This is a genomic window from uncultured Roseibium sp., from assembly GCF_963675095.2.
Taxonomy (GTDB): Bacteria; Pseudomonadota; Alphaproteobacteria; order Rhizobiales; family Stappiaceae; genus Roseibium.
The window spans coordinates 1-53,830 of the sequence record NZ_CAXXSJ010000006.1 but is presented as its reverse complement, the minus strand read 5'-3'; the positions used below and the strand labels follow the sequence as shown (position 1 = coordinate 53,830).

At 62.0% G+C, this 53,830-nt stretch carries 47 protein-coding genes and 3 pseudogenes; 27 read left to right on the top strand and 23 right to left on the bottom strand.

Annotated features, from left to right (window positions below):
- Nucleotides 1-412, bottom strand: a 412-nt coding sequence (locus ABIN98_RS03270) for an Lrp/AsnC family transcriptional regulator (protein WP_346907369.1), incomplete at its 3' end; no start/stop codon positions are given.
- 123 nt (nucleotides 413-535) lie between these two features.
- On the opposite strand from ABIN98_RS03270, the gene ABIN98_RS03265 reads away from it, so the two are divergent.
- On the top strand, nucleotides 536-1,969 hold the full coding sequence (locus ABIN98_RS03265; protein WP_346907367.1) for an aminotransferase class V-fold PLP-dependent enzyme: 1,434 nt from the start codon (nucleotides 536-538) through the stop codon (nucleotides 1,967-1,969).
- Between the two features lie 17 nt (nucleotides 1,970-1,986).
- Here the strand turns inward: ABIN98_RS03265 and dgt are convergent, their stop codons facing one another.
- Together dgt and hppD are read right to left on the bottom strand one after the other, a co-directional pair.
- Nucleotides 1,987-3,318 (bottom strand): dGTP triphosphohydrolase, encoded by a 1,332-nt coding sequence (gene dgt, locus ABIN98_RS03260; protein ID WP_346907365.1) that lies wholly within the window; start codon nucleotides 3,316-3,318, stop codon nucleotides 1,987-1,989.
- Nucleotides 3,319-3,541: 223 nt separating this feature from the next.
- Nucleotides 3,542-4,656 (bottom strand): annotated as a pseudogene (gene hppD, locus ABIN98_RS03255) (4-hydroxyphenylpyruvate dioxygenase).
- A gap of 123 nt (nucleotides 4,657-4,779) precedes the next feature.
- Here hppD and ABIN98_RS03250 point away from each other — a divergent pair.
- From ABIN98_RS03250 to ABIN98_RS03240, 3 genes are all read left to right on the top strand, one after another.
- On the top strand, nucleotides 4,780-5,247 hold the full coding sequence (locus ABIN98_RS03250) for an Lrp/AsnC family transcriptional regulator (RefSeq protein WP_346907363.1): 468 nt from the start codon (nucleotides 4,780-4,782) through the stop codon (nucleotides 5,245-5,247).
- Nucleotides 5,248-5,360: 113 nt separating this feature from the next.
- Nucleotides 5,361-6,092 (top strand): tellurite resistance TerB family protein, encoded by a 732-nt coding sequence (locus ABIN98_RS03245; protein WP_346907361.1) that lies wholly within the window; start codon nucleotides 5,361-5,363, stop codon nucleotides 6,090-6,092.
- Nucleotides 6,093-6,167: 75 nt separating this feature from the next.
- Nucleotides 6,168-6,635, top strand: a complete 468-nt coding sequence (locus ABIN98_RS03240) for a DUF1203 domain-containing protein (protein ID WP_346907359.1) — start codon at nucleotides 6,168-6,170, stop codon at nucleotides 6,633-6,635.
- Here ABIN98_RS03240 and ABIN98_RS03235 read toward each other — a convergent pair.
- Nucleotides 6,622-7,797 (bottom strand): hypothetical protein, encoded by a 1,176-nt coding sequence (locus ABIN98_RS03235; protein ID WP_346907358.1) that lies wholly within the window; start codon nucleotides 7,795-7,797, stop codon nucleotides 6,622-6,624. The two genes, ABIN98_RS03240 and ABIN98_RS03235, sit on opposite strands and share 14 nt — an antisense overlap.
- A 205-nt stretch (nucleotides 7,798-8,002) precedes the next feature.
- On the opposite strand from ABIN98_RS03235, the gene ABIN98_RS03230 reads away from it, so the two are divergent.
- From ABIN98_RS03230 to ABIN98_RS03175, 12 genes and pseudogenes are all read left to right on the top strand, one after another.
- On the top strand, nucleotides 8,003-9,607 hold the full coding sequence (locus tag ABIN98_RS03230; RefSeq protein WP_346907371.1) for a GMC family oxidoreductase N-terminal domain-containing protein: 1,605 nt from the start codon (nucleotides 8,003-8,005) through the stop codon (nucleotides 9,605-9,607).
- Between the two features lie 40 nt (nucleotides 9,608-9,647).
- On the top strand, nucleotides 9,648-10,028 hold the full coding sequence (locus ABIN98_RS03225) for a hypothetical protein (protein WP_346907356.1): 381 nt from the start codon (nucleotides 9,648-9,650) through the stop codon (nucleotides 10,026-10,028).
- 37 nt (nucleotides 10,029-10,065) lie between these two features.
- Nucleotides 10,066-10,839 (top strand): molybdate ABC transporter substrate-binding protein, encoded by a 774-nt coding sequence (modA, locus tag ABIN98_RS03220; protein ID WP_346907354.1) that lies wholly within the window; start codon nucleotides 10,066-10,068, stop codon nucleotides 10,837-10,839.
- A 55-nt stretch (nucleotides 10,840-10,894) separates the two neighbouring features.
- Nucleotides 10,895-11,602 carry a molybdate ABC transporter permease subunit gene (gene modB / locus ABIN98_RS03215; RefSeq protein WP_346907352.1) on the top strand — a complete coding sequence of 236 codons (708 nt, stop codon included), beginning with the start codon at nucleotides 10,895-10,897 and terminating at the stop codon, nucleotides 11,600-11,602.
- Entirely contained in the window at nucleotides 11,595-12,725 is a 1,131-nt protein-coding gene (gene modC / locus ABIN98_RS03210) for a molybdenum ABC transporter ATP-binding protein (RefSeq protein ID WP_346907351.1), read from the top strand. The genes modB and modC overlap by 8 nt, the downstream gene beginning before the upstream one ends.
- An 8-nt stretch (nucleotides 12,726-12,733) precedes the next feature.
- Nucleotides 12,734-14,524 carry an ATP-binding protein gene (locus tag ABIN98_RS03205; RefSeq protein ID WP_346907349.1) on the top strand — a complete coding sequence of 597 codons (1,791 nt, stop codon included), beginning with the start codon at nucleotides 12,734-12,736 and terminating at the stop codon, nucleotides 14,522-14,524.
- A gap of 6 nt (nucleotides 14,525-14,530) precedes the next feature.
- Nucleotides 14,531-15,869, top strand: a pseudogene (locus ABIN98_RS03200) (sigma-54-dependent transcriptional regulator).
- 82 nt (nucleotides 15,870-15,951) lie between these two features.
- Complete coding sequence (locus ABIN98_RS03195; protein ID WP_346907348.1) at nucleotides 15,952-16,383, top strand: carboxymuconolactone decarboxylase family protein; 432 nt, start codon at nucleotides 15,952-15,954, stop codon at nucleotides 16,381-16,383.
- Nucleotide 16,384: 1 nt separating this feature from the next.
- Nucleotides 16,385-17,305: an RNA polymerase sigma factor SigJ gene (gene sigJ / locus ABIN98_RS03190; RefSeq protein ID WP_346907346.1), complete on the top strand. Its 921-nt coding sequence runs from the start codon at nucleotides 16,385-16,387 to the stop codon at nucleotides 17,303-17,305.
- Nucleotides 17,306-17,539: 234 nt separating this feature from the next.
- A pseudogene (locus ABIN98_RS03185) lies at nucleotides 17,540-18,549 on the top strand (DctP family TRAP transporter solute-binding subunit).
- 121 nt (nucleotides 18,550-18,670) lie between these two features.
- Nucleotides 18,671-19,291, top strand: coding sequence for a TRAP transporter small permease (locus ABIN98_RS03180; RefSeq protein ID WP_346907344.1), 621 nt, complete (start codon nucleotides 18,671-18,673; stop codon nucleotides 19,289-19,291).
- Between the two features lie 10 nt (nucleotides 19,292-19,301).
- Entirely contained in the window at nucleotides 19,302-20,705 is a 1,404-nt protein-coding gene (locus ABIN98_RS03175; RefSeq protein WP_346907342.1) for a TRAP transporter large permease, read from the top strand.
- Nucleotides 20,706-20,764: 59 nt separating this feature from the next.
- Here the strand turns inward: ABIN98_RS03175 and ABIN98_RS03170 are convergent, their stop codons facing one another.
- Nucleotides 20,765-21,865, bottom strand: coding sequence for a citrate synthase/methylcitrate synthase (locus tag ABIN98_RS03170; protein WP_346907341.1), 1,101 nt, complete (start codon nucleotides 21,863-21,865; stop codon nucleotides 20,765-20,767).
- Nucleotides 21,866-21,944: 79 nt separating this feature from the next.
- Between ABIN98_RS03170 and ABIN98_RS03165 the strand changes: the two genes are divergently transcribed.
- Complete coding sequence (locus ABIN98_RS03165; protein WP_346907339.1) at nucleotides 21,945-23,114, top strand: citrate synthase family protein; 1,170 nt, start codon at nucleotides 21,945-21,947, stop codon at nucleotides 23,112-23,114.
- A 9-nt stretch (nucleotides 23,115-23,123) separates the two neighbouring features.
- On the opposite strand, the gene denD is transcribed toward ABIN98_RS03165, so the two are convergent.
- The 14 genes from denD to ABIN98_RS03095 form a co-directional block, all read right to left on the bottom strand.
- The gene (gene denD / locus ABIN98_RS03160; RefSeq protein ID WP_346907338.1) at nucleotides 23,124-24,101 is read right to left on the bottom strand and encodes a D-erythronate dehydrogenase; all 978 of its coding nucleotides are present in this window, start codon (nucleotides 24,099-24,101) and stop codon (nucleotides 23,124-23,126) included.
- 69 nt (nucleotides 24,102-24,170) lie between these two features.
- Nucleotides 24,171-24,665 (bottom strand): GNAT family N-acetyltransferase, encoded by a 495-nt coding sequence (locus ABIN98_RS03155; protein WP_346907336.1) that lies wholly within the window; start codon nucleotides 24,663-24,665, stop codon nucleotides 24,171-24,173.
- The gene (locus ABIN98_RS03150; protein ID WP_346907334.1) at nucleotides 24,655-26,718 is read right to left on the bottom strand and encodes a WD40 repeat domain-containing protein; all 2,064 of its coding nucleotides are present in this window, start codon (nucleotides 26,716-26,718) and stop codon (nucleotides 24,655-24,657) included. Before ABIN98_RS03150 ends, ABIN98_RS03155 begins: the two co-directional genes overlap by 11 nt.
- Nucleotides 26,654-27,883 carry a toll/interleukin-1 receptor domain-containing protein gene (locus ABIN98_RS03145; RefSeq protein WP_346907332.1) on the bottom strand — a complete coding sequence of 410 codons (1,230 nt, stop codon included), beginning with the start codon at nucleotides 27,881-27,883 and terminating at the stop codon, nucleotides 26,654-26,656. Before ABIN98_RS03145 ends, ABIN98_RS03150 begins: the two co-directional genes overlap by 65 nt.
- A gap of 148 nt (nucleotides 27,884-28,031) precedes the next feature.
- Nucleotides 28,032-28,865: an isocitrate lyase/phosphoenolpyruvate mutase family protein gene (locus ABIN98_RS03140; protein ID WP_346907330.1), complete on the bottom strand. Its 834-nt coding sequence runs from the start codon at nucleotides 28,863-28,865 to the stop codon at nucleotides 28,032-28,034.
- A 47-nt stretch (nucleotides 28,866-28,912) separates the two neighbouring features.
- Entirely contained in the window at nucleotides 28,913-30,712 is a 1,800-nt protein-coding gene (locus ABIN98_RS03135) for an IlvD/Edd family dehydratase (RefSeq protein ID WP_346907328.1), read from the bottom strand.
- A gap of 554 nt (nucleotides 30,713-31,266) precedes the next feature.
- Nucleotides 31,267-32,988 (bottom strand): ABC transporter ATP-binding protein, encoded by a 1,722-nt coding sequence (locus ABIN98_RS03130; RefSeq protein WP_346907326.1) that lies wholly within the window; start codon nucleotides 32,986-32,988, stop codon nucleotides 31,267-31,269.
- A 4-nt stretch (nucleotides 32,989-32,992) separates the two neighbouring features.
- Nucleotides 32,993-33,949 carry an ABC transporter permease gene (locus tag ABIN98_RS03125; RefSeq protein WP_346907324.1) on the bottom strand — a complete coding sequence of 319 codons (957 nt, stop codon included), beginning with the start codon at nucleotides 33,947-33,949 and terminating at the stop codon, nucleotides 32,993-32,995.
- A 16-nt stretch (nucleotides 33,950-33,965) separates the two neighbouring features.
- Nucleotides 33,966-34,940, bottom strand: a complete 975-nt coding sequence (locus tag ABIN98_RS03120) for an ABC transporter permease (RefSeq protein WP_346907322.1) — start codon at nucleotides 34,938-34,940, stop codon at nucleotides 33,966-33,968.
- A gap of 68 nt (nucleotides 34,941-35,008) precedes the next feature.
- Nucleotides 35,009-36,592, bottom strand: a complete 1,584-nt coding sequence (locus ABIN98_RS03115) for an ABC transporter substrate-binding protein (protein ID WP_346907320.1) — start codon at nucleotides 36,590-36,592, stop codon at nucleotides 35,009-35,011.
- A 175-nt stretch (nucleotides 36,593-36,767) separates the two neighbouring features.
- Nucleotides 36,768-36,956: a hypothetical protein gene (locus ABIN98_RS03110; RefSeq protein ID WP_394701417.1), complete on the bottom strand. Its 189-nt coding sequence runs from the start codon at nucleotides 36,954-36,956 to the stop codon at nucleotides 36,768-36,770.
- A 41-nt stretch (nucleotides 36,957-36,997) separates the two neighbouring features.
- Entirely contained in the window at nucleotides 36,998-38,155 is a 1,158-nt protein-coding gene (gene argE, locus ABIN98_RS03105) for an acetylornithine deacetylase (RefSeq protein ID WP_346907319.1), read from the bottom strand.
- A gap of 59 nt (nucleotides 38,156-38,214) precedes the next feature.
- On the bottom strand, nucleotides 38,215-39,906 hold the full coding sequence (locus ABIN98_RS03100) for an adenylate/guanylate cyclase domain-containing protein (protein ID WP_346907317.1): 1,692 nt from the start codon (nucleotides 39,904-39,906) through the stop codon (nucleotides 38,215-38,217).
- Between the two features lie 77 nt (nucleotides 39,907-39,983).
- Nucleotides 39,984-41,669 (bottom strand): adenylate/guanylate cyclase domain-containing protein, encoded by a 1,686-nt coding sequence (locus tag ABIN98_RS03095; RefSeq protein ID WP_346907315.1) that lies wholly within the window; start codon nucleotides 41,667-41,669, stop codon nucleotides 39,984-39,986.
- Between the two features lie 120 nt (nucleotides 41,670-41,789).
- On the opposite strand from ABIN98_RS03095, the gene ABIN98_RS03090 reads away from it, so the two are divergent.
- Complete coding sequence (locus ABIN98_RS03090; protein WP_346907314.1) at nucleotides 41,790-43,136, top strand: FAD-binding oxidoreductase; 1,347 nt, start codon at nucleotides 41,790-41,792, stop codon at nucleotides 43,134-43,136.
- A gap of 372 nt (nucleotides 43,137-43,508) precedes the next feature.
- Nucleotides 43,509-43,868, top strand: coding sequence for an ArsC family reductase (locus ABIN98_RS03085; RefSeq protein WP_346907312.1), 360 nt, complete (start codon nucleotides 43,509-43,511; stop codon nucleotides 43,866-43,868).
- 7 nt (nucleotides 43,869-43,875) lie between these two features.
- On the opposite strand, the gene ABIN98_RS03080 is transcribed toward ABIN98_RS03085, so the two are convergent.
- Entirely contained in the window at nucleotides 43,876-44,295 is a 420-nt protein-coding gene (locus ABIN98_RS03080) for a D-Ala-D-Ala carboxypeptidase family metallohydrolase (protein WP_346907310.1), read from the bottom strand.
- 249 nt (nucleotides 44,296-44,544) lie between these two features.
- Between ABIN98_RS03080 and ABIN98_RS03075 the strand changes: the two genes are divergently transcribed.
- A complete protein-coding gene (locus ABIN98_RS03075) occupies nucleotides 44,545-45,342 on the top strand; it encodes a 3-keto-5-aminohexanoate cleavage protein (RefSeq protein WP_346907309.1) in 798 nt (265 codons plus the stop codon).
- Here ABIN98_RS03075 and ABIN98_RS03070 read toward each other — a convergent pair.
- Together ABIN98_RS03070 and ABIN98_RS03065 are read right to left on the bottom strand one after the other, a co-directional pair.
- Nucleotides 45,339-46,265, bottom strand: a complete 927-nt coding sequence (locus ABIN98_RS03070; RefSeq protein ID WP_346907307.1) for a LysR family transcriptional regulator — start codon at nucleotides 46,263-46,265, stop codon at nucleotides 45,339-45,341. The two genes, ABIN98_RS03075 and ABIN98_RS03070, sit on opposite strands and share 4 nt — an antisense overlap.
- Before the next feature lie 361 nt (nucleotides 46,266-46,626).
- The gene (locus tag ABIN98_RS03065) at nucleotides 46,627-47,226 is read right to left on the bottom strand and encodes a LysE family transporter (protein ID WP_346907305.1); all 600 of its coding nucleotides are present in this window, start codon (nucleotides 47,224-47,226) and stop codon (nucleotides 46,627-46,629) included.
- A gap of 87 nt (nucleotides 47,227-47,313) precedes the next feature.
- Between ABIN98_RS03065 and ABIN98_RS03060 the strand changes: the two genes are divergently transcribed.
- From ABIN98_RS03060 to ABIN98_RS03030, 7 genes are read left to right on the top strand one after another with little or no spacing between them, the layout of a single operon-like run.
- Complete coding sequence (locus tag ABIN98_RS03060) at nucleotides 47,314-48,717, top strand: PLP-dependent aminotransferase family protein (protein WP_346907303.1); 1,404 nt, start codon at nucleotides 47,314-47,316, stop codon at nucleotides 48,715-48,717.
- A 56-nt stretch (nucleotides 48,718-48,773) separates the two neighbouring features.
- Nucleotides 48,774-49,616: an ABC transporter ATP-binding protein gene (locus tag ABIN98_RS03055; protein ID WP_346907301.1), complete on the top strand. Its 843-nt coding sequence runs from the start codon at nucleotides 48,774-48,776 to the stop codon at nucleotides 49,614-49,616.
- Nucleotides 49,613-50,257 (top strand): energy-coupling factor transporter transmembrane component T, encoded by a 645-nt coding sequence (locus ABIN98_RS03050; RefSeq protein WP_346907299.1) that lies wholly within the window; start codon nucleotides 49,613-49,615, stop codon nucleotides 50,255-50,257. Before ABIN98_RS03055 ends, ABIN98_RS03050 begins: the two co-directional genes overlap by 4 nt.
- Nucleotides 50,258-50,273: 16 nt before the next feature.
- Entirely contained in the window at nucleotides 50,274-50,828 is a 555-nt protein-coding gene (locus ABIN98_RS03045) for a biotin transporter BioY (protein ID WP_346907297.1), read from the top strand.
- Nucleotides 50,829-50,834: 6 nt separating this feature from the next.
- Entirely contained in the window at nucleotides 50,835-52,277 is a 1,443-nt protein-coding gene (locus tag ABIN98_RS03040) for an AMP-binding protein (RefSeq protein ID WP_346907295.1), read from the top strand.
- Nucleotides 52,274-53,257 carry a beta-ketoacyl synthase N-terminal-like domain-containing protein gene (locus ABIN98_RS03035; protein WP_346907293.1) on the top strand — a complete coding sequence of 328 codons (984 nt, stop codon included), beginning with the start codon at nucleotides 52,274-52,276 and terminating at the stop codon, nucleotides 53,255-53,257. Before ABIN98_RS03040 ends, ABIN98_RS03035 begins: the two co-directional genes overlap by 4 nt.
- Nucleotides 53,196-53,435 (top strand): hypothetical protein, encoded by a 240-nt coding sequence (locus tag ABIN98_RS03030; RefSeq protein ID WP_346907291.1) that lies wholly within the window; start codon nucleotides 53,196-53,198, stop codon nucleotides 53,433-53,435. Before ABIN98_RS03035 ends, ABIN98_RS03030 begins: the two co-directional genes overlap by 62 nt.
- Before the next feature lie 119 nt (nucleotides 53,436-53,554).
- Here the strand turns inward: ABIN98_RS03030 and ABIN98_RS03025 are convergent.
- On the bottom strand, nucleotides 53,555-53,830 hold a 276-nt coding region (locus ABIN98_RS03025), incomplete at its 5' end, for a hypothetical protein (RefSeq protein WP_346907289.1).

Here is a 53,830-nt window from a genome sequence, read left to right as displayed (position 1 = left end):
CGAAATAGGACGTGACCGAATCCAGCTCCACCCCGGCAATCAGCCGCTGGTAGACCCCGTCATAGGCGGTCATGTCCTTCGAGACGACCTTGAGCAGGTAATCGTAGTCTCCGCCGATACGGAAGAAGTCGATCACTTCCGGAATTGATGAAACGTGCCTGCGGAAGGTCTCCAGCCAGTCGGCGGAATGGTGCCGGGTGCGCACCATGACGAACACCACCAGACCGAGATCCAGTTTTGTCCGGTCCAGCCGGGCGGTCTGGCCGGTCAGGATGCCCTTCTTGCGCAGCGCCTGCACCCGGTTCCAACAGGCGTTGGGCGACAGGTTGACACGTTCGGCCAGCTCCTTCTGGGTGAGCGATGCGTCTTCCTGAAGCGCCTTCAGGATCTGCTTGTTAAATTGATCGATCATTTGACGTTTCAATCGATAGATTTTGGCAAAGTTAGTCCCTTATGTCGTTAAATATGTAATTCATTCGATCGAAAATGTCTCAAATTTATCCCGGGTCGATCGAGATCATTGGACGGGATAGTGATGACACTCTCAAACTTCCGGGATTCCTTAAATCCCCTGACCGCTGTCGCGGAACTCCGGGACGGGCTGATCGGGGAAAACGTCATTCTGCCGGGGCCGTTCGGCGAAAAGCGGCTGGTTTATGCCGATTACACTGCCTCCGGCCGGGCGCTGCGCCAGGTGGAGGGCTACATTGCGGGCGAAGTGCTGCCCTATTACGCCAACAGCCACACGGAAGCCTCTTTCTGCGGCGCCTACATGACCCGGCTGAGGGCGGAAGCCCGCCAGGCGATCGCCGAAGCCACAAATGCCGGATCCGATTATTCGGTCATCTTCACCGGCTCGGGCGCAACCGCAGGCCTCAACCGGCTCGTCAGCCTGTTCGGCCTGCCCGCCATGGCAGGCGCCCGGGTCAAGCCGGTAGTCCTGATTGGCCCTTATGAGCACCATTCCAACATTCTGCCCTGGCGGGAAAGCGGCGCGGACGTCATTCCGATCCCCGAAGGCGCGGACGGCGGTCCCGACCTCGGCATCCTCGAGTTCGTCCTTTCCAACCTGCAGGACCGGCCGCTCGTCATAGGCGCCTTTTCCGCCGCCTCCAACGTCACCGGCATCGTTACCGACGTCGATGCGGTGACCGCACTGCTGAAGCGCCACAGAGCGCTGGCCGTCTGGGATTACGCCGGCGGCGGCCCCTATCTGCCGGTCGACATGGCGCCGGCGCCGGGCCTGGAAAAGGATGCGCTCGTCCTGTCGCCGCACAAGTTTCCGGGAGGGCCGGGCACCTCCGGCGTGCTGATTATCCGCAAGGACGCGGTCAGGACCAAAGCACCCACATGGCCGGGCGGCGGCACGGTGTCTTTCGTTTCGCCTTGGGGGCACGACTATTCGAACTCCCTGATTGCCCGGGAAGAGGCCGGCACGCCTAATGTCATCGGCGATATCCGTGCCGCCCTGGTCTTTCTGGTGAAGGCGGCGGCCGGGCAAGCGTTCATTTCGCGCCGGGATGCGGAGTTTGCCGAAATGGCCTTTGCCGCCTGGCAGAACCATCCGAATATCCGGATCCTGGCGGATAACAGGCGCAATCGCCTGCCGATCTTTTCGCTCCGGGTCACCGATAACGATGGTGCGTCTGTCCACCCGCAGCTCTTCACCCGCATGCTGAGCGATCTCTACGGCATCCAGGCGCGCGGCGGCTGTGCCTGTGCCGGGCCCTACGCCCACCGGCTTCTGGATATCGATAAACCGCAGTCGGAACAGCTGCGTATAGCTATTCGCGAGGGTCGGGAGATGGAAAAACCGGGCTGGACCCGGCTCAATTTCAGCTACCTGATGTCGGACGCCACGGCGGATTACATCTGCAATTCCGTGCGTGACCTGGCGGACCGGGCGGCAGACTTGCGCGATCTCTATCAGGCCGACCCGGCGACCGCGCGGTTCAAGCTGGCCGGATAAAGCATACGGAAAACGCGCTAGAGGCCGGACAGCATCCGGGCGGTCTTGACCGCAAAGCGATCCGTCATTCCGGAGACGTAGTCGGCTAAGGAATGCAGGGCGGTGTAGGGCGTCGTCACGTCGCGGATATCGACGCCGGCCGCCTTGATGAGTTGCCGGTGATAGGAATCGAGCTTTTCCGGATCCCAGCCGACCTCCTGGAGCCTGATGTAGATACCCGAAATACCGTCCAGGACCCGATGAACCGAATTCCGGCCCTGGACTTCCAGTTCGGTCTTCCGCCGTGACGTAAACAGACGCTCCTTGGCCAGCTTCTTGATGTTTTTGAATTCTTCTGCCTTAGCGGACCTGTCGATCAGGGCGCCGGAGAAGGTCCCGTCCATGATCGCCTCGTAATTCGCCTTGAAGGCCTCGATGCAGGCGGCGATCGCGATGCCGATGCCCCTTGCCCGTGCATAGGCGATGCGGTCCGTGTCGGCCATGTGGGACAGATCCTGATTGGATTTTCCGGTTACCGGTTCCAGGTGCCCGATAACAGTCTCGGCGGAAAGATCGCCGGACGTAAAGGCATCTTCCAGATCCAGGATGTTGTAGCAGATGTCGTCGGCGGCCTCGACGAGGAACACCAGCGGATGACGGCGCCACCAGGTTTGGGTCTCATGCCTTTCCGAAGGCAGCCCGACGGCGTTCGCAACTTCGGTGAACTGTTCGAATTCGCTTTCGAAAACGCCGAATTTTTTCAAGCCGCAGTAATCGCTTTTCACCTGATCCTGGACCCGTGCGGTGACCGGATACTTGCTGAAAGCACCGAGCACGCCGCGGGACAGACGCATGCCGCCTTCGTTCCGGTACATCTCCAGACGGGTGAGGATGCGGAACCCTTGCGCATTGCCTTCGAATTTCTCGAATTCAAGGCGCAGGTCCGGATCGAGATCGGAAAAAAGAGGCGCACCCGAAGCGAATTTTTCCGCAAACCACTGGCCGATCGCTTCCTCTCCGGAATGACCGAAGGGCGGGTTGCCGATGTCATGCGCCAGGCAGGCGGTGCCGATAATGCCCGCAATCTTGTGCCGTTCCCCGGCCGGAACGGCTTCCTGCTGTTCCAACCAGTCGCCCACCTCCATGCCGAGTGACCGGCCGACGCTGCTCGTCTCGAGACTGTGGATCAGCCGGTGGTGAATATGGTCGTTTTCGTAGAGCGGATGGACCTGGGTCTTGTTGGCCAGTCGCCGGAACGGTGCGGAGAACGTGATGCGGTCGGAATCCTGGACGTAGGTCGGACGATTGGGCCGCTCGGCGTAGGTGGGGTCCTGTAGGCGAAGTCCATCCAGCAAACGGGCCCAATCCACGACGGTCTCCAAAGGTTCGGTATCTGCAACGGGGTGAGTGCGGTCCCGAATCTTTAAAGACTCAGGCGCGTGGATCTAACAATAGGCGCGGAGCCATGACAACGGTCTGCGCGCGACGCGTTCTGATTGGCGGTGTCCGGACCAAACGAAAACCTCCCCGCCTTCATTACAAAGACGGGGAGGCTCTTCCTCTGGATTAGGGCGGCAGGCCGAGACCTGAACCTTATTCCGCTGCGTCCACCGTCAGGACGCCGCGGCGGATCTGGTCTTCCTCGATGGATTCGAACAGGGCGCGGAAGTTGCCTTCGCCGAAGCCCTCGTCGCCCTTGCGCTGGATGAATTCGAAGAAGATCGGGCCGATGACGGTCTTGGAGAAGATCTGCAGCAGGAATCTTTGGTCATGCCGCCGTTTACCACGCCTTCGCCGTCGATCAGGATGCCGTGTTTCTTCATCCGCTCGATCGGCTCGTCATGGCCCTGGACGCGGTCGAAGCTCTTTTCGTAATAGACTTCCGGCGGGCCGGGCATGAACTTCAGGCCGTTGTCGGCAAGCTTGTCGGTGGAATCATAGATCCCGTCCGTGCCGACGGCGATGTGCTGGATGCCTTCGCCCTTGTATTTCTTCAGGTATTCGACGATCTGGCTGGTATCGTCCTTGGACTCGTTCAGCGGAATTCGGATCTTCCCACAAGGAGAAGTGATCGCCCGGCTGACGAGGCCGGTGATGCGGCCGTCGATGTCAAAATAGTGGATCTGGGTGAAGCCGAACAGCTCGCGGTAGAAGTCCCACCACTTGTCCATGTTGCCGCGATAGACGTTATGGGTCAGGTGGTCGAGATAGTAGAAGCCGACGCCTTCCGGCCGCGGGTCGCGCGCGCCGAGCCATTCGAATTCCGCGTCATAGGCGGAGCCGTGAACGCCATACCGATCGATGAAATAAAGCAGCGAACCGCCGATGCCGACGATCGCCGGCGCGTCGAGGGCCTTGTCGTCGCCTTCATATGGCGTGGCGCCCTTGGAGACCGCATAGTCGAAGGCATGCTTGGCATCGACCACGCGCCAGGCCATGGACGGCGCGCAGGGGCCATGCTCGTCCACGAAACGCATGGCATGACTGCCCGGCTCTGCATTGAGGATGTAATTGATATCGCCCTGGCGCCAGACGGAGATGTTCTTGGTCTTGTGGCGGGCAACTTCAGTGTAGCCCATCCGGGTAAAGAGCTCTGCGAGCTTCTCCGGTTCGGAATGGGAGAACTCGACGAATTCGAAACCGTCCGTACCAGCGGGATTGTCTTCGGTGATCTTCGCAGGCGGTGCGTCGTGCGGAAACGGGCCCATGTCATTCTCCTTTGCGTTTCGCGTTAAAACCAGAATGCGCGCAAATTCGTGCGACATGTGTGCAATGTCAGGGAAATAACGTATGCTCATGCACGAAACACGCATGAAAATGAGAATCAATGCATGACTGTCGCACTCGATGGCTTTGATCTGAAACTGCTGGCCGTCCTTCAGGAAAATGCCGCCCTGACCAATCATGAAATCGGTCAGCGAATCAGCCTGTCGGCCAGCCAGGTGTCCCGCCGCCGCCAGAGGCTGGAACAGGACCGGGTCATCCGTCGCTACCGGGCCGATCTGGCACCGGATCTGCTCGGCCTGACGGTGACCGCCTTCGTCGGCGTGACGCTCGGCGCCCACAGCCGGGAAAACGCTCGCAAGTTCCGCCTGATGGTGACGGCCATGCCGGAAGTGCAGGAGGCCCATACCCTGACTGGCGACGTCGACTACATGCTGAAGGTGGTGGTCAGGGACCTGAAGGCCCTGAGCCGGATCATCAACGACGAGCTTCTGCCCCATGACGCGGTCCAGAACGTGCGCTCGTCAATCGCCATGGAAACCCTGAAGGACGACAATCTGCTGCCGCTCGAATAGACCGGGCAGGTCTTGCCACCGACAGGCTCCTTCCCCATTTGTGAAACGGTTCAACAATGAAAGACGGCCGCCACGGGATCGTCCCGGGGCCTTGCAGATGGGAGATAGAGAGAATGTTCGACGCCAAGTCCCTGCTCGATCAATTCATGGGTGGCGCCGCAGGCGGCGCGACGGGAAGCGGTTCCGGACGGCGCTCAAGCGGATCGGGCGATCTTCTCTCCCAGGGCAAGGATTTCCTGTCCTCGCAGGGCGGTGGCCTGGCACTGGGCAGTCTGGCGGGCCTGATGCTCGGCACCAAGACAGGGCGGAAAGTCGGCAAGAAAGCCGTAACCTACGGTGGCTTGGCCCTGGTCGCGGGTCTCGCCTACAAGGCTTATCAGGGCTATCAGGCAAACCAGCAGGGGGCGCCGCGCCCGCAGATGGAGCCGGTACCGGTGGAAGGCCCGAAGGACACGCCCTTCGATGCGGCCCGGGCTCCGGGCGGTGAAAACGCCTTTGCCCTGACCCTGCTCACGGCAATGATCCAGGCCGCCAAGGCCGATGGTCATATCGACGCCCAGGAGCAGGACCGGATCTTTGCCAAGATCGACGAAGCGGGTCTGGACGGCGAAGCCAAGGCTTTCCTGATGGACGAGCTGCGCGCGCCGCTCGATCTCGACAAGGTGGTTGCAGGCGCGTCCTGCCCGGAAACGGCAGCTGAAATCTATGCCGCCTCCCGCCTTGCCATCGACCCGGACCACCGCGCCGAACAGGCCTATCTGAACATGCTTGCTGCACGGCTCAATCTGGATCCGGCGCTGGTCGAGGAAATCGAGCTGGCCGTTCGCGAGGCGGAGAGCGCCTGAGCGCTCGCAAACCGGGTCGCTTGGAACTGAGGGGAGGGCTATCACGGCACCAGTCACACGAGGAGCCGCGAGCCCATGCATTTCCAGATCAATCCGCTTCCCGACAGCGCCTTTGCCTATCTGTCCGGTCTGTCCGAGGAAGACCTCGCCGCCCGGCAAATCCGGGCTTATATCGCGGATGAAAAGCCCGGTTTCCCGTGCCGGGTCAGTCTCGCCGATGCGGAAATCGGCGAGAGGGTCTTCCTGCTGCACTACGAACACCAGCCGAACGACACGCCCTATCGGGCCAGCCATGCGATCTTCGTCAAGGCGGGCGCCGTGTCACGGCAGCCGGAGCCGGATACGGTTCCCGAAAGCATCGCCAGCCGGCTTTTATCGGTCAGGGCGTTCGACAAGGCCCATGCAATGATCGACGCCGACGTCATCGAGGGCCGGGACGTACCCGGTCTTATTGCCAGGATGTTTGAAAACCCGGACGTTGCCTATCTGCACCTGCATTACGCCCGCCGGGGCTGCTTTGCCGCCGAGGTCAGGCGCGCTTAGCTGCACTGAGTTCCTGCCGGTGCCAGGCAATAAGCATGATCATCGCCATGGCCATCAGATAGGGGAAATAGAACCGGGTCTCGAAATGGGGAAAGACCAGGTATTTGGCGCAGATCGAGGCGAACATCCCGTAGAGAAGCACCTTGGTCCGCTCGCTCAAAATTGCCGGATCGATCACCTTGGCAAAGAACAGGACTTCCGCGAACAGCAGTGCGAGCCAGTTCTGGTTCATGATCGAGCGGACCGTCGAGCGCACCAGCATTTTTAGGTAGATCGCTGCGGAAAACGGCGGATGGAAGCCTTCCAGCGTGGGTACGTATTCCACGTGGGTGAACCACAGGTGGATCCACCAGCCGGGATGATCGGAACCGGAAGTCAGCCAGACATAACCGGTGAGACAGATCGCGAAACAGGCGGTCATGACCCAGCGGCCCGGTCCGTAGATCCAGGCGAAGACGAAGAAGACGCCGATGAAGGCGAGATGATCCGGGCGGATGAAGAACGCCACGATCAGCGACAACGCGGCCCCGATATCCTGGCGTTCGAGATAAAGATAGGCCGCCAGCAGGATAAACACTGATGCATAGAGGTCCGGGCTGATAAGGGCGGCAGAGTCGCCGAAGCTCGACAGCACCAGCAGTCCGGCAACCACGGGGCCGTACATCAACGCGCCGTTGCGCGCCAGCCAGAGCATGAGCACAGCGCCGACGGCAAGCGCCGAACCGATGGAAATCAGCCGCAGGGCCTTCACCGGATCGACGAACCGGGTCAGCAGCCTGGCGGTTTCGATGTAAAGCACCTTCAGCCGGTAAAAGCCCAGCATGGTTCCAAAGGCGCGCGGGTCTTCATATTGTCGGATCCGGTATTCCCGATCCTGGGTCAGCGTCAGGAATTCACCGGGAGAGACGTTTTCCTTGAGAAGCTCATAGGACTTGTCGTGCCGCTCCACCGGATCGGCGATCTCCGGTTCCAGGACCGAGGCCGTATAGGCGATCATGTCCCAGTTGGAGACGGGAAACACATGGACGACCGCGGCGGTGGTGATCACCAGAAGGGCCAGGACCCCGGCACCGATCCAGCTCCGCAAGGGCCGGTAGATCCGGCAGACGCCTCCATAGAAGGCGAGGAAGACGGTTTCCAAGAGCTGGGCGGCGCGGGTCAAGGGTTTCTCCGGGGTCGGCAGAATTGCCGCAAGACCCTGCCTGTTTCCGGTAACGATAGCGTAAATTTTGCTTTAGTCGGCTTGTACAAACGTCTTGATGCGTAAAAGCGAAACCGTTGTGCAGCCTTGACGCTTGCCCTTTGGGCAGCGACGTGTCTCCAATTGAAGAAATGAAAAGCAATGACCGGGAGGCACCATGCAGGATCTGGGCGAATGGGACTATGTCATTGTCGGCGCGGGCTCCGCTGGCTGCGTCCTTGCCAACCGCCTGTCGGAAGATCCGGATGTGAAGGTGCTTCTGCTCGAGGCGGGCAAGGACGACAATTACATCTGGGTGCATATTCCCGTCGGATATCTCTACTGCATGGGCAATCCTCGTACCGACTGGGGCTTCAAGATCGCCAAGGATCCGGGGCTGAACGACCGCTCGCTGATGTATCCGCGTGGCAAGGTGCTCGGCGGCTGTTCGTCGATCAACGGCATGATCTACATGCGCGGCCAGGCGCGCGACTATAATCAGTGGCGCCAGCTTGGCCTTGAGGGTTGGAGCTGGGACGACGTTCTGCCGTTCTTCCGCAAATCCGAAGACCACTACAAATGGAACGACGACCTGCACGGCCAGGGCGGCGGCATTCGCGTCGAAGAACAGCGCCTGTCCTGGGACGTGCTTGACAGTTTCCGGGAGGCCTGTGCGGAAACCGGCATCCCGAAGATCGCCGACTTCAATACGGGCGATAACTTCGGCGTCTCCTATTTCCAGGTGAACCAGAAGTCCGGCATCCGCTGGAATACCGCCAAGGGCTTCCTGCGCCCGGCCATGAAGCGGCCGAACCTGAAGGTCGTCACCGAGGCCCATGCCAGCCGGATCCTTGTTGAGGACGGCCGGGCGGCTGCGCTTGAACTGGATGTCAAAGGCGCACCGGCGAAGGCCTCGATCCGGGGCGAACTGGTGCTTTCGGCCGGCTCCATCGGCTCGCCACAGCTTCTGGAACTGTCCGGCATCGGCGATCCGGATGTCCTGTCGGCGGCCGGTATCGGCGTGACCCATGCGCTGCCGTCGGTAGGCACGAACCTGCAGGATCACCTGCAGCTTCGCACGATCTACAAGGTCAAGGGCGCTAAGACCCTGAATCACATGGCGAACACGCTTTTCGGCAAGGCCAAGATCGCGCTGGAATATGCGCTGAGCCGCTCAGGACCGATGTCCATGGCGCCCAGCCAGCTCGGCGCCTTCGCCAAGTCGGATCCGTCCTACGAGACCGCCAATGTGGAATATCACGTGCAGCCGCTGTCGCTCGACAAGTTCGGCGACCCCCTGCACGACTTCCCGGCGATCACGGCGAGCGTATGCAATCTGCGCCCCGAGAGCCGCGGTCACATTCACATCACCTCGCCGGACAAGCATGTGCAGCCGGAAATCCTGCCAAATTATTTGTCTGCCGAGGCGGACCGGAAGGTGGCGGCCGATTCCATCCGCCTGACCCGCAGGATCATGGCAGCCCCCGCCATGGCGAAATATACGCCGGAGGAATATCTGCCGGGGCCGGACTACACGAGCGATGAGGAACTGGCCCATGCGGCCGGCGATATCGGCACGACCATCTTCCATCCCGTCGGCACCTGCCGGATGGGGGCGGACGAAGGGTCGGTGGTCGACAGCCGCCTGCGCCTGCGCGGAGTAAAGGGCATCCGCGTCGCCGATGCCTCCGTCATGCCGACCATCACCTCCGGCAACACCAACGCGCCGTCCGTGATGATCGGCGAAAAGGCGGCCGACATGATCCGTGCGGACCGGCGGGCAGGCGTGTAGATTGTCAGGCGGTATTGTCTGAACAGGATCACCCGAATCGATGGCGAATGAATTTCCGAAGGTCCGCCTGCGCATTGTCCTGGCACCGGGCGTGGCATTCGGTCCGGGAAAAGCGGATCTTCTTGAGGGAATTGAGGAAACGGGCTCGCTAAGTGCGGCAGGCAAGCGCCTGCGCATGAGTTACAAGCGCGCCTGGAACCTGGTTGGAGACCTGAATGCCCAATTTGCCGAACCGGTTGTCGAAACCGCGAAAGGCGGGTCCGGCGGCGGCGGCGGAAGTCGTCTGACGCCCTTCGGCAAGGAACTTCTGGAAACCTTCCGCGCTATCGAAGCCCGGATGCACGCCGATTCGAGCGCTGAATTCGAGACCCTTTCCGGCATGGTGAAATCTTCGCTTGAAACCGACGAGGCATCCGACTAGCCTTCGATATGTTCAGTCAGACATATCGAGGATTGTCATGTTCCGTTTCCCCCGCCGCTTCTTCGGTATCGCCGTGTCCGCAGCCGTGGGCCTCAGTGTCATGGCCGGTCACGCCTTTGCCGGTCAGATCACCGTTTTCGCCGCTGCCAGCATGACCGACGCCCTGAAGCGGATCGGCGCCGCCTATACGGACAAGACTGGAACCGAGGTCGTTTTCTCTTTTGCCGGGACCGGGGCGCTCGCCCGCCAGGTCGAAGCCGGCGCCCCTGCCGATGTCTTCATCTCCGCCGATGAGGCCTGGATGGATTATGTCGGCAAGGCCGGCGCGGTGAAGCCGGAGAGCATCCGGCCGATTGCTGCGAATTCCCTGGTTCTCGTTGGGGCCGCCGACGCCGAGCCGTTGGCGCTGGAGCCGGAGGCACTGGCTGGCCGGCTCGATGGCAACCGGCTGGCGATTGCCGATACCGAAACCGTTCCGGCCGGGCGCTACGGCAAGGCGGCCCTTGAGGCAACGGGCCTGTGGGATACCGTGGCCGATCACCTCGCGCCCATGGACAATGTCCGCGTGACCCTTGCATCCGTGGCCCGCGGCGACACGCCGCTTGGCGTGGTCTACGGCTCCGATGCCCATATCGAGCCCAAGGTCCGCGTCCTTGCGGTCTTCCCGGCGGCCTCCCATCCCGCTATCGTCTATCCCGCAGCAGCGACAAAAGGCGCAGGCGAAGCGGCCCAGGGTTTTCTGGAGTATCTGACGGGCCCGGACGCGCAGGCGATCTTTACCGACAGCGGCTTCACCGGTGTTGGCGGATAAGTTCTCGCGGATGATATAGAGATCCGGACGAGGACTTGAGGGAACGGAAACGGGCGTGGGGTTTTTCGAGCTTCAACCGCAGGAATGGCAGGCGCTGGTCCTGACGCTGCAGGTCGCCGCAACGGCCCTTTGCTTTGCCGTGCCGCTCGCCGTTGCGGTTGCCTATGTGCTTGCTCGCTACCGGTTTCCCGGTCACGGCATCGTCAATGCCCTTGTCCACATGCCTCTGGTGCTGCCGCCGGTGGTGACCGGCTATCTGCTTTTGATCCTGTTCGGGCGGAACGGTCCGGTCGGCCGGTTTCTGGCCGAAACTTTCGGGATTGTCTTTGCCTTCAACTGGACCGGTGCGGCGCTTGCCGCCGGCGTCATGGCTTTCCCACTGATCGTGCGCCCGGTCCGGCTTGCCTTCGAGGCGGTCGATCCGAAGCTCGAGGAGGCCGCCGCCTCGCTCGGCGCCCATCGCATCGTGACCTTCGCCGTCGTCACGCTGCCCCTGACGCTGCCCGGCATTCTGGGGGGCGCCATCTTGGGGTTTGCCAAAGCCATGGGCGAGTTCGGCGCGACCATCACCTTCGTCTCCAATATCCCCGGTGAGACCCGGACCCTGGCACTGGCGCTTTATACGGCAACCCAGACGCCTTCCGGTGATTTGGCAGCCTTCCGCCTGACTTTGATTGCGGCCGTCGTCGCCTTCGGAGCGCTCCTTGCCTCCGAAGTCTGGGCTCGCCGCCTGCGTCGGCGGATCGGAGGGGCGAATGATTGAAGTCGATCTGAAAGGCCACGTGGGCAGCTTCCGGGTCGAGGCTGCCTTCGAAGGTGCATCGGGTGTGACGTCGCTGTTCGGTCAGTCCGGCGCGGGCAAGTCGACAATCACCAACATGATCGCCGGAATTCTGCGCCCCGACAGCGGCCGGATCACGGTCAACGGGGAGGTCCTGTTCGATTCCGGGCGGGGTATCGACGTGCCTGCGCGGGCACGCCGGGTAGGGCAGGTGTTTCAGGATGCGCGGCTGTTTCCGCATCTGAGCGTGCGCTCCAACCTGACCTTCGCGCGTTGGGCCGGGCGCCGCCATGACACCCGCTCCCTTGACGAAGTCGTCGAGCTGTTGGGCATCGCTCATTTACTTGACCGCAAGCCGGGCGGGCTTTCCGGCGGTGAGCGTCAGCGGGTGGCAATCGGCCGGGCGCTGTTGTCGGCGCCGAGGCTCCTGTTGATGGATGAACCGCTCGCCTCCCTCGATCAGGGCCGCAAGGCGGATATCCTGCCCTATCTCGACCGGCTGCGCAGCGAGGCCGGCATCCCGATCCTTTACGTCAGCCACGCCATGGAGGAGGTTGCCCGCCTGTCGCAGACGCTGGTGATCGTTTCGGAAGGCAAGACAATCGCTTCAGGGCCCGTTGCGGACATTTTGTCCCGTGTCGACCTCGGTCGGGCGACCGGCCGTCATGAGGCCTCGGCCCTGCTGGAAGGCGTGGTCTCCCGCATCGACCGTGAATGGGGCCTGAGCAGCGTCGACATCGGCGGCCAGGTCGTCCAGGTGCCGGGGCTCGACGCACCGCTCGGCGAGGCGATCCGACTGCGCATCCTGGCCCGTGACGTGGCGATCGCGACCTCGGAGCCGAAGGACCTCAGCATCCGTAACGCGCTTCAGGGTACGATCACCGGCATCACCGATGAAAGCGGCCCCTATACCGAAATCCTCTGCAGGGTCGGCGATCAGGCCCTCAGAGCGCGTGTGACCCGTGCCTCCGCGTCCGGACTTGGCCTCGTTCCCGGCAAGTCGGTGTTCCTGCTCATCAAAAGCGTCGCCATCGCAAGGCGTCAGCGCGCACCCGCACCGGGGGCCGAACTACCGGACGCGACAGGGCAGGAAACGCTGGTATAGTCGGACGCATGAGCAGTTTGACGCGTCGCCGGCTGACCCGAAGGATCAAGCTTCTCGCGGCGAGTTTCATTCTGGCCGTGAGCGTCGGAGTCGTATGGCTGACCGGTGTGATCAGCCTGGACTTCTTCCTGGGCGAGGTGGAACGCAGGGCCGAAGCAACCCTGGCCGTTCAGGCAGCGGTCCTGGAAAAGCTTCTGGACAAGTTCCGCCTGATGGCGCCGCTGATGGCGCGCGGCCCGGATTCCGCGGAAATCGTCCGCAATCATGACGTGGAGCGCGGCAAGCAGGTGGCCGCCATCGCCGCTGGCATGGCGGGGGCTGAAGAAGTCTGGTTCCTGGATCTGAATGGCGATGTGATCGTTTCCAGCTCCAGCAACGACCTGACCGCGACAGGCAACGGCAGGGCGGCCTTCCGCGTCGTGTTCCGTCAGGCGGTCCAGGGCCAGCTCGGACGCCAACTGCTTCCGGGGACGCAAAATCGGCCTGCCAGCTATGTCTTCGCCTCCGCGGTTCGCGAACACGCTGCGGTGGCCGGTGTCATCGCGGTTCGCGTCGGCCTCTCTGATGTTGAGCAGGCCTGGGCGCTGAGCAAGGATCCGATCGTCGCCCTCGACCCGTCGGGTTCCGTGGTTGTGACCAATGAGCCTGCCTGGCGGGGCCGGCCGTTTTCGGAACTGACCGAGGAAGCTAATGTGGTCGTGTTGCGCGGCGACAGAGAACCGACCGGGGTCATGAAGCTGACGGACCGGGCGCGCGGCAAGAGCCACCTGCAACTTGCCACACGGCTCCCAGCGCTGGACTGGTCCGTGGTAATTCTGGCGGACACGACCGAGGCCCGGCGCCAGTCGGCACGGGCGATGGTGATCGCTTTCCTGCTGTGCATCATCGCAAGCGGCGCCGTCTGGGCCATGCTGGCGCGGCGCGAGGAAATGGCCCGTCGCCACAGGCGGGACAAGGCCGCTTCGCTTCGGCTCGAGCGACGCGTGCGCAGCCGGACCGCGGATCTGAGAGAAGCCAATGCGCAGCTTGAGCAGGAGGTCCGCGACCGCCTGCAGGCGGAAGCCGACCTGCGCCTTGCCCAGGCGGAACTGGTCCAGGCCGCGAAGCTCGCCACGCTCGGAAAGATGTCCGCCGCGCTCAGCCACGAATACAATCAGCCGCTGGCCGCGATCCGCTCGGATGCGGAAATCGCCGAGATGCTGATTGCCCGCGGCGCGCCCGACAAGGCGCTTGGCAACCTGTCGCGCATCGGCAGCATGGTGGCGCGCATGGCGGAGATCGCCCGGACGCTGAAAGGTTTTTCCCGCCGGTCGGGCACGGATATTCGTCCGGTGTCCCTGCGCCAGGCAATTGACGAGGCGCTGCTGCTGGTCATGCCGCAGATCAAGCGCAGGGGAGTGTCCTTGAAAACCAGCCTGCCGAAAGAGGATATCGTCGTCGCCGGCGGGCGTATTCGCCTGGAACAGGTGATTGTCAACCTGATGACCAACGCTGTCGATGCGGTCAGGGAGCAACCGGACCCTCAAATCGAGCTCAAGCTGGAGCAGGCAGGAGACCAGGTTCGCCTGTCTGTGACCGATAACGGCAAGGGGATCGATGCCGAGACCCTGCCGCATATCTTCGACCCCTTCTTCACCACCAAGGAAACCGGAGCCGGGCTGGGCCTCGGGCTTTCGATCGCCTACAAGATCGTCCATGATTTTTCCGGTACCCTGACGGCCCGCAACACGGACAAGGGCGGGGCGGAGTTCACGATCCGGTTGCCGGTTGCCGGTGAGAAAACCATAGCTGCGGAATAAAACCAGATGGATCAGGGCTGTGTCCTGCTAGTTGACGATGAAGAAGATCTCCGGGCCTCGCTGACCCAAGGGTTGGAACTCAGCGGTCAGACGGTGATGGCGACGGGGAACCCGGAAGACGCGCTGGAGCGCATTACCCGGGACTTCTACGGCGTGCTTGTCACGGATATCCGCATGCCCGGCGAGGATGGCTTCCAGGTCATGCGCAAGGCGTTCGAGATCGACCCGGCGCTGCCGGTGGTCCTGATCACCGGACACGGCGACGTGCCGCTCGCGGTCGAGGCCATGCGCGCCGGCGCCTATGATTTCATGGAAAAGCCGTTTTCGGTTTCGAGCCTGGCCTCGGTCGTCGACCGGGCGCTCGACAAGCGCCGGCTGGTGCTGGAAAACCGCAAGCTGCGCGAAGAACTGGCCGATCGGACCGGGATCGAGGGACGGCTGGTCGGACGGGCGCCTGCCATGGACCAGCTGCGCCGCACCGTGCTGGCGCTCGCTCCGACCGATGCGGACGTGCTGATCCTGGGTGAGACCGGGGCGGGCAAGGAAGTGGTTGCCCGCGCGCTGCATGACGAGGGTCCGCGCCAATCCCGGCCCTTCGTGGCGCTCAATTGCGGGGCTCTGCCCGCCGAAATCATCGAATCCGAACTCTTCGGCCACGAGAAAGGTGCCTTTACCGGCGCCAGCGGCCAGCGCATCGGCAAGCTCGAACACGCCCACGGCGGCACGGTGTTTCTCGACGAGATCGAATCCATGCCGCTGGAACTGCAGGTCAAGCTGCTCCGGGTGATCGAGACCCGGACCATCGAACGGCTCGGCTCCAACAAGTCCATCGATCTCGATGTGCGCTTCATCGCTGCCACCAAGGAGGATCTGGAGGCGGCCGGCCGGGACGGCCGGTTCCGGCTGGATCTGTTTTACCGGCTCAATGTGGTCACGGTGGCGATCCCGCCGTTGCGCGAGCGGCTGGAGGACATACCGCTCCTGTTCCAGCATCTCGCCGTCGAGGCCCGGGCGCGCTACCGGCGCGAGATCCCGGATATGCCCGACAGTTTCCTGGCAAAACTCATGGCCCACGACTGGCCCGGCAATGTGCGCGAATTGCGCAATGTCGCGGGACCGCTTCGTGCTCGGGCTGGAAACGGAAGCCCCCGCGTCCAACGGCAGCGGCGCCAGCCTGTTTGACCAGGTGGCAGCCTATGAGAAGGCGCTGATCGCGGCCGAACTGAAGAAGAACGGCGGGGTGATCAAGGAGACCTATGAGAGCCTCGGCCTGTCGCGCAAGGCGCTTTACGAGAAGATGCGCAAATACGGTCTCGCCAAGGAAGATATGATTTCGGCAGAATAAATCCTGAGCCGATGTCACAGACGGGCAAGCTGGCTCGTCGTTCGGGTGTCAATGCGTTCAACCTCAAGAATGGAAGACATCGATGACATCTGTAGCCGTAATCAATCATGAACAGCATATCCCGGACGTGCTCAGGGCCTTTGCCGAGGCCCACGCGCAGATCTGCAAGACGCCGCTCGACGGCACACTGCACCATCTGGTGAAGCTGCGGGCCTCCCAGATCAACGAATGCGCCTTTTGCGTGAAGATGCATAACGCGGAAGCGCGCAAGGACGGGGAAACCGCAGACAGGCTCGAGCGGTTGGTGGTCTGGCGTCACGTCGACGACTTCACCGATGCGGAACGCGCTGCCCTTGCCTGGACCGAGGCGCTGACGCGGCTCGACGACAAGGAGGACTACGGCCGGCTGCGCGCCGACCTCCAGAACCACTTCACCGACGGAGAAATCAGCGCGATCACCGCCGCCGCGGCCATGATCAACTTGTGGAACCGGATCGGGATCTCCAATCACTGAGATGAACAAGCTCGAGACCAAAACCAAACGGTTCGAGGACGCGAGGCCCCAATTGATGGGCCTCGCCTACCGCATGCTCGGCGTCGTGGCCGATGCGGAAGACGCGGTCCAGGATACGTTCCTGAAATGGCAGGCGGCGGACCTTGCCGGCATCCGAAATCCGGACGCCTGGCTCGTGACCGTCTGCACCAATCGCTGCCTGGACATTCTCAAATCGGCGTCCCGGACACGTATGAGCTATGTCGGCCCTTGGATCCCGGAACCCCTGCAGACCGAGACGATCGCGCTCCAGGAAGAGGATCTCGACCGGGCCCAGTCGCTGACGACGGCCTTTCTCCTGCTGCTGGAACGGCTGACACCGAAGGAGCGCGCCGCCTTTCTGCTCAAGGACATCTTCGGCAAGTCCTATGACGAGGTTGCCCGGACACTCGGAATGACCGAAGCAGCCTGTCGGCAGCTTGTCTCCAGGGCCTCGAAATCCGTCCGTCAGGACCAGGCGCGGTTCACGCCGTCCGTCGAGCAACAGGAAGCGTTTCTGGCCGCTTTCCAGAATGCCCTTGCGACCGGCTCGGCGGACCGGCTTGAGGAGCTCCTGGCCGAGACGGTCAGCCTGAGATCGGATGGCGGCGGCAAGGCAACGGCCATCAGCAGGATTATCGAAGGCCGTCACCTCGTCGGTAAGTACATTGCACGCATTCTCGGCCGGCTCATGACGGACGTCAGGTTGGAGCGGCGCGAGGTCAACGGCATCGGCGGCCTGGTCACTCTGGATGGAGACACCGTCGTGACGGCCATGACGATCGGCTATGCACCGGATGGCACCGTGGACCGGATCTACCTCATCCGAAATCCGGACAAGCTCCGTCACCTGACGGCGCCGGCCCGTCATGACCCGGCAACAGGCGGATTGCGGTTCCATTAGTAGGCGGGCTTCGCGATGTGTCGATTCCAACACATTTGCTCTGCCTCATGGGTCGGGATCGACACGCTTTCCGCCCGTTTTTCGGGCGTGTGCAGAGAATTTCTTCAATTATTGCTGAAATCTTAAGGCTTCCGTCCGTCTGGCACGGCCGTTGCTATAATAGGCCCAGCGTGAGTACCGCGCAGCCGGGTGCAGTCGCATCCGGAGTGACAGGAAATGTCTGGGAGGACATCCATGAAAAAATTCGTACTGGCTGCGGCAACCGCGGCCTCTTTCGCTCTGTCCGGCGCAGCGTTTGCGGCTGATGATTGCAGCGACGGCGAAATCGTCATCAAGTTCAGCCACGTGGTGGCGGCAACCGGTCACCCAAAGGGCGACGCCGCAACCATGCTCGCGGACCGTGTCAACAAGGATATGGACGGCAAGGCCTGCATGCAGGTGTTCCCGAACTCGCAGCTTTTCGATGACGACAAGGTCATGGAAGCGCTGCTGCTCGGAGATGTCCAGCTCGCCGCTCCGTCGCTCTCCAAGTTCGAGGCCTATGACCAAGAAGTTCCGCCTGTTCGACCTGCCGTTCCTGTTCCAGGACCTGGATGCGGTCGGCCGCTTCAGCCAGAGTGACGCCGGCAAGGGTCTTCTGAATTCCATGACCGACGTCGGCTACACCGGCCTCGGCTACTGGATGTCGGGCATGAAGCAGTTTTCGGCCAACAAGCCGCTGCTGCTGCCGACCGATGCCGCAGGCTTGAAGTTCCGCGTTCAGACGTCCGACGTGGCCGTTGCCATGATCGAAGCCATGGGCGCCAACGCCCAGAAAACTGGCCTTCAAGGAAGTCTACGGCGCCCTGCAGACCGGCGTTGTCGACGGTCAGGAAAACACCTGGTCGAATATCTACACCAAGAAGTTCTTCGAGGTTCAGGACGGCGTCACCGAGACCAATCACCAGTCGCTCGCCTATCTGCTGGTGACCTCCGACGAGTGGCTGAAGGGCCTGGATCCGGAAATCCGTGATCAGTTCCTGACGATCGTCAACGAAGTGACCCTGGACGCCAACGCCAATGTCGCCAAGCAGGAAGCGATGAACCGTCAGCGCATCCTGGATGCCGGTACCACCATCCGCGTGCTGACCCCCGAGCAGCGCAAGGCATGGGTGGAAACCATGAAGCCGGTGTGGACCAAGTTCGAAGGCGATATCGGCACCGATCTGATCGAAGCCGCACAGTCTGCCAACAACGCAAGCTGATTACGGCTGACAAGATGCGGGGAGGCCTTCCCGGCCTTCCCGCGACGATCCGGAACAAGAAACATAATCAGGGAAAGACCGGGGCCGGTCCGGCTCGGGGGCCAGCTTTGGGGGAGGACACATGAAACGCGTCGACGATTGGGTCACGCGCTTTGAGGAAAGCGTACTTGCGTTTTTGCTCGCGGCGATGACCCTCGTTTCATTCACGCAGGTGGTCGCGCGCTACGGCTTCAATGCCGGCTGGGGCGGCGCCCTGGAATTCACGCGGATCCTGTTCGCCTGGCTGATCCTGTTCGGCATGAGCTACGGTATCAAGATCGGCGCGCATCTGGGCGTCGATGCGATCATCCGCCTGTTTCCGCGTCCGATTTTCCGCGCCTTTGCGGTGTTCGGCGCCCTGTGCGCCGTCGCCTACGCTGTCATCCTTCTTTATTCCGACTGGCTGCAGGTGTTCGGTGCGCACGCCCGCGGTGGCGCGATCGACTACTGGATGAAGATGTACAAGGTCGGCATCGGGCTCGACGACCTGCGCTATCCGGATCTCATTCAGGAGACCTTCGGCACCAAGGAGCGCGTCCAGCGCTGGATTGCCTATCTGATCCTGCCGGTCGGGCTGGGACTTCTGGCGTTCCGCTCGGCACAGGCGGTTTGGCAGATCATCACCGGCGAACGGGAAATGGTGATCGCGGCCCACGAGGCGGAAGACCTCGTTGCCGAAAACAAAGACGTGTTGAAGGACTGAGGGGAAAACCATGGAAGCCGCAGTCCTTTTCATCATGGTCCTGGGACTTCTGTTCCTGGGCGTTCCGATTGCGATATCGCTGGGCCTGTCCAGCGTCATCGCGATTGCCTTCTTCTCCAGCGATTCGATTTCCTCGGTCGCGCTGCAACTGTTCACCGCATCGCAGAACTACACGCTGCTCGCCATTCCCTTCTTCATTCTGGCTTCGGCCTTCATGTCGACAGGGGGCGTCGCCCGGCGCATCATCCGCTTCGCCATTGCCTGTGTCGGACATGTGCGCGGCGGGCTGGCGATTGCGGCGGTGTTCTCCTGCATGCTGTTCGCGGCCCTGTCGGGATCGTCGCCGGCAACGGTGGTCGCCATCGGCACCATCGCCATCGCCGGCATGCGCCAGGTCGGATACACCAAGGAATTCGCCGCCGGCGTGATCGCCAATGCTGGCACGCTCGGCATCCTCATTCCGCCGTCCATCGTCATGGTCGTCTATGCGGCGGCAACCGACGTGTCGGTCGGCCGGATGTTCCTTGCGGGCGTCATTCCGGGGCTCGTCGCCGGCCTGATGCTGATGATCGCGATCTACGTCAACGCGCGCATGAGGAAAATGCCGAAGCAGCCGTTCGCCGGTATGGGAGAAATCCTGTCGTCGGCCGGCGAGGCCGCCTTCGGCCTGCTTCTGATCGTCATCATCCTGGGCGGCATCTACGCCGGCGTGTTCACGCCGACGGAAGCGGCCGCGGTTGCCGCCGTCTATGCCTTCCTGATCGCGACCTTCATCTACCGGGACATGGGACCGCTCAAGGGCATTCCGATCCGAAAAGAGGGCGAGAGCATTGGCTCGGCCGTTGCACGGAACCTTTGGCTGATCCTGGTCTATTTCCTGCCGGGCTGCTTCCACTCCGACACCAAGAAGGTCCTGACGGACGCGGCGAAGACGACGATCATGCTGATGTTCATCATCGTCAACGCGCTGCTGTTTGCCCATGTGCTGACTTCGGAACGCATTCCGCAGGCGATCACCGACTGGATGATCGGCGTCGGCTTCAACTGGTTCACCTTCCTGATCGCCGTGAACATCCTGCTTCTGATCGGCGGCCAGTTCATGGAACCCTCGGGCCTGCTGCTGATCGTGGCGCCGGTGGTGTTTCCGATCGGCCTCGAGCTCGGCGTCGACCCGATCCATCTCGGCATCATCATGGTGGTGAACATGGAAATCGGCATGATCACTCCGCCGATCGGGCTCAACCTGTTCGTGACCTCAGGGATCACCGGCATGAGCCTGTTCCGTGTGGTCCAGGCGGCGGCTCCCTTCGTGGCGATCCTGCTCGTGTTCCTGGTGCTGGTGACCTACATGCCGGTGCTCTCCACCTGGCTGCCCTACAGCCTGATGGGTCCGGAAATCGTCACACGGCCCTGAGACGGGCAGGTGAAAACCAAGAGGCCGGGGCACAGCGCCCCGGCCTTTTTTGTTTGTTGTCAGCCGGAAACCGCCAGGCCGACATAGCGCGACGCGGGCCGGATCAGTTTGCCGGTTCCCTGCTGTTCCACCACATGGGCGCACCAGCCGGGCGTGCGGCCGGCGGCGAAGAGCGGGGTGAACAGGGTGCGGTCGATGCCGACCGCGTCGAGCAGGACGGCGGTGTAGAACTCCACATTGGTGTCGAGCTTCCGGTCCGGCTTGGCGCGGGCTAGGGCTGAAAGGGCTTCTCTCTCGACCGCTTCGGCAAGGGCCAGGCGCGGGTTGCCTTTTGGCAATTCGGCAAGGCCGGCTTTCAAGACATCGGCGCGCGGATCGCGGGTGCGGTAGACCCGGTGGCCGAAACCCATCAGCCGTTCGCCGCGCTCAATTTCCGCCGCGATCCAGCTTTCCGCATTTTTCGGCGTCCCGACCGCATCGAGCATGTCAAGCACCGGGCCGGGCGCGCCGCCATGGAGCGGGCCTTTCAGAGCGCCCATGGCGCCGATCACCGCATCGCGCATGCCGGCCTGCGTCGAGGCGATCACCCGCGCGGTAAAGGTCGAGGCGTTGAGGCCGTGATCGAGGATCGTCACCAGATACCGGTCCAGGGCGTTGACCGCGTAAGCAGCCGGTGGCGTGCCGGTCAGCATGCGTAAGAGGTCCTCCGCCGAGGAGAGCCCCGCATCGGGACCGATCGGCATGTAGCCCGCCTCCAGGCGTGCTGCGGCTGCCAGAAGAACGGGAACGGCTCCGGAGATCAGTTCCGCGTCCGTCAGGTCGGTCTCCTTCGGCAGGGCACAGACCCCGAGCCGCATGCGGTCATAGGCGCCGATTCCGGTGGGGGCCTTCTCCATGGCCGGCAAGGCGGCCATGGCCATACGCCGGGCCTGGGCGAAGGTCTTTCTCAGATCCGACCTGGAGGTGGGGACCAGATCACCCCAAAGATGTTGGACGGCGTCCTCGAACGGCATGCGGCCGGCAAGTTCCTCGATCCGCTTGCCGCGCAGAACGAGTTCGCCGTTCTGGCCGTCGACGTCGCTGAGCACGGTGTCCGCGACGACGATGCCTTCCAGCCCGGTGCTGGGCACGAGATCGGCAGGTTTGAGGGGTTGGGTCATGTCGGTCTCCTTCTTTCGGATGGCGACACTCAAATCGAACGGAGTTGATATCGTCAATATTGATAAATACAATCAATATATGTCGACACCGATCTATCTCTCCGCCGCGGAAGCGGCGACCGAACTCGGCGTGCGTCCCCAGACGCTTTACGCCTATGTCAGCCGCGGGCTGATCCGCTCCATTCCCGGTCCCGGCAAGCAGCGCCGCTATGATGCCTCGGACGTGCGCCGGTTACAGGGGCGAAAGGACGGGCCGGGCGAGGGCGGATCCCGTCCGCTCTCCGGCGACGAGGTGCTGGAAACCCGGCTGACCCTGATTGCCGACGGCGGCCCGTTCTACCGGGGACATTCGGCGACCGGCCTGGCCCGGTCGTCCACGCTCGAGGCGGTGGCAACCCTGCTGTGGGGATGCGACAGCGATCCCTTTGCCGGCAAGGTACCAGCGCCTCCGCCACCTGCGGACCCGGCGCTCGGACCGATCGACCGGCTGATGATGGCGGTTGCCGCCTGGCCTGCCCAGGACCGGGCGGCCTATACCCTGTCACCCAATCTCCTGGCGGAAAAAGGCGCAGGCCTGCTGCGCTACGGCGTTGCAGCGCTTCTGGACACGGAACCAGGTTCCGATCCGGTCCATGAGCAGTTTATCAAGGCCTGGACCGTGGAGCCGTCGGGTGCGCCGGTTCTGCGGGCGGCTTTGGTGCTTGTGGCCGATCACGAACTCAACACCAGCGCCTTTGCCGCGCGCTGTGCTGCCTCCACCCGCGCGCCTTTGCATGCCACGCTGCTCTCCGGTCTCGGGGCCTTTTCCGGCCCCCGCCACGGTGCGGCCTCCGACCGGGTGTCCGCTTGGCTTGAGGAAATCGACGCCCCTGTAGATATCGATCGCGTGGTAGGCGGTCGGCTCGCACGCGGTGAACCGCTGCCCGGCTTCGGCCACACGGTCTACACTGGCCCGGATCCGCGCGCAGAGTGCCTGCTGGCGATCCTGAAGGAACAGGCGGGCGGGATGCCTTTCGTCGATCTGCTCCCGGCGATTGTAGACGCCGGCAACGATCTTTACGGACTGAAGCCCAACATCGATTTCGCGCTGGCCGCGGCGCAGAAGGCCTTTGCGCTTCCTGAAGGCGCCGGGAAGCTTCTATTCTGCGGCGGCCGGATTGTCGGCTGGATCGCCCATGCGTTGGAACAGTACCGGATCCCCGAGCAGATCCGGCCCAGGGCGGCCTATGTCGGCGAGCGGCCGTCCTAGGGTTGGGTCCTAGAGATTTATGCCTTCTTCTTCGATGTAGATGCGCACGATGTCGTCGAACGAGGCATCCACCTGGAAGCCGAGGCTGACAGCGCGGGCGGCATCGAACTGGCGCGGCCAGCCGGCCACGATCCGCTCTACGGCCTCATCCGGCTCGCGGCGGATCAGCTTGACCCGCGCCTCGCCGCCGATCCGGCGCAGGGCATCGATTTCCTCACCCACGGTCACCGGCAGGCCCGGCATGGTCAGGCTGCGGCGCGGGCCGATCCTTTCACCGTCCATGTTTGCGGCGTGGATCAGGAAGCCGACCGAGGCGCGCGGGCTTGCCATCCAGTGCAGCACGTTGTCATCAACCGGGAGCTTCGCCTCCTGGCCGTTCAGCGGTTCGCGGATGATGCCGGAAAAGAAGCCCGAAGCGGCCGCATTGGGCTTTCCGGGCCGGACCACAACGGTCGGCAGGCGAATGCCGATGCCGTCCATCATGCCCCGGCGGGTGAGGTCGGCAAGCAGAAGCTCGCCGATCGCCTTTTGCGTGCCGTAGGAGGTAAGCGGGGTCAGGTGGAAATCGTCCGGAATCGGGTCCGGGAACGGTGCGCCGAAGACGGCGATGGAGGAGGTGAACACCACCCTCGGACAGTAGCTTTCTCCCGCGACCCGGATCGCTTCGAACAGCCGCTGCGTTCCGTGCAGGTTGATCCGGTATCCCTTCTCGAAATCCGCTTCCGCTTCGCCCGAAACGATGGCCGCCAGATGAAAGATGAATTCCGGCCGCTTGGCGATCAGGATCTCCGCCTGTCCGGCTTCCGAAAAATCGCAGGCAATCGTTTCAACCGCGCAGGGAGCACCAGCCGGAGCGGTTGGGGCGACGACGTCGGCCAACAGGAGTTCGCTGATTTCGCTGCCGCCCAGGTTTTGTTCCGAAACCAGCCGGTCGACGAGTTTGCGCCCGATCATACCGGCCGCACCGATCACCAGAACCTTGACCATTCCAACCCCTCCCGAATGTCCGATGTTTTTTGTGAGAATATTCCGGCAAGGCCGCGCCGGAAAGGCCGATCAGACAGGATTGCGTTCGCTGTCCGGACCGACCGTGCGCGCCATATAGACCACGTGCTTGTCGCCGATCTGTTTTTGCCCGGTCTCGTGGAAGCCGTGGCGGGCGTACCATGCGCGGTTGGTATCCATCAGCACGTTGGTGAACAGCCGGACTTCCGGCAGACCCAACGCCTCTGCCCGCTTCAGCGTGAAATCCAGGAGAAAATTACCCAGCCCTGCTCCTTTCGCCGAAGGATCGACGGCGATGCTCCACAGCAGCATGTGGTCGGGTTCCCGGATCAAAACCAGCGACCCCGACAGCGGATCGTCGGGGCCGGTGACCCAGACCTCGTGTTCCGCGACAAAGGCGTCGTAGTCGCCCGTCATCGGCTGGGGAATCGCACCGATCACCTCAACCCAGGGCGCATAGGCGCGCTCGGCAAGGGCCAGCAGGCGTGGCGCGTCCTCAGGAACGGCCGGACGCGGTGCAGGATGAGAGACAGGCCTATCGGGCACCGCACCACTCCGGAATTGTTTGCGTCACGTGCAGGGTTTTCCGTTCCGTGTCCGTCAGGCAGCGCGGGGCCGCCTCTTTTGCAGCGCTCAGAAGGTCTTCGAGCGTTGGCCAGAACGGCAGCAGGTTGACCGTGTTGTCCCAGGAGGATGTTGCGATCAGGGTCCCGTCGGGAGAAAACCGGAGGTCCCGCACATGGTCCGTATGACGCCGGTACCGGCCGACGAATTCCCCTGTACCTGCATCGAGAAGACGGACTTCACCCTGGGAAAACCCGACGGCCAGAAGTCGGCTGTCCGGTGAAAATGTCAGGGAATCGACCGTCCTCAGGTAGCTTTCAGTCGGGAAACGTCCCGCAACTTCATTGTTTGCCATGTCGATCAGAAGCAGGTTGCGGGAAACGCCACCCACGGCAGCAAGTTGCCCGTCCGGAGACAGGGCAACCCGCATGGCAAGCCAAGTCTTGCCCGGTTCCACCGGGTAGCTCCGGGTCTCACCCGTGGAAAGATCCCAAACCCGTGCGTCACCGTCACTCGACGCCGTGATGATACGCTTGCCGTCAGCAGTGAATTTGGCGTCCCGGATCCAGTCCTTGTGCCCTTCATAGGACCGGTACTCCCCCGTCGAAATGTCCCAGATGCGCAAGACGCCGCTGCGGTCTCCTGTTGCGACCAGCCGATCATCGGCGGAAATGGCGAGCGGCAGAGCTTGAGGATGGCTGCCCTCGAGCAAAAGGTCGCCTTTGTCATTCCGGATTTCGAATTCGCCGTTCGCTTTCGCCAGGGCAAGGATGTGCCCGTTCGCGCTGACCAGGCTGCCGTCATCTGCACGTAGACGCCAGCCTGTCCCTGGAAGGGAAAACCGCTCTTCCAGGGTATCTCCGTCCCAGACCGTCACGTTCGAATAATCGCCGGTTACAAGAATGCTTCCGTTTTCCGCGGCCAGCAGTTCGGAGGTATGCGGAAGTGTCTTGACCAGCGCGCCGGTTCTGCTGTCCCGGATCGTGATCGGGCGTGCCGGGTTGCCCCATGGACCGACGACGATCTGCTCGCCACCTTTCAGAAAGGAGCCGGAGCCGGCGCTATCGGGGATCGCGGGCGCGCTGGCCGCGCCCCGCCAGTTCCACAGCCGGGCGGTGCCGTCATATCCGGATGTCAGGATGGTGACCCCGTCCGTCGAAAACCTGGCCTTCCTCACATCGGATGTGTGTCCGTGCAGCACAGTAACCGTTTCGCCGGTCGCTGCGTCCCAAATGCGCGCCGTATCATCCTCCGATGCGGTGAGGACGTAACGGCCGTCCGGCGAAAAGGAGATGTCGTAGATACTGCCCTGGTGCCCGATCAGCGAAGTTACCAGGCTCTTGTCCGCCAGGTTCCAGATGCGGGCATTGCCGTTTTGGGAGGCGGTGGCAAGGAATCGGCTGTCCGGGGAGAAATCCGTATGCTCGATCGGCGATCCTTCATAGTAGGGAATTGAGAACAGGGCCTTGCTGCTTTCCCGGTCCACCACGAACAGCTCCTGATGTTCCAGGTCCTGATAGATGAAGACCGATCCGTCCGGTGAGTAGCGGGCGGTTTTGCGCAGGTCGGCACCATAGTGTCGGACGATCAAGGAGCCGTCGGATGCCCTCCGACGTTCTACCCCGCCTTCCGCGTCGACCAGGATTTCCGTGTCGTCCGGTGCGAAAATCGCCTCTTCGATGTTAGATTCGCTGCCTTCAATGGTGTAGATGGAAGCGCCGGTCGCCACGTCGATCTGCTCTCCGCGTGCCGTGAGCAGCCGCTTGCCGTCGTTGGAAAAGGTAACGCCGCGGGCCGGAATGAGCCCCGGCTTCAGCATGAAGGTTCGAATGGGGGCAAACGTGCGCGCATCCCAAAGCTGAATGGCGGTCTGGATGCGATTGTCAAAACGCGCTGTGCCGGATGCAGCCATGAGGTTGCCGTCCGGTGAAAAGGCGATGCCGGTAATTTCGACTCCGGACGACAAGTCCTCAAGATGAGCGCCTGTCCGGCCGTCCCATATGCCGACACCTCCGCCGTTTGCAGCGAGATACATGGCTGTAATCAGTTCTCCGTCGGGCGAGAAATGGATGTTGTAGGAGCCTTTCTTGCCATGGAAATCTGAGCGCGGCGATCTGTTTGCCGGTTTGGGCATCGAACAGCACGGCCTGAGAAAAATCGGAGCTTAGGATACGCTTGCCGTCAGGTGAAAACTCCGCATCCGCGCTGGACGTCGGGCTGGGAAAACCCAACGTGTGCAGTTCCCGCCTCTCCGACATCGCCTCGGTCAGCGCCATCCGGGCGGCTGCGACATAGGGCCGGCTGCGCTGTTGCGGGTCGGTCGAAGTGGTATCCGGCAGGGCCTCGATCGCACTCAGGATCGCCATCGTCGTGTCACCGCGCGCGAGAGCCTCCTGTGACAGGTCTGCCAGGTAAAGCGATTGTGCCGTAAGCGCGTCGTTGCGTTGCGCCTCCGCCACGTTGCGCTGGGCTTGGGCCTCGTTTCTTTGCCAGAACGCGATGCCTGCCAGGCCCAGGCCTACCACGACCGCCGCGAGCGACAAGGCAAGCGTCAGCTTTTGCTGGCGCTGGGCGTTGCGGCGGCTTTCGGTGATGAACTTGGTCTGGTCGGCGGTAATCTGCGGAGCTTCGCGGGGGCGCTCGTCGCGCCAGCGCTCCGCGTCGGCAATGTCCGCGCCTCTCAGAAGCAGGGACCGCCGTTCGCCGGATTGCCGCCAGCGCCGCGCCAGCCCGGCGAGCCGTGTATGTTCCCGGATCCAGTCGATATCCGTGTTGACTGCCGAAATAACGCTGTCGACTGCATCCTCGAAGGGATCCCGGTCCGTACAGAATATGAAGTTCAGCCGAGCCAGGATCGGCGGGATGTCCTGGCCCGGAACGTCTTCGATCACGATCGGCGCGATCCGCTTTTCCAGTTCATGGGCGAGCTCGATCTCCCAGGCACAGACTTCGGATGCCGCCGAGGCCGGGCTCAACAGGAAAATGATTGTGTCGGCCTCACGGATCAGCTGCTCCAGCCGGTCGCGCCACTCCTCGGTCGGAAGGATGTCCTCCGTATCCCGGAATATGCCGAGATTTCGGTCGGCCAGCACTTTGGAAATGCGGTGGGCCTTCTCGCGGTCCTTGCGCGAATAGGAGACGAATACCTTCGGCTGATCTTCCCCTTCGGCGTGCTCAGGCGGCGTCAGGGCGTCAGACAAATTCAATGTCCTTCATGAGGAATCCGGAGATTTATTGTTTAAAAGCGCAATGCAATTGCAATCAAACGATCCGCCGCAAAATACTGACGGAAATATCTTTTATTTCAAGTCTCAAGACCAGTACGGCATCGGAGGGCGGGACGGGCTCCTACAAGCGGCCCTTCATGAACAGGTCGAAGTCCTCCATGCCTTCCTCCCGGTCGAAACAACCGAAACTGCCGCTGTCTTTCAGGCTTTCTGCGGCAGCGGTGAAGGCCCCGAAGGCGATACGGGCAAGGCCACCGCCGATGGAGACCCGGGTCACGCCCATGTCCTCCAGTTCCTTGCGGGTCATGTGAAAATTCTTCCGTCCGGCCAGAACGTTGAGCGGTGCGGAGACTTCCGCGATCACGGTTTCGATATGCTGCTTTTCAATGAGCCCGGGGGCATAGACGCAATCGGCCCCGGCATCTGCGAAGGCCTGGAGGCGCTTGATCGTGTCGCGGAGATTTTCCTCTGATCGGACTGGCGCCTCGCTGCGGGCGGTCAGGACGAAATCCGGCGCAAGACGGTTCCGCGCGTCGACCGCGGCCTTGATCCGTTCTACTGCGAGGTCGAATTCGTAATAGGGATGGAGTGGATCGGGCGAAAAATCCTCGATCGAGCCGCCGCTCAGACCCACCTCGATGGCGCCGCGAATGGTCTCCACGACGTCGTCCGGACTGTCGCCGAAGCCGTTTTCCAAGTCTCCGTTCACCGGCAGCGTGGAGGCGCCAATGATCGTCTGGGCATGGGTCAGCGCCATGTCGCGCGTGATCAAGCCCTCCGCATCCTTCAGCCCGTTGGTGAAGGCAAAACCGGCGCTGGTCGTGGCCAGGGCCTCGAAGCGCAGGCCCTCCAGAATGCGGGTGGTGCCGATATTGTACGGATTCGGCATGAGAAAGGCGCGGCGCTCCGCATGAAGGGCCTTGAAGCGGGTACGGCGGGTTTCGATCGTCTGCATGGGGAGCCTCCAGACTGGTACCGGAACTTCATCCGGATGTTCTGACCCTAGTGGTTGTCTCTTGGCAGGCCTTTCGTGTGTGCCACATCCTGGTATTTGACGGCGGGCTTGAGCACCATGCCCTTGTCGAACTGGTCGACGATGCCGCGTTGGATTTCCTGCCAGGGCGTCTGATGATCAGCATAGGCAAATCCGCCCTCGGCTTCCAGATCCGAGCGTCGTTTTGCAAGTTCCGCGTCCGAAATCAGAATATCGGCGGTCCCCTTGCCGAGGTCGATTCGCACCATGTCGCCGGTCTGGATCAGGGCAAGCCCGCCCATGGCGGCCGCTTCCGGAGAGGCGTTCAGGATTGATGGGGACCCGGATGTTCCCGACTGGCGGCCGTCGCCGATGCACGGCAGCGAATGGATGCCTTTTTTGATGAGGGCGGCCGGCGGCTGCATGTTGACCACTTCCGCGCCGCCCGGATAGCCGATCGGGCCGGTGCCGCGAATGAAGAGCATGCAGTTTTCGTCGATGTTGAGATCCGGATCGTCGATATTGTCGTGATAGTCCTCGGGCCCTTCGAACACGATTGCGCGGCCCTCGAAGGCCTCCGGATCATCCGGGTTGGACAGATAGCGCTCCCGGAACTCCTCGGAGATCACACTGGTCTTCATGATCGCGCTGTCGAACAGATTGCCCTTCAGGTTCAGGAAGCCGGCATTTTCGGTTAGCGGGGCGTCGTAGCTCCGGATCACCTCGGGCATCAGGATTTCCGCGTTTTCGCAGTTTTCGCCGATGGACTTGCCGTTGACCGTCTTGGCGCCCGGGTGGGGCAGCTTGCCGACACGCATCAGTTCATTGACCACGGCCGGAACGCCGCCGGCGTGATGATAATCCTCGCCGAGATACTCGCCGGCCGGCTGGAGATTGACCAGAAGCGGGATCTCGTGACCGACGGCCTGCCAGTCGTCATTGTCCAGTGGTATACCCAGATGGCTGGCAATGGCGTTGAGATGGATCGGCGCATTGGTCGAGCCGCCGATAGCCGAATTGACCACGATCGCATTCTCGAAGGCCTCGCGGGTCATGATGTCGGAGGGCTTCATGTCCTCATGCACCATGTCCACGATCCGCCTTCCGGTTTCATAGGCGATCTGTCCCCGTTCCCGGTAGGGAGCCGGGATCGAGGCGGAGCCCGGCAACTGCATGCCGAGGGCCTCGGCCAGCGAATTCATGGTGGTCGCCGTACCCATGGTGTTGCAGTAACCGACCGACGGCGCGGAGGAGGCAACCAGCTCCATGAAGCCTTCGTAGTCGATTTCGCCTGCGGCCAGCAATTCGCGGGCCTTCCAGACGATCGTGCCGGATCCGGTGCGCTCGCCCTTGTGCCAGCCGTTCAGCATCGGGCCGACGGATAGCGCGATAGCCGGAATATTGACCGTGGCCGCGGCCATCAGGCAGGCGGGAGTTGTCTTGTCGCAGCCGATGGACAGGACCACGCCGTCGATCGGATAACCGAAGAGAAGCTCCACAAGTCCGAGATAGGCCAGGTTCCGGTCGAGCGCCGCGTTCGGCCGCTTGCCTGTTTCCTGGATAGGATGAACCGGAAATTCGAAGCAGATACCGCCCGCCGCGCGAATGCCCTCACGTACCCGTTTGGCAAGTTCCAGATGATGGCGGTTGCAGGGGGACAGGTCCGAACCGGTCTGGGCAATGCCGATGATAGGCTTTCCCGATTGCAGTTCTTCCCGCGTGAGACCGTAGTTCAGATACCGCTCGATATAGAGAGCCGTCATTGCCGGATTGTCCGGGTTGTTGAACCATGCGGTGGATCTCAGGCGTGGATGTTTTGAACCGCTCATAAAGCCTCTCCCTCGGTCTTGTCCGGCGCAGCCGGTTTGAACCGATTAACATCACCCGAACAGCGTTCTGTAAAGCTGCGTTTCGGGCGAAGGTGGTCTCCTGGCGTGGAGTTTTTCTGGTCGAGATCACGAATTTGCGTTTGGGACGCGTGGGTCGTCTCGCTGAGCAAATTTCAGGCGCGGTTGATTGAAATTTTCGCAAACGCTCCGAAAGCCGGGAGAACACTCAATCAGGCTGGCAATTCAGCACGCCCGATCAGTCAGGCTAAAACCTTAAATACATTAGAGAAACTTATGAATTCAAACAAGTTAATCGTATTGGTTAATGAAAGTTACCGATTTTGGATAAACTGGCTCTAATTCACGCAGCGTCTAAGTCGAAATTTGCTTAAATCTGCTTTTCAAGCTCAGTAAAATTCGCTAGTATGTTTTTGTAATTTGAAGCGGCCCGCGGGATTTCAGGGCTGCAAGATTTGACCTCAAATCATTTCATCCAGATCGGGAGGGGGGCTTGCCCCCCTCCCTTTTTCTATTCCGGCAATTTCGCCCGCCGTTCAGACGGTTTCAAGATTCTCCATGGACAGCAGATCCAGCGACGGCATCAGGCTGAGCAGCTCGCGCGTATAGGGATGTTGCGGCGTTTCGAACAGCGCATCGCAATCGGCGACTTCGCAAAGCTCACCGTTCCGCATTACTCCGACCCGGTTGCACATCTGCCGGATGACGGCGAGGTCATGGCTGATGAAGAGCATGGTCAGGCCCAGTTCCTGCTGCAGGTCCTTCAGCAGGTTGAGGATCTGGGCCTGGATGGACACATCGAGCGCCGAAGTCGGTTCGTCGCAGACCAGGAACCGCGGCCGGGTCGCAAGCGCGCGTGCGATCGAGATCCGCTGCCGTTGACCGCCGGAAAACTCGTGCGGGAACTTTTCCCCGGCGGCGGAGCCCAGGCCGACATGATCGAGAAGGTCGTCCACGATCTGGCGGACTTCCCGGTTGGACGACGCAAGCCGGTGGAACTTGATCGGCTCCGCGATGATGCTGCGCACCCGCATGCGGGCATTCAGCGACGAGAACGGATCCTGGAAGATCATCTGCATCTGCCGGCGCATGGCGAGGATCTGCTTACGGTTGCGCAGCTCGGTCAGTTCCTGTCCGGCAAAGCGGATCGATCCGCCGGTCGGGTGATAAAGACCGGTGATCAGCCGGGCGATGGTCGACTTGCCGGACCCGCTTTCGCCGACGAGGCCGAAGGTTTCGCCTTCCGCGATGTCGAAGCTGACCGACTTGACCGCATCGAAATAGCGTCGGCGGGACCTGAGGATCGATCCGGAGACCTGAAACCGCATACCCAGATCACTGATCGTCAGCAACGGCCCTTCGGCCTTGTCGTAGGCGCGGGCCTTGCCCAGCCAATGGGTGGCGATATCGATCTGCCGGGTCGGCGTGCCCGCCTTTTCTATATAGTCGACCACCGGAAAGCGCTCGATGCGGATATCCGGACGGGGAACCGCGGAAATTAGGCTCTTGGTATAGGGATGCTCGGGCGAACCCAGAACCTGGGTCGTCTCGCCGTATTCGACCAGCTTGCCCTGGTACATCACCGCCACGTGGTCGGTGATATCCGCAATGACGCCCATGTCATGGGTGATCACCAGCATGGCTACATGGCGCTCGGCACAGAGTTTTTTCATCAGCTCCAGGATCTGGGCCTGGATCGACACGTCGAGCGCCGTGGTCGGTTCATCGGCGATCACGAGTTCCGGTTCCGCGCACAGAGCGAGCGCGATCACGACCCGCTGGCGCATGCCGCCGGAAAACTGGTGCGGATACTGTTTGATCCGTTCCGGTGCATCGGGAATGCCGACCGCATCGATAAGTTCGATCGCCCGGGCTCTGGCCTCGTCCCGTGTGAGCGCCAGATGGGTGCGGATGGTTTCCACCAGCTGGGATTCCACCGTCTGGAGCGGATCGAGCGAGGTCAGGGGATCCTGGAAGATCATCCCGATCTTTCGCCCGCGCAACAGCCGCTTCTGCTTTTCCGGCAGGCTGTCGATCCGCTGGCCATGGAGATAGATCTCGCCTTCGGCGATGCGCCCCGGTTCGGCGAGGAGGCCGATCACAGCGTTGCCGACGGTCGACTTTCCCGCGCCGCTTTCACCAACGACGCCGAGGATCTTGCCGGCCTCGACCTTCAGGGTGACACCCTCCACCGCAACGAAGGTGGACTTGCGGCCCGGAAACTCGACCTTGAGGTCGTGGATCGTAAGAACGCTCATGGCCTCACCGCAGCTTCGGGTTCAGGGCGTCGCGCAGCCAGTCGCCCAGGAGGTTGACGTTGAGGACGAGCAGCGCCAGCGCCAGGCCGGGGAAGATCGCGATCCACCATTCGCCGGAATAGAGGAAGTCGTTGCCGATGGCGATCAGGGTGCCGAGCGAAGGCTGGGTCGGCGGCATGCCGACGCCGAGGAACGACAGGGTCGCCTCCGTGACGATGGCAAGCGCGAGGTTGATGGTCGCGATCACCAGCACGGGACCGGTGACGTTGGGCAGGATGTGGCGGATCATGATGGTGACGGAGGGAATGCCGATCACGCGCGCGGCCTGCACATATTCCTTGTTCTTCTCCACCATGGTCGAGCCGCGCACCGTGCGCGCATATTGGACCCAGAACGACAGGGCGATGGAGAAGATCAGGATCCAGAAGGAAAATACTTCCCGGTTGAGCGTACCGAATATGCCGTGCACGGCCCCGTCCACCAGCAGTGCAATCAGGATCGCCGGGAAGGTCAACTGGATATCGGCAATGCGCATGATGACCGCATCCACCCGGCCGCCCATGTAGCCGGCGACGAGACCGAGGGTAATGCCGAGTGCGGCGGCAAAAAACACCGAGCAGAAGCCGACGATCAGGGAAATGCGCATGCCATAAAAGATCGCGGAGATGATATCCCGACCCTGATCGTCCGTTCCGAGCGGGAACCGGGGATCGGCGAATTCCATCCAGAACGGAGGCACCCGGGCATCCAGAATGGACACCGAGGCCAGATCGAACGGATCGTGTGGCGCCACCAGCGGCGCGAAAAACGCCACGAAGAACAGGATCAGTGTACCGATCGCGGCCAGCACCGTAATGCGCGAGCGCAGGAACGAGTGGAACATGTCGCTATCGATGATCCGGGCAAAGAGCCCCGGTGCGGCCTCGGTACCCTTGGCGTCCTTGTTGGAGACGTCAGACATGGGCGCGGTCTCCTTGTCAGGCCCGCTCGACCCGCAGGCGCGGATCGATCAGGAAATAGAAAATGTCGACGACGAAGTTGATGACGACGAACAGGAAGGCCGTCAGCAGCAGATAGGCGGACATGATCGGGATATCCACGTTCTGGACCGCCTGCAGGAACATGATCCCCATCCCAGGCCATTGGAAGACGGTTTCGGTAATGGTGGCAAAGGCGATGATGGCGCCGAGCTGCAGGCCGGTGATCGTGATCACCGGGACAAGTGTGTTCTTCAGGGCATGGCGGAAATGCACGATCCGGTCGGGCAGGCCCCGGGCCCGGGCGAACTTGATGTAGTCCGTGCGGATGACTTCCAGCATCTCCGCCCGGATCAGGCGCATGATCAGGGTCATCTGGAAAAGGCCGAGCGTGATTGACGGCAGGATCAGGGCCTTGATCCCGGACCAGGTCAAAAGCCCCGTCGTCCACCAGGAGCCGATCTGGACCACCTCGCCGCGCCCGAAACTCGGCAGCCATTGCAGCGTGACCGAAAACAGGAAGATCAGCAGGATCCCGATGAAGAACGTCGGCAGGGAAATCCCGACCAGGGACACCGACAGGAACAGTTTCGATATCGGCGACTCCCGATTCAGCCCTGTATAAATGCCCATGGGAATGCCCACCACCAGCGCAAACAGCGCCGAGACGAAGGAAAGCTCCAGGGTCGCGGGGATGCGCTTGGCGAACAGCTCGCTGACCGGCTGGTGAAACTGGTAGGAGGTGCCGAAATCGAACTGGGCCGCCTTGATGACGAAGCGGGCGAACTGGACAGGTATCGGGTCGTTCAGGCCGAGGCGCTCGCGCAGGGCTTCGCGTTCCTCGATCGAGGTCTCGATCCCGACCATCATGTTCACGGGGTCACCGACGAAACGGAACAGGGAAAACGACAGCAGGGCGACGACCAGCATGACAATGATCGCCTGCATGAGACGACGCACCGCGAAACCAAGCATGACGGTTCTTTTCTTCGGTGTTGGGCCTCCCCGGTCCGGGGATCGGGGAGGCGGGTTTCAGGTCCGGTTTACTTCTTGGTGACGAAGCGGAACAGGAACTGGTTGTCGGCGCGCTGGGCGAGTTCGACGCCATCGCGGACACCCCAGGCAAGGGCCTGCTGGTGCAGCGGGATATGCGAGACCTCGTCGTTGGCGATCGTGTACGCCTCGGCGATCAGGGCGTCGCGCTTGGCCTGATCGTTTTCCACGAGGATCTCGTCGGTGAGCGCGTCAACCTTCTCGTTGCAGTAGCCGCCAAGGTTGAAGGCGCCGCCGTTTCCTTTTTCGTCCCGGCACTGGATCAGGTTGTCGAGGATGTTCCAGCTGTCGAAGGACCCCGGGGTCCAGCCGAGCAGGTAGAAGGAGGTGTCGTAGCCGGCCGCTGCCAGCACCTTGGCGAAGTACTTCGCCTTGGGCTGGGCGTTCAGGTCGACCTTGACGCCGATGCGGGCGAGCATGGCGGCGACGGCCTGGCAGATCGCCTCGTCATTGACGTAGCGGTCGTTCGGGCAATCCATGCCGACCTCGAATCCGTCCGGATAGCCGGCCTCGGCAAGCAATTCCTTGGCGGCCTTCGGGTCATACGGGAACCGCTTGAACTCGTCGGAGCGCGCGTACAGGAACGGCGAAATCATCAGGGCCGACGGCTCCGATAGATTACGCATCACCTTGGCCTTGATCGCGTCGATGTCGATCGCCTGATAGAAGGCCTTGCGCACCCGTACGTCCTTGAACGGGTTCTTGCCCTTCACGTTCGAATACAGCAACTCGTCGCGCATCTGGTCCATGCCCAGGAAGATGGTGCGCAGCTCCGGACCGATCAGTGCCCGGGTGCCCGGGTTGCTTTCGACCCGTTTCACGTCCTGCACCGGGATCGGATAGACCATGTCCAGTTCACCCGAGAGCAGGGCGGCAACACGGGTCGCATCGGAACCGATCGGGGTGAACTCGACCGTGTCGAGATTGTGGGTCGGCGTGTCCCACCAGCCGTCGAACTTCTCATAGACGGTCTTCACGCCGGGTTCATGGCTGACGATCTTGAACGGACCGGTGCCATTGGCATGGAGCGCGGCATAGTTGGGGGTGGTGTCAGAGGCGGACGTGATCGCGACCGCGTCGTTTGCCTCGGTCCACTCCTTGTCCATGATGTACCAGGTGTCCCACTCGTAGGGCAGGATCGGGTTCGGGCCCGGCAGCACGAAGTCGACCGTATAGTCGTCGACGATCTCCAGCTTCACGTCCGCATTGACGCGCTTGGCCAGATCCGAGCCTTCGCTATGGAGGCGCTTCAGCGAAAAGGCGACGTCTTCCGCGGTAAAGTCATTGCCGTTTTGAAACTTCACGCCCTTGCGCAGATGGAAGCGCCAGCGATTCGGCTCGACGACCTCCCAGCTTTCGGCAAGCGACGGCTCGATTTCCAGCTTGTCGTTGCGCCGGGTCAGTCCCTCGTAGGTGTTGCCCAGAGCCGACAGCGTGAAGGTCTCGTTCAGGCTGTAGGGATCGAGCGTATTCAGGGTGCCTTGAAAGGCGAATTTGAGCGTTTCCGACTGGGCCGGCGAGATCGTCAAACCGACGAACGCAGCGGCCGCCACGATGAGTGATTTCGTTTTCATGTTCCCCTCGCGTCTTCGGTTTCCGGAGTTTGCCTTTGTTCTTAAAGTTTGTTTGCGGGCAGGCGTTTGCCTCCGTAAAACCACCACCATTCACTATTGCACCGGAGGCTGAACGTTCCAACCCTCCTTCAGTCGGCATTTAGGGTACGGGCTCATAAAATTCTGCTTTCAGGCGTCAATCCGGCAAAGAAAAGCTAGGAAAAGCCTGCAGAACCATGCGCGTGCATGGTGCAAAGGCTTTGACGCGGCTTTCCGCAGCCGGATTGACGTCCTTCGGATCGATCAGGAAACGGCTGCCTCCTGCGTTGCAAAATCTTGAAAACCTTCCGGGTTTCCTGCGATTTTGCGTCTTGAATACAGCCATTTCCTGAACGACCTGAAAACTGAATTTTATGGGTCCGTACCCTAGGATAATTTTCGACACAGACCGTCGAGGAAGGTGACACATTTTTCCAGCTCGGCCGCGTCGATATATTCATCGGCTTGATGGGCCTGGTCGATTGACCCGGGCCCGCATACCACTGTGGAAAGCCCGGCATCCTGGAACTGGCCGCCTTCGGTGGCATAGACCACCACATGGCGGCCGTTGTCGCCGGTCAGCTGGCGGGCAAGGATTTCCGCTTCGCCGTCCGCTTCCTGGCGCAGGCCTGGAACATTCGCAAGCCGGGTGATGTCGACGCGGCAGGACGGGGAGATCGCCCGCATGCCGGGCAGGACGTCTTCTTTTATGAAAGCCTCGTACCGGGCCTGCCAGTCCTCGCCGCGCTCCTCCGGCAGGGTCCGGATATCGGTCACGAATTCGCATTCCGCAGCGGTGATGTTATGGGCGTCCCCGCCCCGGATGGTGCCGCAGTGCAGGGTGGTGTAGGGCGGATCGAATAGGCAGTCCGCATCGGCCCGTGCCTTGTTCTCCGCGGTTTGCCCGTCCAGCCAGCCGATCAGGCGGGCGGCAACCGAAATGGCCGAGACGCCGCGGTCCAGCTGGCTGGAATGGACCGCATGGCCGAAGATCTTCGTTTTCAGGACGACAATGCCCTTGTGTCCGGTCACGGCCTTCATATTGGTCGGTTCGCCGACGATCACGGCTGCAGGCTTCGGGCCGTCGGCAAGCATGCGTTCGATCATCGGCGGCGCGCCGAAACAGCCGATTTCCTCGTCGTAGGACAGGGCGATATGGATCGGACGGGTGAGGCCGGCCGCCAGCATTTTCGGCACATGGGCCAGAACGGTGGCGGCGAAACCTTTCATGTCGGCGGTTCCGCGGCCGTAGAGGCGGTTGTTTTCGGCGCGCAGGACGAAGGGGTCCGAGGTCCACTCCTGATTGGCGACCGGCACCACGTCCGTATGGGCGGACAGAACCACGCCACCGGGCAGCGTCGGGCCGATCATGGCAAACAGGGAGGCCTTCTCGCCGGTCTCATCGAAGACGCGTGTCGTGGCAATGCCATGGTCTTCCAGATAAGCGGCGACGAAATCGATCAGGGCAAGATTGCTTTTGTCGGAAACGGTATCGAACCCGACAAGGGCGGCGAGCATCTCCTGCGGTGTGTATGTGCGGGCCAATATCCACTCCGGGCGGGTTGGGTCAAAACGGCTGACCGATAGGGTAAGGACCTGGTGAGTTAGACCGGAACCGGTTCCTTATCCAAATCCGTCAGCGAATAGATTTGCAAGGGAACGGTTTTGCCGCGCAGCACGATTTCCCGGGTTTCGCAGTCCGGAAGACGGACTTCGGCCGCCTTTAGGACGGCATCCGACAGGGTCAAGACGGAGCCGTGGGTCTTGTTTTCCGCCTCCAGGCGGCTTGCGGTGTTGACCACATCCCCAAGCGCGGTGATCGAACTGCGCTCGCCGCTTCCTCCGGCGGCGCCGATGCGGCCGAGGATGACGGGCCCGGCATGCAGGCCGATCCCGATCCGCAACGGCGCACGCAGGTTGTTGCCGCGCTCGCTGTTCAGGGCGTCGATCGCCTTGACGATTTCCCGGCTGGCGCGCAGTGCCTGGCGGGCGCCCTCGCGAAGGTCGGTTTCCATGCCGAAAATCGCCATGATGCCGTCGCCGATGAACTTGTCGACATAGCCGTCCTGTTTGCGGATCTCCTCGGAAACCAGGTCAAGGTAGCGGTTCAGCAGATAAACCACGTCGAAGGACAGGGTTTTTTCTGTCAGTCCGGTGAAGTCTCGAATGTCGACGAACATGATCACCACGGGCTGTTCCACCCCCCAGTAGTAGGCATCCTGGTGCGCCTGCGATCCCCGCTCGGCGGCTCGGACAGGGATGAGCGGGTGGACGCGCAGGTCGGACGTCGGTCGGACCTGACAGGCGAGACGGATACTTGGATCGGCCCCGATCTGCCTGAGAACCGCCGCTTCGGCCTGACTAGGCGGATCGAGGTCCTCGCCACCCGACAGGATCTTGACCCTGCAGGTCGAGCACCGGGCACGGCCGCCGCACACGGCGGCATGGGCGATGCCGTTTTCGCGGCTGATTTCCAGAAGGGAAGGGCCGGGCGCCGTGCGGACCAGGAGGTTGCCAGGGTATTCGACGGAAATCGTCTTGGCGAATTGCCGAACGGTCATGCGAATGAGCACGACGGCGAGGCTGAGAAAGATCAGCCCGAAGACCACTGCCCGGGCCTGATCCGCGAGTGTATAGACCCAGTCGACGTGCTCGGCCGTCACCTTGAGTGTGCGGGTGCCGGACGCTGCAAGCTGCCGTGCGCCGCTGATCCAGCCCCAAAGGGATAGGAGCGGAAACGCGACCGCGCCGGCGGACAGGAGGGGCAGGTACGGGCGATACCAGGCTTTCAGCCTCAGCCAGAAATGCAGGCCGATCATCGCATGGGTCCAGACCACCACAAGCAGCACGGACTGTGCGAACGCGTTGTCGGGCCACAGCAGGGCCAGCGTGTTTGAATAATCGGTCGAAAGGTCGAAAACGTTATCCAGCCCGACCGTCGCAAGGGTGTGTGGAATGAGTGTCCAGGGAATGTAGAGCCCGAGGACAAGCTGCAGGGTTTCCCAACCCGGCAGCCGGAGCGTCCGGCGTCGGGTCGTTCGCCACAGAGCCAGGACGACATGGGTGACGGCGGCGGTCACCAGAACGATCTGACCGGGCAGTTCGCCCCAGATCAAATGGTGGAGCTCTTCTCCCTTCCGCATCGCCGCCACGGACCAGATGCCAAGGGTGTGATTCAGGAAATGAGACACGCAGAATGCGAACAGGACCAGGCCGCTGAAGAGCCGGGCCTGCTGGCGCCAGTTTCCTCGGCCCGACTGGCTGGATGATGATGATTGGGTTTTTCCTGGAGTCATGCAGCGTGATTTCGTCTCTTGTCAGGATATCCTGACGGCTGGAGAACGCGAGGGCCCTGGCGCATCCTGTTGCGGCCTCAGGCGCGCAAGGTTTCACGAAGGATGTCGGTTTCGGTTATACAGATGACATCGAGGGGAGCCTGCCTGCCTCTGACAACCACCGAACGTCTCGTCACGTTTGCGTCGATTTCAAGGCCCGCGGCCTCCAGAATTTCGTGGGAAATGGCCGCTAGCGCATTTTCCTCCTTGGAGACACCCTCCAGGCGGCTTGCGACGTTGACCACGTCCCCGAGTGCGGTCAGGCCCGAGGCGACTCCGCTTTGGCCATCAAGGCCGATGCGCCCGAGAATCGCTGTCCCACCGTGCAGGCCCACCGCGACCCGCAGGGGCGCGTGGATATGGTCCGCAAGGTCCGCATTCACGCGCTGAAGTTCTTCCGTGAGATCGGAAATGGTGGTAACGGCCGACCGGACGCCTTTCTCAAACGGCGCGTCGACGGCGAACAGGGCCATGATCCCGTCGCCCATGACCTTGTCCACCATGCCACCGTTCTTGCCGATGATGCGGACGACGCCGTCGACATAGCGGTTCAGGATGAAGACCACATCGAAGGGCAGTTTGCCTTCGCTGAGCGAGGTGAAACCGCGCAGGTCGATGAACATCACAGCCACTTTTTGCTCCACGCCCCAGCGATATCGGTCGTGCAGGCCGCTGCGGCCGATCGCCCGGCCGGGAGAAAAGAGCGGACGGACGACCATATCGCTCCGCGGCCGGAGCTGGCAGGCGAGGCGGACATTGGCGCTGGCACCGATCCGCTTGAGCACATGCGCTTCCGTTCGTCCGGGTTCGCTCAGGTCGGCGGACCCGGACAGGATCAGGGTCCGGCAGGTGGAGCAGCGGGCCCGCCCGCCGCAGATCGACATGTGCGGGATGCCCTTCATCCGGCTGATTTCAAGCAGGGTCGGGCCGGGAGCCGCCTTGATCTCGCGGCCGTTCATGTAACGGATCGTGATCCGGCGGCGGAAGAACGCGATCGCCTTGCGGATCAGGAACAGGAGGATGATGGCGGCCACCAGCGCATAGAAGCCGATCCGGACATCCTGGATAATGTCCAGGAGTTCCGCTTTCTGCGCGGGGGTCACGTTTATCTTCTGGCCGTTTTCCAGAACCAGGCGTCGGGCCGCCGTGATCCAGCCGGTCAGGGCGAGGGTCGGAACAAGGACCGCCAGGCTGAAGAGCGGTGTCCGCAAACGCGCATACCAGGTTTTCATCCGCAGCCAATAGTGCAGGCCGATGCAGCCATGGACCCAGACGAGCAGCAGAAGCCCGCTTTGCCACAGCGCATCCGCCGGCCACAGGGCGGACAGTTCATGCCGGTAGTCGATATAGGAATCGAATTTGGCCATCGCGCCACGGGTCACGACGATATGCTTGATCAGCACATAGGGAATGAGGAGCCCGAGCACGAGTTGGACGGCTTCCCAGATCGGCATGCGCCAGGTACGCCTGCGGGCGGTTTTCCACAACGCCAGGCCCGCGTGGGTCACAAGCGCGCCATAGAGCGTCCACATGCCGGCGGGTGTCATCCAGATCCGGGCACGCAGATTATCGCCCCAGTCCATCGCGGCCAGCGAGATATTCCCGAGCGCATGGTTGAGGAAATGAAAAAAGACGAAAACAAACACAACCAGTCCTGCGATGAGGCGGATCTGCTGTTCAAGGGTTCCGGCCCCGGGAGGGTGTTTCGCCTTCGACTGCGGCATGTATCGGGTCCCTGGTTGATCCGCTGACTTTTTTGGCGCGCGGTTTGCTTTATGATCATCTTGGTAAGATTTTGACGGTCTGAAAAGCTCTTGCACGCTTTTCGCTTAGGAGAAACAGGAATGTCGGTGTCGGCTGCGTTGATGGATGAACTTAAAGGTCTCGAACTGGCGGATGACGCGGCGACGCTCCGGCTGAAGAGCCGCGACTTTTTCTGGTTTTCTCCGGTACTCAAAAGGCAGCTCGACACATGCCGGGCGGATCTGGTTGTCCGGCCGAAGACCCGGGAAGAAGTGCTGCAATTCGCGGCGATTGCCGCCAAAACGCGCACGACCGTCACTGTGCGCGGCGGCGGTACCGGCAATTACGGCCAGGCCGTTCCGCTGGAAGGCGGCATTGTCCTCGACATGGGCGGGCTGAACCGGGTTCTCGACGTGCAGCCGGGCGTGGGCACCTTCGAAGCCGGCGCGACCATGCTCGACATCGACAAGGCGCTTGCGCCCGAAGGCTGGGAATTGCGGTTTTATCCCTCGACGCGGAAACAGGCGACCATCGGCGGCTTCGTTGCCGGCGGCGCGGCCGGTGCCGGGTCCTGCACCTGGGGGCAGCTTGGCGATCCGGGCGCGGTGATTGCCGTCGAGGTGGTCACCGTGGAAGAGGAACCGAAGGTTATCCGGCTGGAAGGCCGGGATGTCCTCAAGGTGCTCCACGCCTACGGGATCAACGGCATTATCCTGTCCGTAACCGTTCCGCTCGCACCTGCCCATCCCTGGGCCGAACGGATCGTTGCCTTTCCGGATCTGAAGTCCGCGGCGGCTTTCGGCCAGACCTTCACCGAATCCGACGGCATCGCCAAGAAGCTCGTATCGGTGTTCGATCCGGCGATCCCGCCGAAACTCGGCCGGGTCGGCAAGCTGGTTCCGGAAGGCCGGGCGGCGGCTATCGTTATGGTCAGCGAACCCCAGGCCGAAGCCATGGCGGCGATGGCCCGGGACTTCGGTGGAACGGTCGTTTTCGAACGGGGTGCGGCTGAGGCACAGGCCGCCGCCTTCGAAGGCACCGGCAGCTACGGCCCGCTCTACGAATACACCTGGAACCACACGACGCTGCATGCCCTGAAACGGGATCCGGCGATCACCTATCTGCAGGTCAAATTCCCGGAGCAGAACAGCCTGGAGGTTCTCACCCGCCTGGCGGAAACCTTCGGCGAGGAAGTGTTGATGCACCTGGAATTTCAGCGCCGCTTCGGCAAGGTGGCGTTTTCGGCGCTGCCCCTGGTCAGCTACACCACCGATGAACGGCTGGCCGAGATCATCACGACCATCAATGCGACCGGTGCCCTCGTGTCCGATCCGCACAGCTACGTGCTCAACAATGCAGGTTGGAAACGGATCGATGCGCCGCAGCCGGAATTCAAGCGCCTGGCCGACCCGCATGGATTGATGAACCCGGGAAAGCTGGCTGTCTGACCGCTTCCGCCATGCAGTTTTCCCGAACCTTTTTGCCTTAGGGTACGGACCCATAAAATTCTATTTTCAGGCGCCAATCCGGCAAAGGATAGCGAGGAAAAGCCTGAAGAACCATGCGCGTGCATGGTGCAAAGGCTTTGACGCGGCTTGCCGCAGCCGGATTGGTGTCCTTTGGATCGATCAGGAAATGGCTGCCTCCTGCGTTGCAAAATCTTGAAAACCTCGCGGGTTTCTCGCGATTTATGCGCCTTGGATACAGCCATTTCCTGATCGACCTGAATACAGAATTTTGTGAATCCGTACCCTAGCCCTTGAAAGCGGAGGCCAGACCGGCACATTTGGGCCACGATCAATCGAACCAGAGGCGGCCCCATGAAGGTCTACGGCATCAAGAATTGCGACACGGTCAAGAAGGCGCGCAAGTTTCTCGAGGAAGCCGGAGTGGACTACACCTTCCATGACTACAAGAAGGAAGGGGTGGATGCCGACAAGCTTGCCGCCTTCGTCGGCGAATTCGGCTGGGACACGGTCCTCAACCGGAAAGGCACCACCTGGCGCAAGCTGGACGACGATGTGAAGGAAAGCGTCACCGATGCCGCCAGCGCCATCGCGCTGATGATCGACAATCCGTCGATGATCAAGCGGCCGATCGTCGAGGGCGAGGCGAAGAATTTTATCGGCTTCGATCCCGTTGCCTGGGAAATGGCGCTGGAACTCGGCGAATTGAAATAGGCGACGGTTACCAGGTCCGTCTCGGGCCGACGTCGATATGATAATGGCCGGATCGATAATATTTGTAGCCGCCGACTTCCTTTTGCGCCTTCAGGAAGGCGATCACCGATGACGGATTGCCGGAGACGGAGAAGTCAACGGCCCGGCAGTTCAGGTGATAGGAATCGCCGGCGCCGCCCTTCCACCAGTTTTCCAGCCACCAGCGTTTGGTCGAGGAGACCGTGACCCGGCCGTAGCGTTTCGAAACCCGGTTCAGAACCTTCTTCAGCTTTCGCGGCACGCACCATTCCGTATCGTTGTAGCGGATATTGTTGTGCGAGGCGGTCATCCAGCCGAGGCCGGTCACGCCGGCGACGGAACCGCAACCCGCGAGCGCCGGTGCGATTGCGATCAGAACAGCCAGTGTAATCGGACGGAGACGCGCCATGATGCCTTGTCTAGGGTTGAGGAAAATCGATCTCAGGATCGGCGCAAGACGTTAAAATTGTCATGAAAAACATGGTTAAGCGTTAGGCAATCCGAGGCCTTTCAAGGGTCCTGGCGTTAACGATTTGGGGCTTTGGACCCGAGCCTTTCGGGCCGCTTCCGCCTCAGACGGGACGGGTTGCCTTGTTGACGATATGCATCCTGATCATGCACAAACTTGCGACAATCTTTCAAAACGGTGTCCGGTTTCATGACAGCTTTCGACCCCCTCCCGCCTCTGCCGCAAATCATGGTGGCGCCAAACGGCGCCCGCAAAATGAAGAGCGATCACCCGGCCCTGCCGATCACCGTCGAAGAGACGGTGCAGGCGGCAAAGGCCAGCTTCGAGGCGGGGGCCGGGGGACTGCATGCCCATGTACGCGACGGCCAAGGCAAACATGTCCTCGATGCCGGTCTCTACCGCGAGCTTCTAAAGGAAATGGCGGCTGCCGTTCCGGACATGTATGTCCAGATCACGACCGAGGCGGTCGGCATATACAGCCCCGAGGAACAACGCGCTCTTGTTCGCGATGTCATGCCGGATGCCGTATCCATCGCCCTTCGGGAGATGTGCCCCGACGAGGAGACCGCCGAGGCGCGCAGTTTTTACCATTGGGCCGCCGAAGCCCGGATTGCCGTGCAGCACATTCTCTACAGTCCGGAAGATGTCGAACGGTTCCTGCGCTTCGCTGCGGACGGTGTGCTTCCCGGTGGGTCGGCGCAGGTTCTGTTCGTTCTGGGGCGCTATGCGGAGAACCAGGAGAGCGATCCGGAAGATCTCGATCCTTTCCTCACAGAACTCGCCCGGTGCCCGGCCGACCTGAAACTCGACTGGGCCATTTGCGCCTTCGGTCACCGGGAAACGGACTGTCTTGTCTACGCGATGGAAAAAGGCGGCAAAGCGCGGATCGGTTTCGAAAACGGTCTGTGGAACCGGGATGGCGCTCTTGCCGCCGACAACGCGGACCGGGTTCGCGATCTGGTTATGGCCGTGAAAGGCGCCGCTTAGACGGCCTGTTTCAGATCCTTGGAAACATTTTCCAGCAGCCAGTCCCGGAAGGCGCGGATTTTTCCGGCGTTGCGGCGGCTTTCAGGATAGCTCAGGAACCAGCCTTCATCGGTTTCGCATTCCAGCTCGAACGGGCGGATCAACTGGCCTTTGGCAAGGGCCTCCCGGTAGAAAAACGGCGTCAGGATCGCAGCTCCCTGTCCGGCGATCGCCCGCTGCGCTTCCAGTGCCTGGGATCCCATGCGTGTGGCGGGATTATCCGTCAGGTTGGCGTTTGAGATCCCGGCGGCCTCGAACCAGTCGGTCCACCAGGGGTCATGCGGGTCGATGATCGGCAGTTTGAGAAGGTCTTCCGGTGAGCGAACGCCGCCGACACTTTCCGCAAGTCCGGGCGACAGCATCGGCGTGAACCGGCACGGCACGAGCTCGTGAAAGCGCAGGGATCCTTTCGGCCGTATGCCGGCGGTGATCAGGACATCGGCGGAAGGCGCCTCGACAGAGGGCGGTTCCGAATCGGGGCGCTCGATCGGCCGGGCATAGGGTATGAGCCTGACCGCAAGACCGGGATTTTCAAGCTGAAAGCCGCCGATGCGTTCCGACAGCCAGAAGATCGCGAAGGTCGAGTTGCACAGGATCGTCAGGGTGCCCTGACCCGTCTGGCGCACGCTGTCAAATGCATCCCGGAGTATTGAAAACGCCTCCGTGACCCGGGGTGCGAGTTGCGCGCCGGTCTCCGTGAGTTCGATCCGTCGCGGCAGGCGCCGAAACAGCTCTGCGCCCAAACGCTCCTCGAGCACCTTGATCTGATAGCTGACGGCGGCCTGGGTCATGCCGAGCTCCTCGCCAGCGCGGGTGAAACTCATGTGGCGGCAGACGGCCTCGAAGACACGGATCGCAGCGACAGGTGGAAGTGGTTCAGTCATGATGCATAAAATCTCCTTATGTATCATGCGCGATTTTTCGTTGGTCTTCCAGTGTCTCGGTGAACAGATTTGCGCCTGTAAATCGCTGGAGTATTGACGAAATGTCCGTTTATCGAACTCGGTCGCACCGCGCCGCCGGGAAGGCCCTCGCTTGTGCCCGATTTATCGCAAAGGCCTGCAACTGCCTGTTTCGGCGCACAGGATTGCCTGAAGATAGCGGTCCGGAACCGGAGCGTCTACTTAAGGACTCCGGATTGAATCGACCCCGATTCTCAGGCTCGTCGCTGGAGGATAAATGGCGAGGGGAACTCGCCATTCTGGCAAGGAAGCAAAGCGGGCGGGATTGATTGGCCGTGCTTCGTTACAGCAGCAATGCCCAGACCGTGGCGGCGAGCATGCCGGCAGCCATCACGATTGTGGTGGTGCGCAGGATCGGGCCTTCGCCGAGAATGGCCAGGATCGACACGCCGAGGAGGGCCCAGATCGAATGGGCAATCGTGCCGCCAAGAATAAAGCCGCCGGTCAGGACGAGCGCGTTTTCCGTCAGGCCGAGGCCGTTGCCCGCAAAGAAGGTCGTATAGGCGGCCAGGCTCATGGCCCAGGTTTTCGGGCTGAGCGGATGGATCAGCAGGCCTTCCCAGAAGCTTGGCAGCGTGACTTCTTCCTTCGGCTTGATGCTGAGGGCGACGATGCGCCAGGCGAGGTAGGTCATGTAGGCCATGCTGAGCGCCTTGAAGACAATGACCAGCGGCCCACCGCCCGCCATGGCTTGACCCAGTCCATAGCCGACGCACATGTTGAGCACGATCGAGCCGAGCTGCGAGGCCATGATGACCGGAAAGGCCGTGCGGTAACCGGACGTCGCGCCGATGGCCATGAAGGTCAGGTTGCCGGGACCGGGCGTTCCGGTCATGACGGCGACGAAAAGGGCGAAGGCGGTCAGGGTCGATGCGTCCGGCATGAGATTATAACAATCGATACAATATGGATTTTGGATAGAGATACTTGAGCAATTGTTCCGGTCAATGTATTTATTGTCCTTATGACAATGTGGGTGCCTGACATCACAAACGCCGACGGCCCGATTTATCTCGCCATCGCCAATGCCATCGAAACCGATATCGGCACCGGCGCCCTGGCGAGGGGCGACCGGCTGCCGCCCCAGCGCGAGCTTGCCTACCAGCTCGGCATTACCCTCGGCACGGTGACGCGTGCCTATCGGGAAGCCGAACGCCGCCGCCTGTTGCGTGGTGAAACCGGACGGGGCACCTATGTCGCTCCCGAAACCCAGGCAGTTTCGCCGCTGATTCCCCATGAGGATGGCGACGAAGACCTGGATCTTGCCCGGAACTTCGCCTATCCGCATCTCAATCCGAGCCTGAGCGAAGGCCTGATCCGGCTGGCGCGCACCCCCGGCATCGACCGGCTCAACGGCTTCGTGCCCTCCGAGGGCCTGAGATCGCACCGGGAAACTGGGGCGCTGCTGTTTGAAAAGTTCGGCCTTGAGGCGGATCCGGACCGGATCGCGCTGACCTGTGGTGCCCAGCACGGGATCCAGATTCTGCTGCAGGCGCTGTTCCGTCCGGGCGATGCGGTCGCTGTGGATGCCTTCACCTATCCGTCGATCCTGAATTCCGCCCCTCACCTCGGGCTGCGGCTCGTGCCCGTTCCCGCAGTGCGCGGGCCGGATGGCGGTTATCTGGCGATGGACCCGGATGCGCTTCTGGAAGCCGTGCGCCAGCACGGGGTCAAGGGCGTCTTCCTGATGCCCAACATGCAGAACCCGACCACCCACACCATGAGCCTGGCCGAACGCGAGGCGCTAGTTGCCGTTGCCCGCAAGGCCGGTCTCAAGATCATCGAGGACGATCCCTATACGCCGTTCATCACCGAAAGCCTGCCGTCTTTTGGAAAACTGGCGCCGGAGTTGACCGCATCGATTGCCAGTATTTCCAAACTGATTTCGCCCGGCAGCCGGATCGGCTTTGTCCATGTACCGGCCTCCTACGGCGCCTCGGTCCGCAACCTGATCGGCGAAAGCACCTGGATGGCCTCGCCGATCACCGCGGAACTGATCGGCGGCTGGATCCGTGACGGCTCGCTGGATAAGGCCCTGACAGCCAAGCGCCGCGCGAACCGGAAGCGCTTTGAACAGGTGGTGGAGCGGTTTGGTGCCGACAGGCTGCAGGGCGGTGAAGACAAGGTCTTCGGCTGGTTACACCTGCCCGATGGCGTCGATGCGGATGCGGTCGAAGCGACGCTGGCCCATCAGGGTCTGTCGATCCTCTCGTCCCGCTATTTCCAGACATCGGGCCAGAAGCTGGCGCCCTACATGCGCGTGACCTTCGGTTCCATTGCGGATGACGGCCGGTTCACCGAAGCGCTCGACCGCGTGGCGGCAACGATCGCCCGTTTCGCGAAAGGCCCCGAACGGTCCCAGCCGGTCGGATAAGATCTTGCTCTAAGCCAAATGATGAGTGGGGAACCTTTGACAAGCCTGCGTTCCGCGTGAATAAGCGGGCAATCGGCACCGGCCGGCCCAAAAGCGTGACCCAAGGCTTGAAAGGCGATATGGCGTTCTGGACCCCGCACAGGAACAAACGAGACGAAGAGCAGCGCTTCGATCCGGCGCTTGCGGATTTCGCCGTTTTTGAAGGTGTCGGCCTGACCTTGGGCGGCCGTGAGGTGCTGAAAGGGATTTCCCTTGTCCTCTCCGAACGCCGGATCGGAATCGTCGGTCTGAACGGATCGGGCAAGAGCAGCCTGGTGCGTCTCCTGAACGGGCTGCACCTGCCCGGCCTTGGAAGCGTCCGCATTTTCGGCGCCGAGACAAAGGCAGTCCGGGCGCAGCTGCCGCGCCATGTGGGCTTCGTGTTCCAGAACCCGGATCACCAGGCGATCTTCCCGACGGTGGAAGAGGAAATCGCCTTCGGCCTGACCCAGCTTGGCGCCGACAAGCAGGCAGCTAGAGACGGGGCCAGTGATTTCCTGAAACAGCATTACTGCGAGGCACTGGCCAAAAAGCCTTTTGCGGAACTGTCCGAGGGCCAGAAGCAGCTCATTTGCATTCTGGCGGTTTTGGTCATGCAGCCGGAGCTGCTGGTTCTCGACGAACCGATGGCGAGCCTCGACGGACTGGCCTCCCGTCGCATCCAGCAGAAGCTGAGAACGCTCGATCAGAAGATCGTCCTGATCAGCCACGACCTTGCCGTCTTTGACGGGTTCGACCGGGTGATCTGGCTGGAGGACGGACAGGTGCGCATGGACGGCGTTCCGGGCGACGTCCTGCCGGCCTATGTGGCCGATCTCGACCGCAGGGCCGGCGCTGCAACGGATGAGGTGGACCTGTGATCTCCGTTTACCTGCCCGGCACCAGCTGGCTCCATCGGATGCCGGCGCGTCTCAAGCTTCTGCTTCTAGCCGCCCTCAGCATGGCGATCCTGCCGGTGCAGGATCCTCTTGTATTGGGCGGGGTGTTTGCAGCTGTTCTTGCGTTCTACGCCACGCTTGGGCCGCAGGGGCTGAAGCAGGTCCGGCTCTTGAGACCGCTTGCCTCGCTTCTCCTGATCATCTTTCTGCTTCACGGGATTGGTGGATCCTGGATGGAGGGACTGGTGGCCGTGATGCGCCTAGTTTCCATGGTGCTGCTTGCCAATCTCGTTTCCGTCACCACCCGCATGGACGACATGTTGGAAGCGGTCATGCCGCTCTTCTATCCGCTGAAGATCTTCGGCGTGTCGCCGAAGAAGCCGGCGCTTGCCGTGACCCTGGTGATCCGGTTTGTGCCGGTGTTGCTCTCGGTATATTCCTCTCTGGCAGAGGCCTACCGGGCGCGCACAGGCAAACGCGGCAGCTGGCGGCTGGTCGCCCCCTTTGCGCTGCAGGCGCTCAGACTGTCGGAAAACGTCGCCGAAGCACTGACCGCCCGTGGCGGGGCGGCGGGACTGGGATCACACATTCCCCGAACCCGGCGAGGTGACGCCGGATGCTGAAAAGGAACTCATGACCATGACTGACCGTTCGCTGGTCCAGATCGCTTTTTATGCCGCCCTGATCGCGGCCCTTGGCCTGCTGCCGAAGTTCGCGATTCCCTTCCTGGGCGGTGTGCCGATCACGGCGCAGACGTTGGGTGTGATGCTGGCCGGCGTCATGCTCGGTCCGGTCAGGGGCGCGCTCGCAATGCTTCTTTTCCTGTTCCTTATCGCACTTGGGGCACCGCTCCTGGCCGGCGGACGTGGCGGTCTTGGTGTTTTCGCCTCGCCGACGGTCGGTTTTCTGATCGGCTTTCCCGTCGGTGCCTTTGTCGCCGGTCTGATCATGCAGCGGACGAAGACGCTGTCGGTTCTCCCGGCTGCCGCCCTTGCCGCACTCGTCGGCGGGGTCGGGGTCGTCTATCTGTTCGGCATTCCGGGTATCGCGATCATGGCGGACCTGCCTTTGGCGAAAGCCGCCTTCGGCGCGGCCGTCTTTATCCCCGGCGACCTGATCAAGGTGGCGGTCACCGCCGTTGTCGCCGAAACGGTGGCCCGCGGCTTGCCTCGGGCTCTGCTGTCGCGCGGCTGACCTGACATGGCGTTCGTCGGGAGCAGCCTGAAGGATCACGCCAGGGCGCGCCCGATGGAGCGCGCCCTGAGCTGTGACCGGCGCTTCTGGACCTGGGCCGACCTGTTCGAAGACGTCGAGGCTCTTTCCGGCCACCTTGTCTCCCGTATTTCCTATGGCGGGCGGGTTGCCTTGTGCCTGACCGATCCGGCGGATCTGCTGATCGCTTTTCTCGCCGTCATCCGCCGGGGTGGACTCGCCATGGTGTTCGATCCGGCCTGGCCGCCCGCCCGCCGGTCCTGGGTCGAGCGGGAGACGGTGCCGGACCTTGTGCTCGACGCATTGCCTCTTGCGGAATTCCGCAGCTGGACCCCGCCTTCGTCGCTGCCGACTGGAGCCCCCGACGAAACGGCCTTGTTCTACGCCGGCTTCACCTCCGGCTCGACCGGCGACCCGAAGGGCTATTGCCGAACCCACCGGTCATGGCTGAAGAGTTTCGAATTGAGCCGGGCGGAATTTGCCATCGGTCCGCACAACCGGATCGTCATTCCCGGAAGCCTCGTTCATTCCCTGCATCTTTACGGGGCGGTCCATGGCCTGCATGCGGGTGCCGGCGTGGTGCTGTGTCCGCGGTTTTCCCCGAAGGCGCTTGCGGAGCAATTGCGGGAGGCGGACGGGACCGTCTTCTACGCCACGCCGACCCAGATCCACTATGTGGCCGAAGAACTGAAGCGGTCCGGTCCGGCGCCAACAGTCGGGCTGGTTCTTGCCAGCGGCGCGAAATGGCGCGCCGAGGACAGGCGGGCCATGGCGGCCGTTTTCCCGAGAGCCCGGCTGGTTGAATTCTACGGCGCGTCTGAGATGAGCTTCATCACCGTTTCGACGCCCGAGGACCCTGTGCCGGACCGTTCAGTTGGTCGAGCTGCGTCCGGTGTGTCGATCCGGATCGGAGAGCCCGGTAACTTGCCGGTGGCTCCGGGTACAATCGGGCCGATCTGGGTGAAAAGCGGCCTGCTGTTCGATCGCTATATTTGCGGCGGCGGTGAGGAGGTATGCTGGAAGGACGGCTGGCTGACCGTCGGCGATCACGGCTTCCTCGATGACAACGGCTTTCTCTATCTCGCCGGCCGGGAAAAGCGGATGATCGTCACCTCCGGCCTCAACATCTATCCCGAAGAGGTGGAGCAGGTCCTGGCCGGCCATCCTTCCATTCTGGCAGTCGCCGTCTTCGGCCTCCCCGATCCGGTGCGCGGCTGCCGGTTGGTTGCAGCCGTCACTCCGGAACCCGGTGAAAGGATCGATGAAAGCGAACTGCGCCGGCTTTGTCTCAGCGAGCTCGGCCGATCGAGAACGCCGCGCAGCTTTCATGTGGTCTCCGACTGGCCGTTGACCCCTGGCGGCAAGACCGATCTGCAGAAGCTGGAGCAGGGCTTGCTGCAGTTGTTATCAAGCGCCGAGGCCGCGGAATGACCGGCAAGCCGTCGGCAATCATCGTGGCAGCCCGCAGAACCGCTGTCGCCCCGAGAGGCGGCGCCTTCCGGCATCTGCAAGCGGACGAGTTGGCGGCCCCGGTCATCGAGGCGGTTTTAGCCGATGCGGGACTGTCCGGCGCTGACGTTGATCAGGTGATCCTCGGAAACGCTCTTTATGGCGGCGGCAATCCGGCCCGGCTTGCCACCTTGCGCGCCGGATTGCCGGAAACGGTGCCGGCGATGACGATCGATACCCAGTGCTGTTCCGGCCTCGATGCCATCTTGCAGGCGGTTCGATTGGTGGAAGCGGGTGCCGCGGACTGCGTGCTGGCGGGAGGCGCTGAAAGCTTCAGCCGCTCAGCCATCCGGATGCATCGTCCAATCCATCCGGATGAAACGCCGGTCGCCTATGACCGGCCGTCGTTCTCGCCTTGGCCGGACCGGGACCCGGACTTGAGCGAGGCTGCCGCGGATCTTGCGCGTCAGCGCGGGCTATCACGGGACGCTCAGGCGGCCTTTGCGGTCGAAAGCCACCGCAAGGCCTTGGCCTTTCTTGAGAGCGGTGAGTACGGGCCAGAGATAGTCCCCGTTTCCGGTCTTTCCCGCGATGCCTTTACCCGCAGGCTGGAGCTGAAGACCGCTCTGCGCGCACCGGTCATCACCGGCGATGTAGATACCGGCGTGTCGACGGCAATGACGGCCGTCGCAGCGGACGCTGCCGCCGTCGTTGCCGTTATGTCGGAAAAGAAAGCACGCGGTCTTGGGCTGGCAGCCGGCTTACGGGTTCTGGATGGCGTCATGGCTGCCGGCGATCCGGCACAGCCGGCGCTGGTGACGCAGCTCGCGATCCGGCGCCTTGTCGAGCAGTTAGAAAGATATCCAGAGGCTTTCGATGCGATCGAACTGATGGAGGCCTATGCCGTTCAGGCCATGGCGACCATTACTGACCTGGGGCCTCGATACGGCGCAGGTGAATAAGAACGGCGGCGCACTTTCAAGGGGGCATCCGATCGGAGCCTCGGGTGCGATCCTGGCCGTCCGCCTGTTCCACGACTTGAAAAACCGGAAACCGGGACAGACCGGACTGGCCGCGATCGCTGCTGCCGGAGGTCTGGGGACCGCAGTCGCTTTTCAAAGCATTGATTTTCGCGCCTGAAATTTGCCAGGCGGGCTCGGTCCGGCATTAAGAATTGTTAACGATTTCAGCCTGTTTAAAACACGCGATGGGCCGACAACCCGCAGATTTCCTTATATTTTTGCCGTTCGAGGTCAGGGTTATCCACATGCCAAAATCAACGAATTTTTCGAACTGAAAAATTTTTCAAAATTCTTGTTGACCGGGCCGACGGCCACCCCTATAACCACGTTCATCGACGGCGGCAACGTCGCTGGCGACAGGGCCTTGCGCTCTAAATTACCCGAAAAGATGGCTTGACGGCCGAATGAAAGTTCGGCATAAGCGCCTCGTTCCTCGGGACACGGTTCTTCGGAAAACGCCTTCGGGTGGTACGGAATAACCAACTGGCTCATCGAGCCAGCGCTCTTTGACAA

What these genes read in the sequence shown, in the direction of transcription:
- ABIN98_RS03030 (WP_346907291.1), top strand. Translation starts at nt 53,196, where the DNA reads ATGCCGTTCAGGCCATGGCGACCATTACTGACCTGGGGCCTCGATACG.
- sigJ (WP_346907346.1), top strand. Translation starts at nt 16,385, where the DNA reads ATGAACAAGCTCGAGACCAAAACCAAACGGTTCGAGGACGCGAGGCCC.
- ABIN98_RS03150 (WP_346907334.1), bottom strand. Translation starts at nt 26,718, where the DNA reads ATGTATCTCGCTGCAAACGGCGGAGGTGTCGGCATATGGGACGGCCGG.
- ABIN98_RS03085 (WP_346907312.1), top strand. Translation starts at nt 43,509, where the DNA reads ATGAAGGTCTACGGCATCAAGAATTGCGACACGGTCAAGAAGGCGCGC.
- ABIN98_RS03225 (WP_346907356.1), top strand. Translation starts at nt 9,648, where the DNA reads ATGGCGAATGAATTTCCGAAGGTCCGCCTGCGCATTGTCCTGGCACCG.
- ABIN98_RS03175 (WP_346907342.1), top strand. Translation starts at nt 19,302, where the DNA reads ATGGAAGCCGCAGTCCTTTTCATCATGGTCCTGGGACTTCTGTTCCTG.
- ABIN98_RS03110 (WP_394701417.1), bottom strand. Translation starts at nt 36,956, where the DNA reads ATGGCTGTATTCAAGACGCAAAATCGCAGGAAACCCGGAAGGTTTTCA.
- ABIN98_RS03140 (WP_346907330.1), bottom strand. Translation starts at nt 28,865, where the DNA reads ATGCAGACGATCGAAACCCGCCGTACCCGCTTCAAGGCCCTTCATGCG.
- ABIN98_RS03060 (WP_346907303.1), top strand. Translation starts at nt 47,314, where the DNA reads ATGTGGGTGCCTGACATCACAAACGCCGACGGCCCGATTTATCTCGCC.
- ABIN98_RS03120 (WP_346907322.1), bottom strand. Translation starts at nt 34,940, where the DNA reads ATGCTTGGTTTCGCGGTGCGTCGTCTCATGCAGGCGATCATTGTCATG.
- ABIN98_RS03070 (WP_346907307.1), bottom strand. Translation starts at nt 46,265, where the DNA reads ATGACTGAACCACTTCCACCTGTCGCTGCGATCCGTGTCTTCGAGGCC.
- ABIN98_RS03065 (WP_346907305.1), bottom strand. Translation starts at nt 47,226, where the DNA reads ATGCCGGACGCATCGACCCTGACCGCCTTCGCCCTTTTCGTCGCCGTC.
- modC (WP_346907351.1), top strand. Translation starts at nt 11,595, where the DNA reads ATGATTGAAGTCGATCTGAAAGGCCACGTGGGCAGCTTCCGGGTCGAG.
- modA (WP_346907354.1), top strand. Translation starts at nt 10,066, where the DNA reads ATGTTCCGTTTCCCCCGCCGCTTCTTCGGTATCGCCGTGTCCGCAGCC.
- ABIN98_RS03075 (WP_346907309.1), top strand. Translation starts at nt 44,545, where the DNA reads ATGACAGCTTTCGACCCCCTCCCGCCTCTGCCGCAAATCATGGTGGCG.
- ABIN98_RS03170 (WP_346907341.1), bottom strand. Translation starts at nt 21,865, where the DNA reads ATGACCCAACCCCTCAAACCTGCCGATCTCGTGCCCAGCACCGGGCTG.
- ABIN98_RS03035 (WP_346907293.1), top strand. Translation starts at nt 52,274, where the DNA reads ATGACCGGCAAGCCGTCGGCAATCATCGTGGCAGCCCGCAGAACCGCT.
- ABIN98_RS03205 (WP_346907349.1), top strand. Translation starts at nt 12,734, where the DNA reads ATGAGCAGTTTGACGCGTCGCCGGCTGACCCGAAGGATCAAGCTTCTC.
- ABIN98_RS03180 (WP_346907344.1), top strand. Translation starts at nt 18,671, where the DNA reads ATGAAACGCGTCGACGATTGGGTCACGCGCTTTGAGGAAAGCGTACTT.
- ABIN98_RS03080 (WP_346907310.1), bottom strand. Translation starts at nt 44,295, where the DNA reads ATGGCGCGTCTCCGTCCGATTACACTGGCTGTTCTGATCGCAATCGCA.
- ABIN98_RS03040 (WP_346907295.1), top strand. Translation starts at nt 50,835, where the DNA reads ATGGCGTTCGTCGGGAGCAGCCTGAAGGATCACGCCAGGGCGCGCCCG.
- ABIN98_RS03195 (WP_346907348.1), top strand. Translation starts at nt 15,952, where the DNA reads ATGACATCTGTAGCCGTAATCAATCATGAACAGCATATCCCGGACGTG.
- ABIN98_RS03095 (WP_346907315.1), bottom strand. Translation starts at nt 41,669, where the DNA reads ATGCCGCAGTCGAAGGCGAAACACCCTCCCGGGGCCGGAACCCTTGAA.
- ABIN98_RS03245 (WP_346907361.1), top strand. Translation starts at nt 5,361, where the DNA reads ATGTTCGACGCCAAGTCCCTGCTCGATCAATTCATGGGTGGCGCCGCA.
- ABIN98_RS03265 (WP_346907367.1), top strand. Translation starts at nt 536, where the DNA reads ATGACACTCTCAAACTTCCGGGATTCCTTAAATCCCCTGACCGCTGTC.
- ABIN98_RS03165 (WP_346907339.1), top strand. Translation starts at nt 21,945, where the DNA reads ATGTCGACACCGATCTATCTCTCCGCCGCGGAAGCGGCGACCGAACTC.
- ABIN98_RS03090 (WP_346907314.1), top strand. Translation starts at nt 41,790, where the DNA reads ATGTCGGTGTCGGCTGCGTTGATGGATGAACTTAAAGGTCTCGAACTG.
- ABIN98_RS03045 (WP_346907297.1), top strand. Translation starts at nt 50,274, where the DNA reads ATGACTGACCGTTCGCTGGTCCAGATCGCTTTTTATGCCGCCCTGATC.
- ABIN98_RS03125 (WP_346907324.1), bottom strand. Translation starts at nt 33,949, where the DNA reads ATGTCTGACGTCTCCAACAAGGACGCCAAGGGTACCGAGGCCGCACCG.
- ABIN98_RS03135 (WP_346907328.1), bottom strand. Translation starts at nt 30,712, where the DNA reads ATGAGCGGTTCAAAACATCCACGCCTGAGATCCACCGCATGGTTCAAC.
- ABIN98_RS03240 (WP_346907359.1), top strand. Translation starts at nt 6,168, where the DNA reads ATGCATTTCCAGATCAATCCGCTTCCCGACAGCGCCTTTGCCTATCTG.
- ABIN98_RS03100 (WP_346907317.1), bottom strand. Translation starts at nt 39,906, where the DNA reads ATGACTCCAGGAAAAACCCAATCATCATCATCCAGCCAGTCGGGCCGA.
- denD (WP_346907338.1), bottom strand. Translation starts at nt 24,101, where the DNA reads ATGGTCAAGGTTCTGGTGATCGGTGCGGCCGGTATGATCGGGCGCAAA.
- ABIN98_RS03250 (WP_346907363.1), top strand. Translation starts at nt 4,780, where the DNA reads ATGACTGTCGCACTCGATGGCTTTGATCTGAAACTGCTGGCCGTCCTT.
- ABIN98_RS03130 (WP_346907326.1), bottom strand. Translation starts at nt 32,988, where the DNA reads ATGAGCGTTCTTACGATCCACGACCTCAAGGTCGAGTTTCCGGGCCGC.
- ABIN98_RS03115 (WP_346907320.1), bottom strand. Translation starts at nt 36,592, where the DNA reads ATGAAAACGAAATCACTCATCGTGGCGGCCGCTGCGTTCGTCGGTTTG.